Source organism: Mesorhizobium sp. W016 (assembly GCF_054719485.1).
The window spans coordinates 5,802,054-5,859,724 of sequence record NZ_JBTTIF010000002.1 but is presented as its reverse complement, the minus strand read 5'-3'; the positions used below and the strand labels follow the sequence as shown (position 1 = coordinate 5,859,724).

The window sequence follows — 57,671 nt, the reverse complement described above, 5'->3', positions numbered from 1 at the left end:
CGAAGAGATGAGCGCCATCATGGGCGACAAGCGCTTCGAGGTTGCGCCGGAAGGACCACCGCCGATCTGGCCGGAGCTGGAAAAGCTCGAGCCGACGCGTCTGGGCACGTTCCTTGCCGCCGAGCATCCCCAGACCGCGGCCATGGTGCTGTCGAAGCTTGCGCCGCAGGCCGCCGCCAACATTCTGCTGACGATGGAAAAGCCGATGCGCAGCCAGATCATCAAGCGCATGGTGACGATGGCGACCATTCCGGACGCGGCGACCAGGATCATCGAGAACCAGCTGCGCGCCAGCGTGCTGGCGCAGACAGCGACCAAGGACATCTCGGCGGGACAGGCGCGCGTCGCCAGTATGCTCAACGAGATGGACAAGCCTCAGTTGGAAGAGGTCATGCAGGATCTGGAAGAGGCCGGCACGCCGGACCTCGGCGGTGTCCGCTCCAGGTTGTTTGCCTTCGACGATCTGCCGCTTTTGACGCAGAAGGCGCGGGTGCTTCTGTTCGACGGGCTGTCGACCGAACTGATTACGCTGGCGCTGCGCGGTGCACCACCCGCATTGACGGAATCGGCGCTCTCGGCGATCGGCGCACGGTCGCGGCGCATGATCGAGTCCGAGCTCGGACAGGGCTCGGAAGGCATTCAGCTTGCCGACATCATGACGGCGCGCAAGAACATCGCGGTGGCGACAATCCGGCTTTCGCGCGAGGGGGCTTTCGAACTGCCCTCATCGCAGCAGAGCGAAGCGGCTTAACGCCGAGCGCTGAATGGCTGAAGCGGCGGACAAAGACTCCAAAACCGAAGACGCGACCGAAAAGAAGATCCGCGACACCGTCGAACAGGGCAAGCTGCCCCATTCGCGAGAGGCCGCACTTCTGGCGTCCTTCATCGCCATACTGGTGTTCACCGTCTTCTACGCCAAGGACGCGGTCGTTGATCTCGGCATGTTCCTGTCGATGTTCCTGGAAAAGCCCGAGGCGTGGCCGATGGACACCGAGACCGACGTCATCGCGCTCTACAAGACCGTGATGATGGAGATCGGCCATGCCGTTGTCAGCCTGCTGGCGCTGCTGGTGGTGGCCGGCATCGGCGCCTCGGTGCTGCAGAACATGCCGCAATTCGTCGGCGAGCGGATCCGGCCGCAGCTGTCGCGCATCTCGATAGCCAAAGGCTGGACCAGGATGTTCGGCATTCAGGGCTGGGTCGAGTTCCTGAAATCGCTGGGCAAGCTCGGCTTCGCCAGTATCGTGCTCTACTTCACGCTGTCGCAGGACTACCGCCAGCTCCTGGCCGGCATGATCACCAACCCCGTCGCTTTCGGCCTCGTCATCAAAAGCATCACCGTCGACATATTGGTGGCGATCGTCTTCGTCATGGGGCTGATCGCGGCGGTCGACGTCGTCTGGTCGCGCTTCCACTGGAAGCAGGATCTGCGGATGACCAAGCAGGAGGTCAAGGACGAGTTCAAACAGTCCGAGGGCGACCCGATCATTAAGTCCCGGCTGCGCTCGCTGGCGCGTGACCGGGCGCGCAAGCGGATGATGACGGCGGTGCCGCGCGCGACGCTGATCATCGCCAATCCGACGCACTTTTCCATCGCGCTCAGATATGTCCGCGACGAGGATTCAGCACCCCAGGTGCTGGCCAAGGGCCAGGACCTGGTTGCGCTCAAGATTCGCGAGATCGCCAAGGAGCACAACATCCCGATCTTCGAGGACGTGGCGCTCGCCCGCTCCATGTACAAGCAAGTTTCGGTTGATAGCGTGATCCCGTCGCAATTCTACCAGGCCGTCGCCGAACTGGTGCGGATCGTCTACTCCAAAAAGGCTGAGCGGAGACAAATTTCATGAACCGCCAACCGCACGCAAAATCCCGCGAACTCATCGTTGCCAAGGCCATCGAGCAGGTGGTCGACGAGTTGCGGCTGATCGATGTCGCCGACTACATCGCCTTCATCCGGCTTGAGCATTTCGCTTGCCTGTCGGATCTGGTGGATTCGGCGGTGGAGCTGTTCTTCCTGCCGGGCACGCTCAGGCTCGGCCATGGCGGAGAGGCACATGTCGACTGGAGCGGCAGCCCGCGCATCGTGCTCGATCTCGAGCTTCGGCCGCCGGGCGTCACCGTCTATTTCCAGCTGACGCTGAGCGAGGAGAGGTCTTCGGTCGCGGTCAACTATGTGTCGTTCGAGAAGCCCGGCGAAGACCCCGAGCACAACACCGCCTTGCTGGAGACGGTCATCGAAGAGGCGCGCATTCGCCGGACCGAGCCGCTCGCCTATCGATGATCTTTTGTCTTATCCCAATCGCCGGACGCGGCTTTGATCACTCGATCAGACCCAGGCGCAGCGCCTTGGCCACCGCCTGGTTGCGGTTGACCGCGTTGAGCTTCTGCGTCGACTGGGTGAGATACTGGTTGGCGGTGTGGACCGACAGCTTCAGCAGCCTGGCGATCTCTTCGCTGGTGTTGCCGTTGGCGGTCAGCTTCAGGCACTCCAGTTCACGCTTGGAGATCGACCGCATCCGGCCGGCATCGTTCGGACGAATGCGGGCGACGGCGGCGAACAGCGAAAAACAGCGGGCGTGGATTTCGTAGAGCGTGTCCTCCGGCAAAGCGATCGTCGAGCCGAGGAACACCACCAGCCCGCAATGGCCGCGATCGGCATGGACGGGAAAGGCAATGCCGTTGGTGCCCGGCGCCAGCGGCGCCGTCCGCTCCGCCCAGGCGAGGTTCTGGAAGACGGCGTCCGAGCCGGCGATGCCGTCATCGGCCCACCAGCGCGGCGCTGTCGAGGCGCCGCTGTGGCGCACCATCTCCTCGCCATTGGCGCCGGCGATGAATTTGGTCGCAACAGCAGTGGCTGGATAGTCGGAATCGAAGCTCGGCACCAGGCGCGCCCGTTCCGGCGAGGGGCTGACGAAATAGAGGCCAAACGCCGACGCGTTGATGTCGACGGCGATCCAGCGGCAGCGGCGCACCGCGTCCGGGATGGTGACGGCATGGTGCGTCTCGGAACCGATGGAGAAGGCGCCGAACGGATTGCGCTGCTCGTTGAAAAGGGCTTCGGCCGCCGCCTTGATGTCAGCGTGTTTCAAATGATGCCGCTCCTGATCGCCGTGGCGATGGCCATAGCGCGGTTCGAGGCCGCGAATTTCTGGATGGCGTGGGTGATGTAGCTGTTGACGGTGTTGGACGAGACCCCGAGGATCACCGCGACCTCATCGGTGGTCTTACCTTCAGACACCCAGAACAGGCATTCGCGCTCGCGGTCGGACAGCGGGTCCTGCATGGCGGCGGCGGCGATCAATTGCGGGATGGCGGACAGCGCGTAGCAGCACTTCAACTGAGCCTTCATCAGCGCCGGCTGGTCGATACTGCCGGCCTCGGCCGCGGAGAAAAGCGCAAACAGCCGCTGGCGGCCGACATTGAGCCGCAATGAATAGACTTCGGCATGGCCAAGCACATCGAGCAGGCGCGCCTCTTCGCCGGTGAGCAGTCCGCCGGCGTCGGGCGCCGCGGCGGCGACCAGCGGCCTCGGGCGGATGCCAGGTGCAACGGTCAGCGGTCCCTGGGCAAGGCCGGCGATCAGCCGCTTGCCGATCAGTTCAATGGCGTCGAAGATCCAGTTGGATGAGACGATGCGGGCGTCGTTGCGATCCTGGTCGTGGACGATGGCGACGAGCATGTAGCTGTCGGCGCCGATCTCGGCGGCAAGCTGCATGAAAAAGGAGGTGAGATCGCCGCGCGATTCGAGGCGCGAGCCTAACGTATCGGATTGGAGAAGCGCGGCGGAACTGCTCATTGGATGCTTTGGTTGTATGTCATGGACGGAGTCTTTTCTTGAGCCCGGACGCTGGGGTTAGCAGCGGCCGAACTTGAAGACGCATCACGTTTACGAAGCACTCACACGGCGCGGCGGTCGCGCTGATCGCCGAATCCATTCAGGGAACGCGAAGCCGTCCGCGTCTGGTGCCGGTCATTGGCCGGAACTTGAGACTTTGGGTGGTCGCCGCGCCCCCCAAGGACCGGCTGATTCGGGTCTAATCTACCCGCAGATGAATCCGACATCAAACGCGATTTGACAAAATCAATATTATTGGACTCAAGCGACTCAGGGGCGGCTTTCGCGGCCTTTTCCGCTGCAAAAGGCCTGAAACGCCGACACGAAAAAGCCAGATGGTGTTGCGATACTGCCGTATCGAGGGCCGATCGATTCCGATAGGGTCTCGGCAGCCGGCAGGGGTGGGCATCCCTTCGGTCATACGGCGGATTTGGCGGCGCTTGCTCGCGGCCATCAGCATCGGGGGTCATGATGAAGCAGGTTTTCCTGGCGTTCACGGTGGTGCTTGCGGTTCTTGCCGGCATGGCAGCGCCCGCCAAGGCTGAGCCGACCGTTACCTATGCGCTCGACAACGGGCTGCAGGTGGTGCTGGTGCCCGACCATCGCGTGCTGAAGGTGGTGATGAACCTGCGCTACCGCGTCGGGTCGATGAATGAACCCGCGGGACGCTCGGGCTTTGCGCATCTGTTCGAACATCTGATGTTTTCCGGCACGCCGGCCTGGCCGAACGTGTTCGGCGCGCACGCCGCGCTCGGCAACGAGATCAATGCCTGGACCACCGAGGACGGCACGGTTTATTATGTCGACGGGCTGTCGTCGTCACTGCCGATGATCTTGTCGCTTGAGGCAGACCGCATGGCCAATCTCGGCCGCTCGGTGACTCAGGCCAAGCTCGATCTGCAGCGCTCGGTGGTCAAGAACGAGATGCGCCAGAACGTGCTCGACAAGGCCGGCGCATCCGGCTGGGAAGCTTTCTGGTCCGGGCTGTTCCCGAAGCCGCATCCCTATAGCCGCATGGTCATCGGCTCGGTCGCCGATCTCGATGCGGCGACGCTCGACGATGTCAGGGGTTTCTTCAACAGCTACTATCTGCCCAACAATGCGGTGCTGGTGCTGGTCGGCGACTTGGAGATCGACGACACCAAGGCGCTGATTGCCGACACGTTCGGCCGCGTGGCGCGCGGCGCCGATGTGGTGCGGCCCGCCGTGCCGGCACCGACGCAGGCCCGGCTCAAGCTGGTGCTCGAGGATCGTGTGCCAAGCCCCATCGTCGTGGTCGGCTTCAGTGGCCCGGTGGCGCAGTCGCCCGACACTGGTGCGCTCAGCATTGCCGCCGAACTGCTCGGCAACGGCGAATATGGGTTTTTGCGCAACCGGCTGGTTTCGCAGTTGGGCATTGCCACCTATGCCAGCGCGAGCTGGACCGGCGGTCTGCTCGGTGGCCGCTTTACCTTCGAGGCGGGTGCCGCCGAAGGTGTGGCGCCGGAAGCGCTGGAAAGCGCGATGAAAACGGCGTTCGCGAATTTCCTGAAGACCCCGCTCGATCCGGTCGATGTCGAGCGTGCGCGCACCGGCATCTTGCAGGCAGCGCGGCTCGGCAGCGAAGCACTGAAGGATCGCGCCGGCGTCGTCTCCTACAATGCCGACGTGCTCGGCGATGCGCAGAGCGCGCTGGTCGACGACCCGCGGGTGAAGGACGCCAGCGTGGCGGATGTCGAGGCAACGATGAAGCGGCTGTTGAAACCGGAAGATGCCAGCGTACTGATGCTGAAGCCCGGCCCGCGGGGCAGCTATCTCGATGCACTGATCGGCTCGTCCGGCACACCGCAGCCGTTCACCGCACCGGAGCGAGCGGCGATCGACATTCCGAAGCATGCGGCCGGGCAAGCGCCTTCGGCAACACTGCCCGCCATGGAAACGGCGACGCTCTCGAATGGCATCAAACTCGTCCACTACACAATGCCGGAAGCGCCGATGGTCTATGTCGCGGCCAGTGCCGCCGGCGGCTGGAACAGCGTGCCGGAAGGCAAGGAGGGATTGCTGGAGCTTGCAGCAAGCATGGCGACACGCGGGGCCGCCGATCGCGGCTCGGCTGATTTCGCCAAGGCGGCCAGCGACATCGGCGCCGGCGTCAGCCACCAGGCCGGAACGCTGACCACGATGATGACGCTTGGCGTGCCGCCGGAAAAGCTCGACCAGGGTATTGGCCTGCTCGCCGACGCGGTACTGAAGCCTCGTTTCGACAAGACCGAATGGACGGTGCTGATGGCGCAGACGGTCGACTGGCTAAACGGCCGCGAGGCGGATCTGCCCGGCGTTGCCGGCCGCATGGCAAAGGCGACGCTGATCCCGCAGGTGCCGGGCAAGGCAGCGGTGGACTGGTCGGCAAAGGCGCTGACCTCGATCTCGCTCGACGAGGCGAGGGACGCATTCAAGGCGGAGTTCACGCCGAAGGCGGTGACCTTCTACAGCGTCGGCCCGATGCCGGTCGCGACCGTCGCCGCCAGCCTTGAAAAAGCATTCGGCGCGTGGACAAGCGACACCGCCGGCTATGCCGTCGAGCCGTCGCCGGCGGCGCATTTCAACGGGGGACAGAAAGTGCTGCTGGTGCCCGAACCCGGCGCCAGCCAGTCGGCGCTGTTCGTGGCGCGGCCGGCGCCCGGCACCGACGAGAGCGAGCGCGCTGAATCGACCGCGGTCTCCAACCTGCTTGGCGCCGATTTCTCCAGCCGGCTGAATTCGGTGATCCGCGAGGAGAAGGGCTACTCCTATGGCGTGTCGAGCTATCTGATGAGCCCGATGAAGGCCGGCTCGGGATTGGTCGTGGCAACCACCGTCGAGCGCGCCAACACCGGGCCGGCGATTACCGAAATCCTGAAAGGATTTGCCGGCCTGACCACCTTGCCGGTGGCGCAGGACGAAGTCGACCGCACGGTGACTGTCTATCGCCGGGCGCTGGCTGGATCGGCCGAGACGTCGGCTGGTCTGTTCTCCTCGCTGATTGGCGCGGTCGGCAGCGGATCGACGCTGGAGGACCAGCAAACCCGCATGGCGGCGCGCACAAAGCTGACGCTCGATGCGGTTCAGAAACAGGCGCTGGCCCTGGCGTCGCTCGATCCGTCGCTGATCGTGGTGGCGGGCGACCCCGATGTGGTGATGCCGCAGCTTGCCGCGATCGGCCTCAAGGACGTCGAGATCGTCAAGCGTGACGAGGCTGGTGAAGAGACGGCGATGCGGGCGCTCGATCTTCTCGGGGGCAATCGCCAGGCGCCGCTGTCTGCCTCGCCGTGGCGGGTTGGCGATGGCGGCACGACGCGCGCGGTGCACGCCTGCGCCGGCGAAAGGGATTGCGGCGCGCAGATCCACGCCGATTGACGGGCTAAACGCGCAGCCGCCGGCCGCGTTGTAATTTTGGGATAACTTTGTTTCGGGGGAAACGATGAGCGATTCATTTCGGGAAGTAACGTCCGTCTCGTGGTTCGGGCGGATCAAGCGCGCGGTCGGCGGGGTCATCTTCGGCCTTATCCTGATCGTGCTGATGGTGATCGGGCTGTTCTGGAACGAAGGCCGCGCCGTGCAGACGGCGCGCTCGCTGGCCGAAGGTTCTGGAGCGGTGGTTTCGGTCGGCGCCGACAGCGTCGATACCGCCAATGACGGCAAGCTGGTTCATGTCAGCGGACTGGTGACGGCGGACAGCGGTCTGGCGGATCCGGATTTCGGCATTGCGGCGCAAGGGCTGCGGCTGTCGCGCAGCGTCGAGATGTATCAGTGGAAGGAAGAGTCCAAGTCGGAGACGACGAAGAAGCTCGGCGGTGGCGAAGAGACGGTGACCACCTACAGCTATTCCAAGGTGTGGGACGACAGCCAGATCGACTCCTCCGATTTCAAGAAGCCGGACGGCCACCAGAACTCCGCCGATGGAAATCCACGGCCGGACCTTCCAGATTCCTGAGGGCAAGCTTGTCGCCTTCGATCTCGATACGCCGGTGCTGGACCGCATCGAGGGTGACAAGGACTATTCCCTGTCAGCCGACCAGTCGGCGGCGATAAAGGCTGCCTATACCGGAACGAAACCGCTCAGCATCGTCGATGGCAAGATTTATCTCGGCAATGACAACACGAAGCCCGCTTTGGGCGACTATCGCATCGGCTACGAACTGGCGCCGCTGGGCGTGATCAGTATCATCGCGCGCCAGGCCGGCAGCCGCTTCGAGCCCTACCAGACGCAAGCCGGCGATGCGCTGCTGATGGTCGACACCGGCAACGTCCCGGCCGAAAAGATGTTCGCCGACGCCGTCAGCGCCAACACGCTGATCACCTGGCTGCTGCGCGGCGCCGGCTTGCTGTTGCTGACCATAGGCTTTGCGCTGTTCCTCAGCCCGATCGGGGTGATCCTCGATGTCATACCCTTCCTCGGCAGCATGGCGCGGATGGGTACCGGCATTATCGCCTTCGTCCTGGCGATCCTGGTCGGCACGGTGACGATTGCGATTGCCTGGTTCTGGTACCGGCCGTTGCTGGCGGTGGCCATCCTGGCGGCAGGCGTGATTGCGGCGGTGATTGTCTACCGCATCGGTCGGTCGCGAAGGCCAGCCGTTCCGGTGGTTGCGCCCAACCCGGCGGCGGCCGCCTAGATAGAGGTCGGGGCGGCCGGAGCCGCCCCATATCTCTTTGGCGCAATTCCGGCCGGAAAACCGCCTCACACTTATCCTGGAATTGCTTTCCTATTTGTCCTCGAAGCCGGTGAGCACGCCGACGGCGTTGATGCCGATCTCCTCGACGGCGTAGCCGCCTTCCATCACGAACAGCGTCGGCAGGCCGAGCTTGGCGATGCGATGGCCGATCTTCGGATAGTCCGGGCTTTTCAGCTTGAACTGGCTGATCGGGTCCTTCTCGAAGGTGTCGACGCCGAGCGACACGATGACGATATCGGGGGCGTAGGCGGCGAGCTTGGCGCAGGCATCCTCCAGCGAGGCGTGCCAGGCGTCCCAATTGGTGCCGAAGGGCATGGGATAATTGACGTTGAAACCTTCGCCGGCGCTGGCGCCGCGTTCATCGGCATGGCCGAGGAAGAACGGATACTCCACCATGGGATCGCCATGCAGGTTGAGAACCTGCACGTCGGCGCGTTCATAGAAGATCTCCTGCGTGCCATTGCCGTGGTGATAGTCGACGTCGAGGATCGAGACGCGTTTTGCGCCCTGATCGAGGAACCACTGCGCGGCGACCGCGGCATTGTTGATGTAGCAGTAGCCGCCCATGAACCCAGCACCGGCGTGATGGCCGGGCGGGCGGCAGAGCGCGAAGGCCGACCGCTCGCCACCCTTGACCAAGGCCGCCGCCGTCAGCGCCACGTCATAGGACGATTTGATCGCGGTCCATGTGCCTTCGACGAAGGTGGCGCCGGCGTCGAAGGAATAGTAGCCGAGCAAGGCGTCGACGCGCTTGGGTGGCACGTCGCCGCGCAGGCCGCGCGTCGGCCAGGTGAAGGGCATCGCCGTGCCCTCGAAGCCGGCGGCCTTCCACGCCGGCCAGACGGTCGGCAGGAAGTCGATATAGTCGGCCTTGTGGATGCGCTTGGCGGCTGTGAGATCGTGCTCGACCGGTCCGATGATCGGCCCCAGCTTCTCGCTCTCGACCCGCGCCTTGATGAACTCGGCCCGCGACGGCTTTTCGAAACCCGGCACGATTGCCGACGTGACCAGTTCCATCTGGCCGGCATGGCCGGCATGAAGCGGCGAATAGACAGTCTTCATGAATTTCCTCTCGAAATAGCGAAATCAGTCAAGGTTGAGATAGGGGGTGACCAAAGCGAGCCACATTCTTTCCACATCGTCCTCGATGAGGTCGTATGTCTTGCGATCCCGCTTCAACCCCACAAGCCGGCAGGCGTGCCCGACATCCATCATCAGCACGCCGAGCCGGCTGGCGATCTTGTCTTCAAGGGCCGGGTTCACATGCTGCAGCCACGCGGCGTAAAGCGCGATGATCTGCTCGTCATATTCGTCCTGGATCGGCCTGAGGTCGGCATTGCCGGATATCGCCTCGATCACCGGCATCAGGGTGGCGTTTTCGAGATATATTCTGGAGGTATCGATGAAGAGCTTGCGCACCTCCTGCCGAAATTCGTCGCGGTTGGTGGGTGGGGTGACCTCGATGCGCCTGGCGATCACCTCGGGAAAGGACGACAGCCAGCGCCGGGCGAGGTCGAGGAGAATGGCTTCCTTGTTGGGAAAGTACTGGTAGACCGAACCGACCGACAGGCCCGCGCGCCGGGCAATGGCGAGCGTCGTCGGCGTCTTGGTTCCTTGCTCCCGCGTCAGGATCAGCGCAGCGTCGAGTATCCTGTCGACCACCTTGCTCGACCGTTCCTGCCGCGGCTGCTTGCGCGGTTCGAGCGCCATCCTGGTTTCGCGGCTGAGACTGCGCTTCACGGATTGATGCCTTCGTTCCCTGCCGGTTTCAACACAGGTCCCGGTCTCAACATTGGCGTGGTGTGTTGTCCACAATACATTCGAAATTCGGCACGTTGACAAACGCGAATAATTAGTCGCATTCTTTTATCCACGCTGTTTTGAGAGATCACAAGGGGAATTTCGAAACAGCGCACTGGCATCAGTTTTCGTCCGATAACGCCGCTCCAGCGGAGTGGCAGCTTGTCGGACAAGAGGGTTGTCGGTCTCAGCCAGTCGTCAAGAGCGCGGAGTCGCGATGTCTGTCACGGGTGCGGGTCAAAATGCTGATCTGATCGTCATCAATGGTCGCGTGCGGACCATGGACGATGACAATCCCGCCGCCGAGGCGATTGCCGTCAAGGACGGCGCCATCATCGCCATCGGCAACCACGCCGCCATCGAAAAACTCAAGGGAACGACCACAGAGGTGATCGACGCCAAGGGCGGTTCGGTCCTGCCCGGTTTCATCGAAGCCCACATGCATCTGTTCTCGGGAGGGGCCGAGCTCGCGCATCTTCAACTCGGCGGTATCCATGGCTTCGAGGCGCTTCAAAGCGCCATCCGCGACTACGCAACGACGCGGCCCGAGGCGAAAATGCTTGTGGGCCAGGGCGTCGACTACACCGTGCTCGGCGACGAGCGGGTGACACGCCATCATCTCGACGCCATCCTGCCCGACCGCCCCTTCTGCATGGCAGCGCCCGACCACCATACGATGTGGGCCAACACCAAGGCGCTGGAGATGGCCGGCATCCTGAAGGGACGCACGCTCGGTCCGGGCAACGAGATCGTGATGGGTGACGACGGCCTGGCCGCGGGCGAATTGCGCGAGGGCGAAGCCTTCGGTCCGGTGCTCGACCTTGCCGGCGAAAGCCGGGTGCGGCTGGGACTGTCGACCGGCGGCGAGCCCGACCCAATGCCGTCGGCCGTCGAGCGGGCCGCCGACCGCGACATCATGCGGCGCGGACTTGCCTGGTGCGCGCGCCACGGCATCACCTCGATCCAGAACATGGACGGCAATCTCTACCAGCTCGAACTGCTTTCCGAGATCGAGGCCGAGGAGGGATTGCCCTGCCGCGTCAAGATCCCATTCCACTACAAGAACTTCATGACGCTCGACATGCTGGAGAAGGCATCCGTCATGGCCGAGCGCTACGACAGCGAGTGGCTGTCATCGGGCATGGTCAAGGTGTTCTATGACGGCGTGCTCGATTCCTGGACCGCTGTTATGGTCGAACCCTATGCGGATCGTCCCGACTGGGTCGGCGAGCCGCTGTTCACGCCGCAGCAATTTATCGATCTCGCCGTGGCTATCGACAAACGCGGGCTGCAGATCGCCGTGCACTCGATCGGCGACGGCGCGGTGCGCGCGGTGCTCGACGGTTACGAGGCGGCGCGGAAGGTCAATGGCAAGCGCGACAGCCGGCACAGGGTTGAGCACATCGAGGTCACCACAGCAGCCGACGTGCCGCGTTTTGCCGAACTCGGCGTCCTCGCCTCGATGCAGCCGTCGCATCCGCCCGGCGCCATGGATTTTCCGCTGGAGCCGACGGTGTCACGCATCGGGCGGGACCGCTGGCCGCTGAGCTATGCCTGGCGCACCCTGAAAAGCGCCGGCGCCCATGTCGTGTTCGCCTCGGACTGGCCGGTGGCGGCGATCGACCCGATCCTGAGCATTCAGGCGGCAGTGCAGCGCAAACCATGGGCAGAAGGCGATCCTGACCAGAGTTTCTCGCTGCAAGAAGCGATTGCCGCCTACACGGTCGAGGGCGCCTATGCCGAATTCGCCGAACATCGCAAAGGCGTTCTGAAACCCGGCTATATGGCGGATCTGGTGGTTTTGTCGGCCGATATCGAGAAGACGGCGCCGGCCGATCTACACAAGCTGCGGCCGGTGACGACGGTCTGCGGTGGCAAGGTCACCTACCAGGCCTGACAATGGCATGCGGCTTGCACAGCTTGCCGCTTGCAAGACGAAATGACCGACTGAACTGTGGTTCAATGCCGGACTTGCCAACCTACCGGCCGTGTGGTCACATCGAACAGGGGAAAAACTCCGCCAGCAAGAGCGGGGTCAACAGTGAGGCGTATCGTGCCGGAAAAACCGGATCGGAATGCAATTGAAGTCGTAAACGTCAGTAAAATTTTCGGATCGGGTGAGGGGCAGGTTGCTGCCCTCGATACGGTCTCGGTATCCATCCGCGAGAATGAGTTCTTCACCCTGCTGGGACCATCCGGCTGCGGCAAGACCACGTTGCTGCGGCTGATTGCCGGCTTCGACTTCCCAACCGCCGGCGAAATCCTCCTCTACGGTCAGGACATCGCGCCGTTGCCGCCCTTCAAGCGGCCGGTCAACACCGTCTTCCAATCCTACGCGCTGTTCCCGCATATGACGGTCGCCGACAATATCGGCTTTGGCCTGGAAATGCTGGGCAAGCCGAAGGCCGAGATCAAGGCGCGCGTCGCCGAGATGCTGAAACTGGTGAAGATGGAGGCGCTGGCGGGCCGCCGCACCAGCCAGATCTCCGGCGGCCAGCAGCAGCGCGTGGCGCTCGCCCGGGCGCTGGCGCCGCAGCCCAAGGTGCTCCTGCTCGACGAACCGCTCTCGGCCCTGGACTACAAGCTGCGCAAGGAAATGCAGATCGAATTGAAGCGGCTGCAGCACGAGACGGGCATCACCTTCATCTTCGTCACCCACGACCAGGAGGAAGCGCTGACCATGTCGGATCGCATCGCGGTGATGTCGTCGGGCAAGATCCTGCAGGTCGGCTCGCCGCGCGACATCTACGACCGGCCGGCCGAGCGTTTCGTCGCCGACTTCATCGGCGAGTCGAACTTCCTCAAGGCGGATGTGGTTAGCGCGACTGGTGGCCGGGCGACGGTGAAGCTGCCGTCTGGTGTGGAAATCCCAGCCTCGCTGCCGGAAGGCTTCAGCCCCAGCGGCAAGGTCACCATCGTCGTGCGTCCAGAGCATGCGCAGTTGGGCACGGCCAGCCCGAGCGCTTCGCTGTCCGGCACCGTCGAAAACATCGTCTATCTCGGCACCGACACGCACTTCCATCTGCGCCTTGCCGGTGGCGAGCCGTTCATCGTGCGGCGTCAGAACAGTCGCGGCGCCGGTGACGGCTTCGTGCAGGGCGGCCAGATCGGCATCATGATCGGCAACGACGCCGCGCAAGTGCTGAAGGACTGATCATGGCGACCGCGGAACAAGTCGCCAAGGCAGCGCAGCGACGCGATGTGCGCGACCGCTGGCTGCTGTCAGCGCCAGCCTTGCTGGTGATCTTCCTCGCCGCGACCGGCCCCTTGCTGATCGTGCTGATCTACTCGTTCCTGACGCCTGGCCCCTATGGCGATGTGAAGTGGCAGTTCTCGCCCGATGCCTGGCTGTCGGTGTTCATGGAACGCGACATTTTCGACGATACGCTTTCGCTTGCGGCAGCGCACGTCACCATATTCTGGCGCTCGATCAAGTTGGCGGTGATAACGACGATCGCAACTTTGGCATTAGGGTTTCCAACCGCCTATTTCATGGCGACGCGCAGCGAGAAGACCAGGGATCTCTGGCTGTTCCTGATCACCATTCCGTTCTGGACCAACCTGCTGATCCGCACCTTCGCCGTGCTGCAGATCATCCGCAACGAAGGCATCATCAACACCATCCTGCTCAAGCTTGGTATCGTCTCGGCGCCGGTGCAGATCCTCTTTACCGACACGGCGATTCTGATCGGCATGGGCTATGTCTATCTGCCGCTGATGGTGCTGCCGATCTATGCCAGCATGGAGAAGCTTGATTTTCGCCTCGTCGAGGCGGGCTACGACCTCTACGCGACTCGTTTCAAGGTATTGCGGAAGATCATTTTCCCGCTGGTCAAACCCGGCGTCATTGCCGGCTCCATCCTGGTCTTCATTCCAGCCCTTGGCGCCTACGTGACGCCGAGCGTGCTTGGCGGCGGCAAGAATATGATGCTGTCCAACCTGATCGAATTGCAGTTCGGCCAAGGCCGCAACTGGCCGCTCGGCTCGGCGCTGTCGATCACGGTGATGATCATCGTCATGGTGGCGCTGCTTGCCTATGTGCGCAATGCCGGCAAGTCGGGGGTGCGGCATGGCTAAGAACTTTTCCATCAAGCACCAGACCGGCTTCACGGTGGTCGCTGCGACCTGTTTTATCGTGCTCTATCTGCCGATCATCGTGCTGGTCGCCTATGCCTTCAACGCGGCGAACTCGACATCCGAATGGGGCGGCTTTTCGATGCGCTGGTTCCAGTCGGCTTGGCAGAACGTGCAAGTTATCGACGCGACGCTACGCTCGTTCCAGATCGGCGCCGTCGCTGCGGTGCTGTCGACAATCTTTGCCACCATGGCCGCGCTCGCCACCACGCGCACCGCGTCCTATCCGGGCCTCACCTTCAAATATGCGGCGATCAACCAGCCGCTGATGGTGCCCGAGATCGTCACCGGCGTGGCGCTGCTGATCTTCTTCTCGCGCATCAAGATCTTCACCGGCTATTCCGGCATCGGCTATCTGATCGCCGCGCACACGGCGTTCTGCATCCCGTTTGCCTATCTGCCGATCCGGGCGCGGCTGGAAAACATGGACCTGACGCTGGAGCGCGCGGCCGCCGATCTGTACGCGACGCCGTGGAAGACCTTCCGCCGCATCACGCTGCCGCTTTTGTGGCCCGGCATACTGGCCGGACTGATGCTGGCCTTCGTCATCTCGCTCGATGACGTCGTCATCACCGAGTTTGTCAAATCGGGCGGCCAGGACACGCTGCCCACCTACATGCTCGGCCAGATCCGCCGCGGCATCACGCCTGAGATCAACGCGATATCGACCGCCTTCCTGCTGCTTTCGGTCGCGATCGTCACGTTGTTTTTCTTCGTCAGCAGGAAAAGAGACTGAACCGACAAATGGGAGCTAAAACCATGAACTGGAAAACAACGACAGCCGCCATCGGGTTGGCGCTGCTCGCAACGACGAGCCTGGCCCGCGCCGATGGCGAGCTGAACATTTACAATTGGGGCAACTATACCAGCCCCGATGTGATCAAGAAGTTCGAAGCCAAATACAACGTCAAGGTGACCATCACCGATTACGATTCCAACGATACGGCGCTCGCCAAGGTACGCCAGGGCGGCACCGGCTTCGACATCGCCGTTCCGTCGCAAACCTACGTGCCGATCTGGATCAAGGAGGGCCTCGTGCAGGAGACCGATCCGGGCAAGATGGAGAACTTCAAGAACGTGGCGCCGGAATGGGCCAATCCAGACTTCGACCCCGGCCGGAAATATTCCGTGCCGTGGGCGCTGGGCACCGTCGGCGTCGTCGTCAACACCGATGCCTACAAGGGACCAGCCGACAGCTGGGGCATCATCTTCAACACGCCGGACGAGCTGAAGGGCAAGACCAATGTCGTTCCCGAGATGAATGACGTTATCTTCGCGGCGATCAAATATGTCGGCGGCCAGCAGTGCACCGACGACAAGACGGTGCTGAAGAAGGTGCGCGACACGCTTGTCGCGGCCAAGCCGAACTGGATCGCCATGGAATACAACACCATCGAAAAGATGGGCGCCGGCGACTTCAAGGCGACCAGCGACTGGAACGGTTCGGCGCTGCGTCAGCGGCTGGCCAATCCGGCCATCCATTACAATTATCCGAAGGAAGGCTACGGCCTGTGGAGCGATAACGTCGTCGTTCTCAAGGAAGCCAAAAATGTCGAGAACGCCAAGCTGTTCCAGAACTTCATCATGGATCCGGAAAACGCGGCCGGCCTCTCGGCCTTCCATCGCTACGCAAACGCCATTACCGGCTCGGACAAGTACATGCCGGCCGATATGAAGGATGCCCCGGAAGTCGTCATTCCGGAGGCTGCGAAGGCACAAGGCGAATTCCAGAAGATGTGCGCGCCTGAGATCCAGGACATCTACACCAAGATCTGGACCGAACTGCAGAAATAACCGCAGTCTGACAGACCCGGCGGCATGCGCCGCCGGGTCTTTTCTTTTCCGGAATGGCTTTCATGGACTCCTATCGCAACAGCGATCCGCGGCCGTCGATCATGCAGGGCTCGCCGCCTCAAATGGTGCTGCCGAAGCTCGACTGGGACCGGCCGCCATGGAATCGCTGGGCCTTCCAACACATCCGCGAATTCCTGCCGACCATCGAGGTCTGGCGCGGTAATGGCCATCGCCATCGTCTTGAGCGCGCAGGGACCGATCTCGACGCGCTGCCGGTGGAAGACAGCAAGGGCCGTCCGACGACGCTCGTTGGCCTGCTCGACGAGACCTACACGGACGGCTTCCTGGTGCTCAAAGACGGCAAGGTAGCCTATGAGCGCTATTTCAACGGCATGGCCGAGCGCACGCTGCATCTGTCGCAGTCGATGGCGAAGTCGGTAACAGGCACCGTGTTCGGTATTCTGGTTGGGCGCGGCTTGATCGACCCGGCCAAACCGGTGACCGCCTATCTGCCGGAGCTCGGCGCGACCGGCTGGGACGGCGCCAGCGTGCAGCATGTGCTGGATATGACCACCGGCGTGCGGTTTTCCGAGGAATACACCGACCGTTACTCCGACATCGGCCAGGTTGATGTCGCCACGGGCTGGAAGCCGGTGCCGCCGGACAGCGATCCGGATTTCCAATGGCCGCCGCATCTGTTCGAGTTGATCCTGCAGCTGAAGGACAAGGTGCGGCCGCATGGCGCCGCGTTCGAGTACCGCTCGATCGAGACCGACGTGCTTGCCTTCATCATGGAGCGGGTCACCGGTAAACGGCTGGCGCAGCTGGTGTCCGAGGAGCTGTGGCAAAAGCTCGGCGCCGACGAGAGCGCCTGCTTCACGGTCGACAGCGCCGGCTATGCGCTGGCCGATGGCGGCTTCAACGCGACGCTGCGCGACTATGCCCGCTTCGGCCAGCTGATTCTCGACAAGGGCCGCGGCATCGTGCCGGCCGACTGGATCGAGGCGACGCGCAACGGCAGGCATGGGCCGGACTTCAATCCGAGCCTGCCCGAAGGCAGCTATCGCAACCAGTTCTGGATCGAAGACCCGCGCTCGCGCGCGCTGATGTGCCGGGGCGTGTTCGGGCAGATGATCCATGTCGACTGGGACACCGGCATGGTCGTGGTCAAGCTTTCGACCTATCCGGATTTCAGCAATGTCGCCTATTCGGTAGCAACGCTGAAGGCGGTGCACGCCATCGCCAAGGCGCTTGGTTGACCCACAACAAATCATCCCTCCGAGGAAACGTTCATGACTGGCAAGACCGCGTTCGAGACCCGCTACGGCTTTGCCCGCAATGAGGTGCTGCTCTCCAACTGGCGCGAAAGCCCGTTCAACCGCTGGTCGTTCCAGAACCTTGGCGAGCTGGTGCCGACCGCCCCCGTGGCGGCGACGCTGGGAAGCGTCGAGGCACCGGTGCGGGACCTGAGCGGCCTGCTCGGCGAAAACGTCTCCGCCGCCGGCGCGCCGGAGACGGTGGCCGAATTCCTCACACGTTCGAGCAGCGACGCGCTGACGGTGATGAAGGCTGGCAAGGTCATCGGCGACTGGTTCGCGCCCAATATGGATTTCGGCGCCCGTCACATCATCTTTTCGATCAGCAAATCGGTCACCGCGATCATCGCCGGAATACTGGAAGGCGAGGGCGTGTTCGACCCGGAAGCGCCGGTGACCCAGTACATTCCGGAAGCCGCCGGCTCGGCCTATGCCGATGCAAGCTGCCGGCATGTGCTCGACATGAGCGTCAGCCTCGATTTCGAGGAGGCCTATCTCGATCCCGAAAGCGCCTTTGCCCGTTACCGCCGCGCGACGCTGTGGAATCCGGGCGGCGGCACTGAAAGCTTGCGCGAATTCATTCTGACCTTGCAGCGGCTCGAAGAACCGCACGGCAAAACCTTCCGCTACCGTTCGCCCAATTCCGATCTGCTCGGCCTGCTGCTCGAACGAGCTTCCGGCCAGCGCTTCCCGGACCTGATGCGCGAGAAACTGTGGCTACCGCTGGGTGCAGTCAGCGAGGCTTCGATCGGCGTCGACATGGAAGGTACGGCGCGCACCGCCGGCGGCATTTCGGTGACGCCGCGCGACCTGGCGCGTATCGGCGAGATGATGCGGCAGGGCGGCACGGCCAATGGCCGCGGCATCGTGCCAGAAGGCTGGGTGCGCGATACGACCGTTGCCGGCGGCAGCGCGGAGGCCTGGCAGCGCGGCACAATGGTGCATCTGTTCCCAAAGGGCCGTTACCGTAACAAATGGTACCAGACGGGGGCGGCAAACGGCGCCTTCTGCGGCATCGGCATCCACGGCCAATGGCTCTACGTCAACCCGAAGACGGAAGTGGTGATTGCAAAAATGGGGTCGCAGCCGGTGCCTGAAGATTATCCGCTCGAACGCGAGATCGTTGCCTTTTTCGAGGCGCTGAGCGGGATGGTCTGAGGACGAGCCAAAGCAAGGCGCTTTCCTGTGGACCTCTTTGACGCTTGAGAACACTGCGGTTGGCGGGACGGACATCAGCGCCTATGGTCGCCGCTCTTTGCGACAGGGACCAGCATGGCAGCAGACAGCAAACGCATCGCATCCATCATCGCGGCAGAGATCGGGGCGCGGTCGGAGCAGGCATCGGCAGCTATAGGGCTGCTCGATGAGGGCGCGACGGTGCCGTTCGTGGCGCGCTACCGCAAGGAGGTCACCGGCGGGCTCGACGACACCCAATTGCGCGACCTTGCCGAGCGATTGGCCTATCTGCGCGAACTCGATGCGCGCCGCGACACCATTCTCGGTTCGATCCGCGAGCAGGGCAAGCTGACCGAGGAACTAGAGGCCAAAATTGTGGCTGCCGCCACTAAGGCTGAACTGGAAGACATCTACCTGCCCTACAAGCCCAAGCGCCGCACCAAGGCCGAGATCGCCCGGGAGCGCGGGCTGGGGCCATTGGCGGAGGCTATTTTGGCCAACCGGTCGTTGGTGCCCGCCGAGGCGGCGCTGGCTTATGTGACCGAGGATGTGACCGACGCCAAGGCCGCACTGGAAGGCGCACGCGACATCCTGTCGGAACAGTTTGCGGAAAATGCCGATCTGGTCGGCAAGCTTCGCACCTACATGAAGGAGCGCGCTTTCATGCGTGCCCGTGTCGTCGACGGTAAGCAGGAGGCCGGGGCGAAATTCTCCGACTATTTCGAGCATGTCGAGCGTTGGGCAAATGTTCCGAGCCACCGCGCGCTGGCCATGCTGCGCGGCCGCAACGAAGAGGTGTTGTCGCTCGACATCGAGGTCGATGCCGACGATGCCTCGCCGGTGAAGCCGGTCGAGCGGATGATCGCCAATGCCTACGCCATCGGCGGCAGCCTGCCGGGCGACCGCTGGCTGATGGAAGTGGCCGGCTGGACCTGGCGGATCAAGCTTTCGCTGCACCTGACGCTCGATTTGATGCGCGACCTGCGCGAGCGGGCGGAGGAAGAGGCGATCCATGTCTTTGCACGCAACCTCAAGGATTTGCTTCTGGCAGCACCCGCCGGCTCGCGGCCGACCATGGGACTCGATCCCGGCATCCGCACCGGCGTCAAGGTCGCTGTCGTGGATGGCACCGGCAAGGTGCTGGCGACGACGACCGTCTATCCATTTCCGCCGCGGAACGATGTGCGCGGCACACAGGCCCAGCTCGCAGCACTCATCCGCCAGCATAAGGTCGAGCTGATTTCGATCGGCAACGGCACCGGCAGCCGCGAGACTGAAAAGCTGGTCGCCGACATGCTGTCCGACATGCCTTCGGATGGTGGGCCAAAGCCGCTCAAGGTGATCGTCAGCGAGGCCGGCGCCTCGGTCTATTCGGCCTCGGCGACAGCGGCGGCTGAGTTTCCCGGGCTCGACGTGTCGCTGCGCGGTGCGGTGTCGATCGCCAGGCGCCTGCAGGACCCGCTCGCCGAACTGGTCAAGATCGAGCCGAAATCGATCGGCGTTGGCCAGTACCAGCATGATGTCGACCAGTACCGGCTTGGCCGCTCGCTGGAGGCGGTGGTGGAGGACGCGGTGAATGCTGTCGGCGTCGATCTCAACACCGCCTCGGCGCCGCTTTTGGCCCGCGTGTCAGGCCTAGGCGCGTCGCTTGCCGATGCCATTGTCGCGCATCGCGATGCGACCGGGCCGTTCGCCAGCCGCAAGGAACTGCTCAAGGTGGCGCGGCTTGGACCGCGCGCGTTCGAACAATCCGCAGGCTTCCTGCGCATTGCCAATGGCAGCGAGCCGCTCGACGCCTCGTCGGTCCATCCGGAAGCCTATGGCGTGGCCAAGAAGATCGTCGCTGCCTGCGGCCGCGATGTGCGCTCGCTGATGGGCGACAGCGCAGCGCTCAAGGCGCTCGATCCGCGAGTCTTCGTCGACGAACGGTTCGGCCTGCCGACGGTGCGCGACATCATTGCCGAGCTGGAAAAGCCCGGCCGCGACCCGCGCCCCGGCTTCAAGACCGCAACCTTTGCCGATGGCATCGACGACATCAAGGATCTGAAGCCCGGCATGCTTCTGGAAGGCACCGTTACCAATGTCGCTGCCTTCGGCGCCTTCGTCGATATCGGCGTGCATCAGGACGGGCTGGTGCATGTCTCGCAACTGGCCGATCGTTTCATCAAGGACGCGCATGAGGTGGTGAAGGCCGGCGACGTGGTGAAGGTGCGGGTCGTCGATGTCGACATCAAGCGCAAGCGCATCGCGCTGTCCATGCGCAAGGACGGCGGCGAGGGCGGGACGCCGAAGGGGCCGCGCGACAATGGCGGCGGCAAGCCGGCGCAACCTTCGCCGATGCCGCGGCGTCAGCCGGAACGACCGGCACAGCAAGGCGCGTTTGGCGCAGCACTGGCCGATGCCTTGAAGCGGAAGTAGCCTCGAATGGTTCCTTGCAATCGCTAGAGCGTTATCTACCATCCTTGTGTGGAGATACGCGCGATATGGCAAGTTTCGAGAAAGTGAGTGTCCAAGAGTTGGGGCGTCTTTGGGACGAGGGCATGGCGAGTGGCAGTTCGGTCGATGGAGACCAGGCTTTCGCCCGGATCAAAAGCAAGCTCGATGCGAAAGTTGCCGAACGCAAGTCGCAAAAACGCTGCGCTTCCAGCCGGAAACCGAGCCGATGAAGCGGAAGTAGCTACCAGGCCAGAACGGCCGGTTCCTTCTCAACCTGGCCCAGCAGCCAGTCGCGAAAGCTGACGACGGGCGGGTGGCCGCGCTTGTCGTTCGGGACGACGAGGTAGTAGGCGCTGCGGCTTTGCATCGGCTGTCCCGGCGCCGGCACGAGCTGACCGCGCTGCAATTCGCCGGCGATAAGAACTTGCGGCAGGAGCGCGACGCCAAGCCCCGCCATGCAGGCTTGGGCAACGGTGCCGAATTGCTCGAACTGCATGCCGGGTCCGATCGGTGCGCTCAAGCCCTGTTCCTCGAACCATTCGCCCCAGGCGCCAGGGCGCGTCGCCATGTGCAGCAGCGGCAGGCGGCTGATGTCGGCCGCCGTGGTGATATCGCGGCTGGCAAGGAAGTCGGGCGAAACCACCGGCATCACGGTTTCGCACATCAACAATGTGGAATCGGCGTCCGGCCAGTCCGGCTGGCCATGATGGATAGCGGCGTCGAGGCGTTCGCGGGCGAAGTCGAAGCGGCCGATGCGGGTGACGAAGTTGATGGTGATGTCAGGGTTTTCTGCGACGAAATCCGGGATCAGCGGCATCAGCCAGCGCGTGCCGAAGGTCGGCAGTATGGCGAGGTTCAGCATGCCGCTATGCCGATTGCTCATCAATCCGAGCGCGGCGTCGCGCAATTGCCCGAGTGCCGCCCGCACGGCTTCGGCATAGATTTCGCCCGCCGTGGACAGCCGAACATTGCGGCTGTCGCGCTCGAACAGCCGGCGGCCGAACTGTTCCTCCAGAAGTGCTATCTGGCGGCTGACGGCCCCTTGGGTCAAATCGAGTTCCTGGGCGGCAGCGGTGAAGGAGCCAAGGCGGGCCACGGCCTCGAAGGCGGCAAGGGCGCTGGTGCTGGGTAAAAGCCGGCGTTGGACGTTCATGATCCATTACTAAACCTCATTGATCTGTGATGCAATTTTGTTTGATTTTTCCGAAGCGGAGGTGGATAAGCCCGAGCACTTCAAGATTTTGGGAGAGAGCGAAGCCATGGCCGCCGACAAGAACGCGTTCGTCTGGGAAGACCCCTTCCTGATCGAGAACCAGCTTTCCGAGGATGAGCGCATGGTGCGCGATGGCGCGGCCGCCTTTGCCGCCGACAAGCTCGCGCCGCGCATCGAGGAGGCCTATCTCGAGGAAAAGACCGATGCCGGCATTTTTCGCGAGATGGGCGAGGCCGGCCTGCTCGGCATCACCATCCCTGAGGAATATGGCGGGCTCGGCGCCAATTACGTCACCTACGGGTTGGTGGCGCGCGAGGTCGAGCGGGTCGATTCCGGCTACCGGTCGATGATGTCCGTGCAGTCGTCGCTGGTGATGTATCCGATCCATGCCTATGGCTCGGAAGAACAGCGCAAGAATTTTCTGCCTAAGCTGGCCTCGGGCGAATGGATCGGCTGCTTCGGCCTGACCGAACCGGATGCGGGTTCCGATCCCGGCGGTATGAAGACGCGGGCCGAGAAGACCGCGAACGGCTACAGGATTTCCGGCTCGAAAATGTGGATATCCAACGCGCCGATCGCCGATGTGTTCGTGGTCTGGGCGAAGCTGAAGGGCGACAACGGCAAGGACGAAATCCGCGGTTTCGTGCTGGAGAAGGGCATGAAGGGGCTGTCGGCGCCGAAGATCGGCGGCAAGCTCAGCCTTAGGGCCTCGATCACCGGCGAGGTGGTGATGGAAGGCGTCGAAGTCGGCGAAGACGCGCTGCTGCCCAACGCCAGGGGCCTCGGCGGCCCATTCGGCTGCCTCAACCGGGCCCGCTACGGCATTTCCTGGGGCGCGATGGGCGCCGCCGAGGATTGCTGGCACCGGGCCCGGCAGTATGGACTCGACCGCAAGCAGTTCGGCAAGCCGCTCGCCGGCACGCAGCTGTTCCAGAAAAAGCTCGCCGACATGCAGACCGAGATCGCGCTGGGCCTGCAGGCCAGCTTGCGGGTCGGAAGGCTGATGGACGAGGGCAAGATGGCACCGGAGATGATCTCGATCGTCAAGCGCAACAATTGCGGCAAGGCGCTCGACATCGCCCGCCAGGCCCGCGACATGCATGGCGGCAACGGCATCCAGATCGGCTACCACGTTATGCGCCACGCGCAGAACCTGGAGACGGTCAACACCTATGAAGGCACGCATGACGTGCATGCGCTGATCCTTGGCAGGGCTCAGACGGGGATACAGGCGTTTTTCTAAGCTGTGCCGAATTCAAGCGAGGCCGGCCTGCAAATGGCCGATGCCTGCGCTTCCGGTGCTCGCGTACGAAAAGTACGCTCTGCTCCGGTTCTCGGTATCAGCCATTTTCGACTCGGCCTGACCTGAATCTCGGCACAGCGTAGCCGGCTTCGGCTGCTTAATTTAGGTGCAGCGCAACATCTCTGCTTGGAGAATGGCCAATAGATGTGTCAGGGTTCGGCTGAAGAAACGCCGATCTCCGGGGCCCCATGGCAATACTGGCAGCCGTCTACCACCTGACCCATTACAAATATGACCGGCCGGTGGTTCTCGGGCCCCAGGTCATCAGGCTGCAGCCGGCACCGCATTCCCGCACCAAGGTGCTCAGCCATTCGCTGAAGGTCGGGCCGGCGAACCACTTCGTCAATCTGCAGCAGGACCCCTACGGCAATTTCCTCGCCCGCTTCGTCTTCCCGGAACCGGTGACGGAATTGAAGATCGAGGTCGACCTCGTCGCCGACATGACGGTCTACAATCCGTTCGATTTCTTCGTCGAACCATCGGCCGAGACCTTCCCGTTCGAGTACCCCGAAGACATCAGGGACGATCTCGCCATCGACCGCACGCCGGAGCCGGCGGGGCCGCTGCTGTCTGCTTTCCTCGCAACCATCGACCGTAGCGCCACCAACACCGTCAACTTCGTCGTCGACCTCAATGCGCGGCTGCAGCGGGAGATCGCCTATATCGTGCGGATGGAAACCGGCGTGTTCTCGCCGGAGGAAACGCTGGCCGCGAAAAAGGGATCGTGCCGGGATTCGAGCTGGCTGCTGGTGCAAATCCTCAGGAATCTCGGCCTCGCCGCGCGTTTCGTCTCAGGCTATCTGATCCAGCTGAAGCCCGATCTGGTCGCGCTCGATGGCCCAGCCGGAACCGCCGTCGATTTCACCGACCTGCACGCCTGGTGCGAGGTCTATCTGCCGGGCGCCGGCTGGATCGGCTTCGATCCGACGTCCGGCCTGCTCACCGGCGAAAGCCATGTGCCGCTGGCGGCCACGCCGCATTTCCGCAACGCCGCACCCATTTCCGGCATGGCGAGCTTCGCCAATGTCGAATTCGGCTTCGACATGCGTGTCGACCGCATCGCCGAACATCCGCGCATCACCAAGCCATTCTCGGACGAAAGCTGGCAGGCGCTGGATGGGCTGGGCAACAAGGTCGACGCCGCACTTCAAGCGGGCGACGTCAGGCTGACCATGGGCGGCGAACCGACCTTTGTCTCCATCGACGATTTCGAGTCCGCCGAGTGGAACACCGCCGCCGTCGGCCCGACCAAGCGCGAAAAGGCCGATGCGCTGATCCGTAAATTGCGCGAACGCTTCGCGCCGGGCGGCTTCCTCCACTACGGCCAGGGCAAATGGTATCCGGGCGAGAGCCTGCCGCGTTGGACCTTCTCGCTGTATTGGCGCACCGACGGCCAGCCGGTGTGGAGCGATCCGTCGCTGATCGCACACGAAAAGAGCGATGCGGAGGTCGGGCCGCAGCAAGCCGAAAGCTTGCTGACGGCAATCGCCGGCGAACTCGGCATCGACAAGGCGATGGTCAGCGAGGCCTATGAGGACCCGGCCGAATGGCTGCTGAAGGAAGGCAAGCTGCCCGACAATGTCGATCCGTCCAACTCCAAGCTGGAAGACCCGGAAGAGCGCAGCCGCATGGCGAAAGTGTTCGAGCGCGGGCTGACCAAGCCGTCCGGCTACGTGCTGCCGGTGCAGCGCTGGAACAGCCAGGCTTCGGACCCGCGCTGGCGCTCGGAGAAGTGGAAGACACGGCGCGGGCGGCTGTTCCTGGTGCCGGGCGATTCCCCTGTCGGTTACCGCCTGCCGCTGGGCACGCTGCCCTATGTGCCGCCGGCGCAGTTCCCCTATATCGTGCCGGTCGATCCGTCGCTGCCGCGTGGACCGCTGCCGGCGCGGGAAGCCATACTGCCAGAACCGGCTCCGGCCGAACTGGAAGGCGCCGACGAGATGGCGCGGCGCCAGCAGGCGGTATCGTTCACTGCGACGACCGGTCAGCAAGACCGGGTCGAGCAGGAGATCACCGAGATCGGCGGCGCGGTGCGTACAGCACTTTCGGTCGAGCCGCGCGACGGCAGGCTGTGCGTCTTCATGCCGCCGGTCGAGGCGCTGGAAGACTATCTGGAGCTCGTCGCAGCCGCAGAAAACGCGGCCAAGGCGATCGGCCTTCCCGTGCATATCGAAGGCTATGGACCGCCGCACGATCCGCGCCTCAACGTCATCAGGGTGGCACCCGATCCCGGCGTCATCGAGGTCAACATCCATCCGGCTGCCAACTGGCAGGACTGCGTGGCGACGACGACGGCGATCTACGAGGAAGCACGGCAGACGCGGCTTGGCGCCGACAAGTTCATGATCGACGGCCGCCACACCGGTACCGGCGGGGGCAACCATGTCGTCGTCGGCGGCGCGACGCCCAATGACAGCCCGTTCCTGCGCCGGCCCGATCTGTTGAAGAGCCTGGTGCTGCAATGGCAGCGGCGCCCGTCGCTGTCCTATCTATTCTCCGGCCTGTTCATCGGCCCGACCAGCCAGGCGCCGCGCTTCGATGAGGCGCGGCACGATTCGCTTTACGAACTCGAGATCGCGATGGCGCAGGTGCCGCATCCGGGCCAGGGCAACCCACCGCTGCCTTGGCTGGTCGACCGACTGTTCCGAAATCTGTTGACTGACGTCACCGGTAATACGCACCGCTCGGAAATCTGCATCGACAAGCTGTTTTCGCCCGATGGCCCGACTGGCCGGCTTGGGCTTGTTGAGTTCCGCGGTTTCGAGATGCCGCCCAATGCGCGCATGTCGCTGGCGCAGCAATTGCTGGTACGCGCCATCATCGCCCGTGCGTGGAACAACCCGCTTGATGGCCGCTTCGTGCGCTGGGGCACCTCGCTCCATGACCGTTTCATGCTGCCGCATTATGTCTGGGCGGATTTCCTCGACATGCTCGACGACCTCAAGCTCAACGGTTTCGAATTCCGGCCGGAATGGTTCGATGCCCAGCTGGAGTTCCGCTTTCCGTTCTGCGGCGAAGTCCAGCATGCCGGCATCAAGCTGGAACTGCGGCAGGCGCTGGAGCCGTGGCATGTCATGGGCGAGCAAGGCGCAATCGGCGGCACTGTGCGTTTCGTCGACTCCTCGGTCGAACGGCTGCAGGTCAGGACCGAAGGCCTCAACCCGGAACGTCATGCCATTGTCTGCAATGGCCGAATCGTGCCGATGAAGGTCACCGACAATCGCGAGGTCGCGGTGGCCGGTGTGCGCTTCAAGGCCTGGCAGCCTTCGTCGGGCCTGCATCCGGCGCTGCCGGTCAACACGCCTTTGGTCTTCGACATTTACGACCGTTGGTCGGGGCGGGCGGTGGGCGGCTGCGTCTACCATGTCGCGCATCCAGGTGGGCGCAGCTACGACACTTTCCCGGTCAACGTCAATGAGGCCGAGGCGAGGCGTCTCGCCCGCTTCGAGCCGCGCGGCCATACGCCGTCGGCCTATGTGCTGCGCAATGAAGAAGCCTCTGAAGACTTCCCCATGACCCTTGACCTCAGGCGGCCAGCAAGACTCTGATCAGCGATGGCAAAGGGGAATCAGAAAAAGGTCCGCGGCAAGCCGCTGAGGCACAGTCTGCTGGAGCACTACCAGCCGATTGACGGCGTCGTCGACGAGATGGTCGATGCTTCGGGCCATCCGCGTCCGGCCTGGGCGCCCTTCATCGAGGCGCTGGAGGAGCTGGGTCCCGAAAAGCTGGGCCAGCGCTTTGCCCGCGCCGACCAGTATCTGCGCGACGCCGGCGTTTATTATCGCGTCTACGACAAGGCCGGCGCTAACGAGCGCGAATGGCCACTGGCGCATATCCCGCTGCTGATCGAAGACAAGGAATGGGCCGGGATCAGCGCCGGTCTCGTCCAGCGCGCCGAGCTTTTCGAGGAGATAGTCGCTGATATCTATGGCCCGAACCGGCTGATCGAGAAGGGAATCCTGCCGGCAGGCCTGATTGCGGCGAGCCCCGAATATTTGCGCCCCGTCGTCGGCACCATGCCGGCCAGCGGTCATTTCCTGCATTTTTGCGCCTTCGAGCTCGGCCGTGGACCGGATGGAAGCTGGTGGGTGCTGGGCGACCGCACGCAGGCGCCGTCGGGCGCCGGCTTTGCGCTGGAAAACCGCGTCGCCACGACGCGGGCTTTGTCCGACATCTATGGCGAGATGCATGTGCACCGTCTCGCCGGTTTCTTCCGTCGCTTTCGCGATGCTCTGATCGGCATGGCGAAGGAGAATGACGGCCGCGTCGCCATTCTGACGCCGGGGCCGCTCAACGAGACCTATTACGAGCACGCCTATATCGCCCGCTATCTCGGCATCATGCTGCTCGAGGGCGAGGATCTGACCGTCGCCGGCGGCAAGCTTATGGTGCGCACGGTTTCGGGGCTGATGCCGATCAGCGTGCTGTGGCGGCGGCTCGATGCCGCCTTCGCCGATCCGCTGGAACTGCGGCCAGACTCGCATATCGGCACCCCGGGGCTGGTCGAGGCGATCCGCCGCGGCACGGTTTCGACGGTCAATGCGCTGGGTTCGGGCTTGATGGAAACCCGGGCGCTGCTCGCTTTCCTGCCGAAGATTTCGCGCGCATTGCGCGGCGAAGAACTTCTGTTGCCAAGCGTGGCGACCTGGTGGTGCGGGCAAGCAACCGAACGGGCCCATGTGCTTGCCAATATCGATCGCATGGTGATCGGTCCGGCGCTGTCGACGCGGCTGGCCTTTGAGGATGACGGCCAGACCAGGCTCGGTTCGGCACTGACGCCGGAGGAACGCATCGCGCTGATCGCGCGCATCGAGAGCGATGGCAGCGGTTTCGTCGGCCAGGAAGCGGTGACGCTGTCGACGACGCCGGTCTATGTCGGCGGCTGGCTGGAGCCACGGCCGGCAAGCCTGCGCGTTTATCTCGCGCGCACGCCCGATGGCTGGACGGTAATGCCCGGCGGTTTCGCCCGTGTCGGCCTTTCGCTCGACCCGACCGCCATCGCCATGCAGCGCGGCGGCCAGGCGGCCGACGTCTGGGTGGTCAGCGACCGGTCGGTCGAGCGCGAGACGCTGCTGCCGCAGGAGCATGACAGCTTCGTCCGCACCATGCCGGGCAGCCTGCCCAGCCGCGCGGCGGAAAACCTGACCTGGCTCGGCCGCTATATCGAGCGTTCGGAAGATACGGTGCGTATCCTGCGCGCCTATCATGTGCGGCTGGCCGAGACGTCCGATCCTGACATGCTGCTGCTCGCCGATATCAGGGACTATCTCGAACCCTTCGGCATCGATCTCGAAGCGGCCATTCCGCCCGGATTGATCGGCACGCTGGACAGCGCCGTCTACAGCGCCGGACAGATCCGCGACCGCTTTTCGCCCGATGGCTGGCTGGCGCTGAAGGACCTGTCGAAGACCATTCATCAGTTCGCCACCACGGTGGCGCCGGGTGACGACGCGACACGGGCGATGACGGTCATGCTGCGCAAGCTCGCCGGTTTCTCCGGCCTGTTGCACGAGAATATGTACCGTTTCACCGGCTGGCGTTTCCTCGAGATCGGCCGGCGGATCGAGCGCGGCATCCAGATCGCCCGTACGCTAGCCCGACTGACAAGGTCCGGTGCGCCGGACGGCTCGCTCGACATGATGCTGGAGATCGGCGACAGCGTCATGACCCACCGCCGGCAATATCCGGTGCGGGCCGGACGGCGCACGGTGATCGACCTCTTGGCGCTCGACCCACTCAACCCGCGCTCGATCCTGTTCCAGCTCGAACGGCTGAAGGCGGAGATCGGCCTGTTGCCATCGGTTGGGCCGGAGGGGCATATGTCGGTCGCGGCCAAGGAAATCCTGCAGCTCAACACGGCAATTGCCGTCATGGAGCCATCGGAGATGTCGGCGGAGGTGCTGGACGATCTCGCAACTGAGATCGGCAACCTCTATAGCAGCCTGGCTAAAGCGTATTTCGGTTAACATGCTGTACGATATCAGGCTTCATCTCAGCTACGATTATGACGCCGCGGCCGGTGGCAGCCGGCATCAGGTGCGTGTATTGCCGCCGACCATTGCCGGCGTGCAGCGCGTGATCGCGGCCTCGCTTTCGTTTGTGCCGACCCCATCGGAGCGCACGGATTTTGCCGATTTCTTCGGCAACAATGTCACCGCGATCGCCTTTCGCGACGTCCATGACGGGCTCGACATCAGAATGAGCGCGCGCGTGTCGGTGTCACGGCCGGAGCCTGGGCTCGACGTGTCGCCCGATCTGCAGCGCCTGCGGGAAGAACTCGGCGCCGTACGGTCACTGGCGCCGGATGCACCGCATCACTTTCTCGCCGCCAGCGATCATGCCGGCATCGATGCGGCGATCACCGCCTATGCCCGCGACAGCGCCGGCGGCTCGACGGTCGGCATGGCCATCGATCTGTGCAACCGCATCCACCGCGACTTCACCTATGACGGGGAAGCGACCACGGTGCGTACCGGGGCCAGCGATGCCTTCCGTTTGAAGCGGGGCGTGTGCCAGGACTTCTCCCACATCATGATCGCCGGCCTGCGCGGGCTAGGTATTCCTGCGGGTTATGTCAGCGGCTTCCTGCGCACCATTCCCCCGAAAGGGAAGCCGCGGCTCGAAGGCGCCGATGCCATGCATGCCTGGGTCAAGGTGTGGTGTGGGCGCGATGCCGGCTGGCAGGAATTCGACCCGACCAATGGCATGCGGGCCAGCAACGACCACATCACCGTTGGCTATGGCCGCGACTATTCCGACGTGGCTCCGATCGTCGGCGTGCTGAAAACCACCGGCGGCCAGGTCGGCGACCAGGCCGTCGACGTCATTCCGGTCGCGCTTGAGAAGGCCTGACAGCCTCGAAGCACAGCTTCTCAACAACGGCGATGCCCGTTATGCTCGGTTGAAACCTTCGGGGAGGATCGGTCGGCAGGCATGCTGATGCGGAGTTCGGTATTGACGGCAATCAGTGTCATCATCCCGGCGCACAATGCGGCGGCAACCATAGCGGCCACGCTGGCCTCGCTTCGTTCCGAAGCCGAGGTTATCGGCGAGGTGCTGCTGGTCGATGATTCCTCCTCGGACGGGACGGCAGAAGCCGCGCTGAATGCCGCCACGCAATTCTCGTTGCCGTTGCGCGTGCTCATGAGCAACTGCCGGGACGCGGGCGGCTCCCGCAATGTGGCGCTGGCGCAGGCGCAATGCTCCTGGATCTACCTGATCGACGCCGACGACTTGCATCTGGAGGGCGGGCTGCGGTCGATGCTGGTCCGGGCGGGGACGCAGCCGGCCGCCGACATGGTGATCGGCGCCTACCGTCGGCGCACCGATGGCGAGAACCGGAACCTCAAGCTTCCAGCCGGCTACATAGAAGATGGTATAGCCAATGCCTCGGCCTATCTGGAAGGTCACATTCGCTCGATCGCCGTGGGCAGTGCGCTGGTTTCCCGGCGCGTCGTCGGCGACACGCGCTTCCCGACCGGGCTTGCCTATGACGAGGACACGCTGTTCTGGTCCAGGCTGATGGGCAGGGCGTCGCTTGCCCTGATCGTGCATCCCGTCATGATCTACCACGTTTCGGCAGTGCGTTCCGATGATCGCTTCATCACCAGGCCGGTGCGCCGCTTTCTCGACTGGCGGCTGGCGCTGCGCGAGCTGACTGACTGTGGCATCCCACTATCGTCGCTAAAAACCAGGGAGGGGCTGGTCGCCCTCAAGATCGCCAGGGTTCACTATGCGCGCGGCGATCTGGAGACGGCGGCGCGGTTCCTGAGGATCGCGGCGGCGGCGCCGAAGGTGCGGTCGAACACCTGGCGTTGCAGGCGCTACCAGCTGAAGCTGGCGCTGCGGCGCTGGTTTTCCTCTCCGCGCGTCCAGTTGCAACGTGCCTGAATCAGCCCCGCCGCAGCTTGCCGTCATTGTCATCGGCTATCGCGCGCCGGCTCAAATCGTCGAGGCGGTGACATCCCTGCTTGATCAGAATGCGCCGCTCGAGATCATGGTGGTCAACTCGGGCGGAGGCGAGGTCCTGGCGCTGCTGACCGGCGCCGGGGTCAAGGTGCCAGTGATCGAGGTCGGTCGAAGGCTGTTTGTCGGCGCAGCCCGCAATCTCGGCATTGCGGCCACCAAAGCGCCTTTCGTTGCCTTTCTTGCCGATGATTGCCTCGCCTGTTCGGGCTGGGCCGAGGCACGGATGCAGCGGCATCTGGCTGGCGACCGCGCCGTGGCGAGCGCGATGGTGAATAGCCATCCGCGCAATCTGATCGCCTGTGCGGCTCATCTGATCATGTTCATGCGACGGCTTCCCGGTCTGCCGTCGGATCGTGCGCTGCGTTACGGCGTGTCGTTCGATCGGCGGCTGTTCGATGAATATGGCTTGTTCGATGAAACCATGCCTGCTGCCGAAGACACCGAATTTCTGGGGCGGCTGCCGCAGGAACTGCAGCCGGTCTGGGAGCCTAAGGTGCAAACCGTTCATCGCAACGAAACCCGGCTGTCCAGATTGCTTGCCGATCAGTACAGGCGCGGCTGTCGCCGCGGCGATTACCTCGCAGCGTCCGCCCTGAACACTCCGTTTCGGTGTTTTCGCGACACGTTTCGCGATCGGCGGAATGCCCGCAAGCTGGCGAAGATCGGGCTTTCCGATCGGGATCGAACTTTCGCGATGATGTCGATGCCAATTGTCTGGCTTGCCCTGCTGGTCAAATCCGTGGGTGTCTATATTGGCGTGCGAAATCGCGTGAAAGCGGCAACAAGAAAATGATAACGAGCCAAATCAAGCCTCGACGCTGGCGACGGAGCCGACTGTTCTGGACGCGCCAGAGAACGGTCGCAGTTTTCAGCTATCGTTATGACGCGCATCTGGTTGCCGATCTGATCACCAATATCGATCCGGTCGTTGACGGCTGGATTGCCTATGACGATCGCGGGGCGACCGGCGTGTTCAGCAGCGAGCCGCAGCGGCGGCGGATCTTGCTCGACGCAGCGCATGAAGCTGCCGCCGACTGGATCCTGGCTATTGATCCCGATGAGCGGCTGGAACGCGGTACCGCGGAGCGGATCGGACAGCTGACGGGGGATTACAGGCGCATGGCCTGGGGGTTCCGGCTCCGCGAATTGTATTCGCCGACTGAGTACCGGGTCGACGGGCTGTGGGCCGAAAAGTTCCAGTATCGTCTGTTCAGAGCCTACGATCCGGCGAAGTACCGACCAGAGGACCTGCACGGGCTCTGGTATCCTCCCGATCTTGGTTTCAAGGCCCGCAACAGCGGGCTCAACCTCTATCATTTAAAGATGATGGAGCCGAAGCGGCGGATCGCCCGCCGCAATCTCTACCACCACCTTGATCCAAAGGGGCTCCTGCAGGATGTGGGCTATGACTACCTTGCCGATGAGGCAGGGGCCGTGTTCGAACAGATTCCGCCCGGGCGCGACTACCATCCGCCTCACGTCGACGATGGCGGCCTCTGGATGGCCGTGCCGGCTGGTGCCACCATTGGTGGACCCGACCACATTCCATAGCAACGGGGTGGAACCAGCAGTCGGCTTAGCGCTTATCTACGAGAAAAATTTCGTGGAGCGGGCATGCTTGACAAATCTGGGACGCCATCCGGCCGGTCGGCTGCCGGACGGGGGGACGATGGAGCGCCGAAGAACGGCGCGCAGACCGCTGCCGAACAGGCCTCGCTCACCTATATCAGCGACAGCGAGCCGGGGATCCGGCGCCTGAAGGCGGGCGAAGGCTTTTCCTACAAGGGCGCGAAAGGACAGGCCGTCGGCGCGGCAGCCATTGCCCGCATCAAGGCGCTGGCCATTCCGCCGGCATGGACGGATGTGTGGATCTCGCCCGATCCCGCCGGCCACATCCAGGCGACCGGCCGCGACCAGCGCGGGCGCAAACAGTACCGCTACCATCCGCTGTGGGCCGCCGAGCGCGACGGCGCCAAATACTCCAGCCTTGTCGCCTTTGCCGAAAGCCTGCCGGAGCTGCGCCGCCGGATCGATGCCGATCTGCGCCGCCGTGGCCTGCCGGCCGAGCGCGTCGTGGCGGCAATTGTCTGGCTGCTCGACAACACGATGATCCGGGTCGGCAATGCCGCCTATGCCCGCGACAACAAGAGCTTTGGGCTGACGACGCTACGCGACCGCCACGTCGACATCAAGGGATCGAGCCTGCGCTTTGCCTTCAAGGGCAAGTCCGGCAAGGAATGGAAATTGAAGCTGGTCGACCGCCGCATCGCCCGGGTCGTGCGCGGCGCGCAGGATATTCCGGGGCAGCAACTGTTCCAATATCTCGACGAGGATGGCGAGAGGCATGGAGTGCGCTCCGACGATGTCAACCGCTATATCCGCGACGCGATCGGCGCCAATTTCAGCTCCAAGCATTTCCGCACCTGGGGCGGCACCATCCATGCCGCGTCGCTGTTTGCGCGGACGGAGCTTCCCGAAAGCCAGGCGCAGACCAAGCGTGTGATGAACGCGGTCATCGACAAGGTGGCCGAGCGGCTCGGCAACACACGCGCCGTCTGCCGCAAATGCTACATCCATCCACAGGTTTTCGAAGCCTGGGTGGAAGGGCGGCTGCTTAGCGAAATGACCGAGGCCAACAAGCGCAAGCGAGCGATCGACGGTCTCGATGATGAAGAGGCTCTTGTGCTGAGATGGTTGAAGGCAAGCGAAGGCTGACAAAAATGGCGTAACTTTTTTGTCGACGCCATGTCGGCACAGGCCCTACTGTTTCGTCCTTTGAGACAGAAAAGGACGTCCCATGCTCTACGCTATCCTCTGCTATGCCTCCGAAGATGTCGTCTCCTCCTGGAGCAAGGCACAGGATGACGAGGTCATGGCAAAGCTCATGCATGTGCAGGAAAAATATGCTCAAGCCGGCCGGCTTGGGCCGGTGGCGCGGCTTTTGCCCACCACCGCCGCGACGACGCTGCGCAAGGTCAAGGGCGAATCGGTCGTCATCGACGGCCCGTTTGCCGAGACCAAGGAACAGTTCCTCGGCTTCTACACGCTGGAATGCGCCGATCTCGACGAAGCCGTCGACTTCGCGCGCGAGCTTTCCGAGGTTAATCCCAGCGGCGGATCCTATGAGATCCGACCGGTTTCCGTCTTCAACCCAACCAGAGTAGCCACATGACAGACCTCGCCTGGATAAGCTCGGCGATCAGCGCTGCCCGCCCGCAGGCTATGGGTGCGCTGCTGCGCTATTTCCGCAATCTCGATACGGCGGAGGAAGCTTTCCAGGACGCGTGCCTGAGGGCACTCAAGAACTGGCCGCAGAACGGGCCGCCGCGCGATCCTGCGGCCTGGCTGATCTTTGTCGGCCGCAACACCGGCATCGACGCGGTGCGCAAGCGCGCCAAGCAGGCGCCGATGCCGGAAGAGGACCAGATCTCGGACCTGGAAGATGCCGAGAGCGATATCGCCGAACGGCTGGACGGCGCGCACTACCGCGATGACATATTGCGGCTCTTGTTCATCTGCTGCCATCCGGATCTGCCGCCTACGCAGCAGATCGCGGTGGCGCTGCGCATCGTCTCCGGTCTCACCGTCAAGCAGATCGCGCGTGCGTTCCTGGTCGGCGAAAGCGCCATGGAACAGCGCATCACGCGCGCCAAGGCGCGCATTGCAGATGCCGGCGTGCCGTTCGAGACACCCGGCGCGGTCGAGCGCTCGGAGCGGCTCGCCGCCGTCGCCGCCATGGTCTATCTGATCTTCAACGAAGGTTATTCCACCAACAGCGGCGAGGCGCCGGCGCGTGCGCCGCTTTGCGAGGAAGCGATCCGGCTGGCTCGCCTGTTGCTGCGGCTGTTCCAGACCGAGCCGGAGATCATGGGCCTGACGGCATTGCTTTTGCTGCAGCATGCGCGCGCGCCGGCCCGCTTCGACGAGAATGGCGAGATCGTGCTGCTCGACGACCAGGACCGCTCGCTGTGGAGCCGCAAGATGATCGACGAAGGCCTGGCGCTGGTCGACAAGGCCCTGCGCCACCAGAAGCCCGGACCCTACCAGGTGCAGGCGGCGATCGCCGCCCTTCATGCGCGGGCGGCAACCCCCGAGGAGACCGACTGGACAGAGATCGACCTGCTCTACAGCCTGCTGGAGGCGATGCAACCTTCGCCGGTGGTGACGCTGAACCGTGCCGTTGCGGTCGCCAAGGTGCGCGGGCCGGAAGCTGCCCTTGCCATGATCGAGCCGCTAGGCGAGAGGCTGTCCGGCTATTTCCACTTCTTCGGCCTCAAGGGCGGTCTGTTGATGCAGCTCGGCCGTGGCGAAGAGGCGCGTGTCGCCTTCGATCGCGCCATTGCGTTGGCCAACACGGCAGCGGAAGCCGCCCATATCCGCATGCATATCGACCGGCTGATGCGAGACGGAGCCGTGAAGGCGCCGGCGAAGACAGCGCACTAAGCCTGTTTCTCCTCTGGCTCAATCGTGCAATCCCGGCTTGGACCATGCCGGGGTGGCGATTTTTCCCTGAAACGAGTAATGGCACGCCATGACAGCGCCTGCGGCATGCGGGCGATAATGGCGCCAAGGCTCGACCGCCGCCCTATGACGGCGAGCGGATCTGAAAGGGATAAAAATGACGATAGCGAAGGAAACGGCCGAACTTCTGGCGAAACTGGGTGTGGCCAAGGACGCGCTGACCGGCGGCGACCTCGTCGTGCGCAGCCCGGTGACGGGTGAACAGATCGCGGCGCTGAAGACGATTTCGCCGGCCGATGCGGCCAAGACCATCGATGCCGCGCACACGGCGTTCCAGGCCTGGCGGATGGTGCCGGGTCCCCGGCGCGGCGAACTGGTGCGGCTGCTCGGCGAGGAGTTGCGCGCGCACAAAACCGAGCTTGGCCGGCTGGTGTCGATCGAGGTCGGCAAGATCCCGTCGGAAGGCCTCGGCGAAGTCCAGGAAATGATCGACATCTGCGATTTCGCCGTCGGCCTTTCCCGCCAGCTCTACGGTCTGACCATCGCCACCGAGCGTCCGGGACATCGCATGATGGAGACCTGGCATCCGCTCGGCGTCGTCGGCGTCATTTCGGCCTTCAACTTCCCGGTCGCGGTGTGGTCGTGGAACGCGGCGCTGGCGCTGGTCTGCGGCGATGCCGTGGTGTGGAAGCCCTCGGAAAAGACGCCGCTGACGGCGCTCGCCTGCGAGGCGATTTTTGCCGGCGCGGTCAAGCGCTTCGGCGCGGATGCGCCGCAGGGCCTGGCACCGGTGCTGATTGGCGACCGCTCCGTCGGCGAGATCCTGGTCGACCACCCGAAGGTGGCGCTGGTTTCGGCCACCGGCTCGACCCGCATGGGCCGGGATGTCGGCCCGCGTCTGGCCAAGCGCTTTGCCCGCGCCGTGCTCGAACTCGGCGGCAACAATGCCGGCATCGTCTGCCCGACCGCCGATCTCGACATGGCGCTGCGCGCCATCGCCTTTGGCGCCATGGGCACCGCCGGCCAGCGCTGCACGACGCTGCGGCGCCTGTTCGTGCATGACAGCGTCTATGACGCGCTGCTGCCGCGGCTGAAGAAGGCCTATGAGAGCGTCTCGGTCGGCAATCCGCTGGAGACGTCTTCGCTCGTCGGGCCGCTGATCGACAAGGCGGCCTTCGACGCCATGCAGAAGGCGCTCAAGGAAGCCACCGCTCACGGTGGCAAGCTGACCGGCGGTTCGCGGGTCGAGAATGGCCATCCCGATGCCTATTACGTGCATCCGGCGCTGGTCGAAATGCCGAAGCAGGTGGCTCCCGTCACCGAAGAAACCTTCGCGCCGATCCTCTACGTGATGAAATATTCCGATTTCGATGCCGTGCTCGACGAGCACAATGCGGTCGGCGCCGGACTGTCGTCGTCGATCTTCACCCGCGACCTGCAGGAATCCGAGCGCTTCCTCGGCGTCGATGGTTCGGATTGCGGCATCGCCAACGTCAACATCGGCACGTCGGGCGCCGAGATCGGCGGCGCGTTCGGCGGCGAGAAGGAAACCGGCGGCGGGCGCGAGAGCGGCTCCGATGCCTGGAAGGCCTATATGCGCCGCGCCACCAACACGGTGAACTATTCCAAGGCGCTGCCGCTGGCGCAGGGCGTGTCATTCGACATCGATTGAGATGCTGCGCCCGGCTTTTGACCAGTTGATCCACCCGAACCCGTCGGGCGGATCGCTGCCGCTCGCGCGGATCGTTCCGCTTTAAGGCTTCGCCCCCGCTGTCCAGATGTCCGTATCCCGACGGCGGAAAGGCCACCTCGGCCATGCGCCCGGACGGGTCCTCGCGGTCGGCACGATCGGCTGCGCAACAGCGTCTGCGCCGAACGTTCAGCCAGCGTGCGGCGACGCCGGTCGGCAGGCTTCGAACGCGGCATCGATGACGGCAAGTTTGGCGGCCTGCACGGTCATGTATTCCTGGTAGAAGCTGTTCGAGACCCACATTACGGAATGCCCGCGCCGGCCCAGCCAGCCGACGCTGCCGAGCTTTTCGGCGTCGCGCAATTTGCGCGCAAGATGGGTGCGCGAGAGTTTTAGCCAACTGGCGAATTCGCCGATCGAAACCACGCTGGTCGGGATCCGGTCGAGGGCGGCATTGTCGGGATCGATGCCGGACATCAGCCAATCCATGACGATGCCGCCATTGTTGAGCCAGATGAACAGCGAAAACGTCTGCTTGGGCTCACGCACAGGGTTGGAGGAGAGCAGGCCTTCCGCCACCATCGGCTGCAGCCTGGCAATCATGCCGTGCTGCTCGAGAAACGCGGCGAGGCGGTTGCCGCTGTCGAGACCGTCGAGCGTGCGCAGATGCGCAACCACCCAGCCATCGAATTCCTTCAGCGTCGCTGCCGTCACCTGAAAGGGATGGGCTCGTCCATCACCGGTGTGCGGCAGGTATTCGATGATGTGATAGTGCAGCATCTCCTTGATGAAGGCTTCAGCCGTGTTGCGGCTGGCGACGGAATAGTGAAGCACTGCATCGATGAAGCGGGCCAGTGTCAGTTCCGTGCGGGGATCGCGCGGGTCGCGGGCGAAATGCAGGGCTAGGCCGGTGTGAGCCAGCAGCCAGCGCTGTTGCGTGGCGAATACGGCGGCCAAGCGTGGGCTCGTTTCATAGATATGCAGCAGCGCCTTCGACTGCGCCTCGACATGACGGTGCAGCGCCGGATGGCCGGCAATATATTCGAAATTCAGCGCCATCCTCCTCGTCCTCCGGCCAGCCCCCCGGCAGCGAAGACGTGCAATCACATTTCCAGCCTTAGCCGCCCGCGTCCAGCCATGCCAACCCGGACAAAAGGCCTAGAGCGATCAACCGTTCCACAGACACGTTGAAACCCCCGTCATCTCTTGATTTCGAGGCAAATTACTTGAGAAGCGCCGCGCGCTTCTGCAGAGAAAACCGTGTCACACTTTTTTGGAAACGCTCTGGTCCGTTCGCGCCTAGGGCGTGTCGGAAAACGCTAAGCCATTGCAACCGTTGAAAAACCTACCGCAATAATAGTCAGCCCGGCAGCCTGCGGTTGAATTTGCCTCAAAATCGCCAGCACGTTGCGCGCGGTCCGTTTGTATCCAGGGCGGTTCGCCACGTTGGAGCGCCTGGGCTATCGTTCCGGCTATTACGGCCGCACGCCCTGGAAGGGCTCGGCCTCAAAATTGTTTTCCACACACGCAACGCGAGGTGATGGAGAGCCATCGTGTCCTAGCCACGGGAGACCACATCGTGGCAAACTTCTTGTTAACCACATGCTCGGTGAAATTATCGGATTAACCTCAGATGCCACTATCGAGGTTATGTTCCGTACCTTAGCGTTCAATATGAGTTCAAGGGATGTGTGGATTCGGGGGTTATTTCGGGTCAATCCGGGATGCGGAAGCTTTGCTCACGCACATGGTAGCCGCAATTGCCCATCGTGGGCCGGATGAGCAAGGGAAATTCGTAGCACCCGATGCCGGGCTCGGGCATGCGCGGCTGTCGGTGATCGGCATCGGAGACGGCCAGCAACCGATGTCCGACGAGGCCGGCAATTTGACGATTGCGTTCAACGGCGAGATTTTCAACTACATAGAACTGCGCGAAGGGCTGATCGCCAAGGGCCGACACTTTCGGACGTCGAGCGACACAGAGGTCATCCTTCAGCTCTATGAGGAGATGGGCGAACACTGCTTGTCTCTCCTGAACGGTGATTTCGCCTTGGCGATATGGGACAATCGGCAGCGACGAATGGTGCTTGCACGAGACCGGATGGGTGTCCGGCCGCTCTTCTACACAAGTAAGGACGGGGTGCTTTACTTTGCCTCGGAGATCAAAGCTCTGTTGAAGGTCCCGGGCGTCTCCGCTGAAATTGATCCGATTGCGCTGGATCAGATCTTTACGCTGTGGGCGCCGATCGCTCCGCGCACGGCGTTCCGCAATATCCACGAGTTGGAACCGGCAAGTGTGATGATCGCGACGCAGGGGCAGGTCACGGTCAGACGGTACTGGCACCTGGACTATCCGCATCGTGATGAGCCGTCGAAGATCACGAACGAGGACCACGCGGCAGAGGAATTGCAAGCCCTTCTGACCGATGCGGTGAGGCTTCGCATGCGGGCCGACGTGCCGGTCGGTTCCTATCTTTCCGGAGGGCTCGATTCGTCGCTCGTTTCGGCGCTTGCCGCCGGCATGACTCCTCGGAGACTGGAGACATTTTCCGTAACCTTCGACAGCACCGAGCATGACGAAAGCGCCTTTCAGACCGAAATGGCCTCGGCGCTCGGCACGCGCCACCACGCCATAGAATGCGGCGCCCGCGATATCGCCAGCGTCTTTCCTGACGTCATCCGCTTTGCCGAGCGGCCGATCATCCGCACGGCGCCAGCGCCACTCTACAAATTGTCCGCCCTGGTTCGCCAGGCCGGCCTGAAGGTGGTGCTGACGGGTGAAGGCGCCGACGAGGTCTTCGCCGGTTACGACGTCTTCAAGGAGGCGCGTGTCCGCCGGTTCTGCGGGCGGCAGCCCACATCGCGCATAAGGCCGCAGCTGTTCCGCCGGCTTTACCCGTATCTGCCGGGCCTGCAACAGCAATCGGTGGAGTATCTGGCTGCCTTCTTCGGCACCAGCAACGCTGCCCTCGACGATCCGCTGTTCTCGCATCGGCCACGCTTCAAGACCACGGCGGCGGCGAAAATCTTCTTTTCCGGCGACCTGCGCGCGACGTTGAAGGGTTATGACGCAGCTGAAGAGCTGACCAGCCGCCTACCCGAGGCGTTTTCCCTATGGCATCCGCTGCATCAGGCGCAATATCTCGAAACCCGCTTCCTCCTGCCCGGCTACATCCTCTCCAGCCAAGGCGATCGGATGGCCATGGCGCACGGCATCGAAGGGCGGTTTCCTTTCCTGGATCATCGCGTGGTAGAGTTCGCGGCAAGACTTCCGCCGGAGATGAAACTGAAAGGCTTGATGGAGAAGCACATATTGCGCAAGGTGGCCAGGCACCACCTTCCGGCGGCGATCGGTAAACGCACCAAGCAACCTTACCGCGCCCCGGAGGCCCGCTCCTTCGTCGGGGCGGAGGAACTAGACTATGTTCGTGACTGCCTGGGCGAGGCGAGCATTACCGCCGGCGGCCTGTTCAACGCCAAGGCGGTGGCCAAGCTCCACGAGAAATGCCGCATTGAGACCGCGACCGGATTTCGCGACAACGCCGCCTTCGTCGGCATTCTGTCGACGCAGCTGTGGCAGAAGAATTTCGCCGGCCAAGCGGCCGGCGCGGCAAGAGCGGCCTGAGACGGCGAGGAAAAGGAAAGACATGATGACGGCAATCAAGGACAGGGTCAGAAGCTTTATCGTCGACAACTTCCTGTTCGGCGACACCTCCTACAAACTGTCGGATTCAGCCTCGCTGATCGAGAACGACATTATCGACTCGACTGCGGTACTTGAGCTGGTGGCCTTCATCGAGGACAATTTCGGCATCGCGATGGTGGATGCCGACATCGTTCCGGCCAACCTGGACTCGCTTGACCGCATCTCGTCCTTCATCGAGGCGAGAGCACAAACGCTGGCAGCGTAAGCGCCAACGGCGAGGAACGTCCCGTGCGGATCGAGCATTTTCTGGTGGCGAAGGCTGCTGCCCACCCGGCCAAGACGGCATTGGTCACCAAGGGCAAAAGGCTGAGCTACGAAGAACTCGACGACCTTTCGAGCCGGCTGGCCACCGCTCTCTTCATGAATGGGATCAGGCGCGACGACCGCGTTCTGATCTTCATGGACAATTGCTGGGAGGCCGCCGTATCGATCTTTGCCGCACTCAAGGCAGGTGCGACCTTCAGTCCGATCAACCCCTCCACAAAGGCCGACAAGCTCGGTTACGTCATCGCCGATTGCGACGCCAGGGCGGTCCTGACGCAGGCGAAGCTGATGCCCGTGGTCACCGAAGCCTGCGCATCGCAAGGCAAGCCCGGCATCTTCGTGGCTTCCACCCCTGGGGCCGACGGGCAATGCCCGGCAGGGGCCGCGTCCCTGACTGACTGCCTGACGTTCGATGGCGCGGAGGTAAACCATCGCGGCATCGACGTCGACCTTGCGATGCTGATCTACACGTCAGGTTCGACCGGCCGGCCCAAGGGTGTGATGATGACGCATCGCAATTGCGACGCCGCCGCGGGGTCGATCGCCACCTATCTGCGCAACGCGCCGGACGACATCATCCTGAACGTCCTCCCGCTTGCCTTCGACTATGGCCTCTACCAGTTGCTGATGGCAGTCAGGCTCGGGGCCACGCTGGTGCTCGAGAAGTCCTTCGCCTTCCCGCACGAGATCTTCGAACGCATCCGCAAAGAGGGCGTCACCGGCCTTCCGCTGGTGCCTACCATGGCGGCGATGATCCTGCAGATGCGTGATCTGGCGCCGGGTTTCCTGCCCAGCCTCCGCTATATTTCCAACACCGCGGCCGCCTTGCCGCCAGCCCACATAGAACGCCTGCGCTCGCTGCTGCCCGGCGTCCGGATCTATTCGATGTATGGGCTGACCGAATGCAAGCGCTGCACCTATTTGCCACCCGAGGAACTTGACCGCCGGCCAGGGTCGGTCGGCATAGCCATCCCCAACACGGAAGCCTTTGTCGTCGACGACCTTGGACAACGCGTGCCGGCGGGCGTGGCAGGTGAGCTAGTCATCCGCGGTCCGCACGTGATGCAGGGCTATTGGCGCAACAAGGCCGCGACGGAACGAGCGCTCCGGCCGGGGCCTAACCCTTGGGAAAAGGTGCTCTATACGGGCGACCTGTTCCAGACCGACGAGGACGGCTTTCTCTATTTTGTCGGGCGTAAGGACGACATCATCAAGACGCGTGGCGAGAAGGTCGCCCCCAAGGAAGTGGAGGCCGTGCTCCACGCCCATCCAGGTATCGCGGAAGCGGTGGTCGTCGGCGTGCCGGATCCGGTGCTGGGGCATGCGATTGGCGCGCTCGTCGTGCGGTCCGATCCGGCGCTTGGCGGAAAGGACATCATTCGTCACTGCGCGCGCCACCTGGAGGATTTCATGGTCCCCAAAATCATAGAGTTCCGGAGCGAATTACCGAAGACGGAGTCGGGCAAGGTCAGCCGCCGGCTCGCGGCTGAGATGATGGAGGCCGAGCAATGAACATCGGCTCAACCCAGGATGCGCCGGCCTTCACGCAAGCCCTGGCCATCGATCCCGCCGCCGAAACGGACAGGATCGTGGCGGCCCTGCGCGAGCAGTTGCGCGGCATTCGCAAGCGCGGACTCGTGCTCGGTCTTTCGGGCGGTGTAGATTCCAGCGTTTCGGCTGCATTGGCCGCGCGGGCCGTCGGCCACCAGAATGTGCTGTGCGTCCTCATGCCGGAAAGCGATTCCGACCCCGAAAGCCTGCGGCTCGGCCATCTGGTCGCCGACACTTTCGGCGTCGAGGCCGTTGTGGAGGATATCGGGCCGACCCTGCGGGCAATGGGCTGCTATGAACGCCGCGACGCCTTCATCCGCGAATTGGTCCCGGACTATGGCAAGGGCTGGGCCTCGAAGATCGTGATCGCGAACGTGCTCGAAGGCGAGGGCTACAACATCTCGTCGCTGGTGGTGCAGGACCCGCAAGGCAAGCAGACGAAATTGCGGATGCCGGTGGCTGTCTATCTCGGCATCGTTGCCGCCACCAACATGAAGCAGCGCACCCGCAAGCAGCTCGAATATTATCATGCCGACCGGCTGAACTTCGCCGTGCTCGGCACACCGAACCGGCTGGAATACGACCAGGGGTTCTTCGTCAAGAACGGCGACGGCGCCGCCGACGTCAAGCCGATCGCGCATCTCTACAAGACGCAGGTCTATGCGCTAGCCGCCTATCTCGGCATTCCGGAAGAGGTCCGCAACCGGCCGCCGACCACCGACACCTACTCGCTGGCGCAGACGCAGGAAGAATTCTACTTCTCCCTGCCTTACGATCGGATGGATCTGTGTCTCTACGGCCTCAACAACGGCGTGTCCGCCGAGGTGGTAGGGCAAGCGGCGGGATTGACCGCCTCACAGATCGAACGCGTCTGGGCCGACATCGCCGCCAAGCGAAAGGCAACGCGCTATCTGCACCTGCGCCCGCAGCTCGTTGACGGCGTGGACGAAGTCGGCTCCTGACCTATGCATATCGAGCAAAAGTGATCCGGTCTTGCGATACGACATGCATGAAAGAAATACTAAGCTCTTGTCTTTACGCAATTCCGGACGGAAAGCCGCGCACCCTTTCCTGGAATTGCTGTAGGCGGAACGCTTCAGGTGAAGCGGCCGCCGATCAACTGGCTCCACTGCTCGCCCGCAAGCCCGTTCAGAAAGACCTGCGCGTTCTTCATGGCATCGAGAAGCTCGGGATCGCGTGAATGCACGACGGTCGAGGCGACCGGTATGAAGGCTATGCGTCTTACAAGCATGGCGTCCAGAAGCGCGGGCTGGACGCGGCCGCGCAAGCCGGAGACACCGCGCCGGGCGGCATGCTCGACCAGGCAATCGATCACCGGCCCGGCCTGGCCGGGAAGAGCGAGGACCTGCAGCACGCGGCCGATCCCGTCCGGTCGCGCGTAATAGGCGAAAGCGCCGACATTGGCGCCGTTCGGCGATGCCACCGACACGTAGACAAGCTCTCCGAAATCCGGCTTTTGCGCCGCATCGCCCAGAATATGGTTGAGCTGACCTTCCGCCCACTGCGGACGTAGCGGAAATTGGGCGCAAAGCGGCTCCAGCAGCCCCGCAAAGCTGCCGCTGTCGATCTCGGAGGCCCGAAATGCCCCCCGGCTCGATGCGTTGGCGACGACGCCGGTCCAGCGTCGTTGACTGCCCTTCATTTTGCGAAGGTAGAGCCGGTCGACGATCCGGGCGAGCGGGTTGAACATCCAGGCAAGCTTCATGTGATTGGCAAAAAGGCTGAGCATGAAGGTCGCCGGCCGCATCACGCGAACCCAGTCAAGGCTGTATTGCGGCAGCACAACGCCGCGAAGCCGCGTCCACAGTTTCACGGACGTATCATTGGCGGTTTCGCTGAAGGAGATGTCCTGCGGACCATCGAGGAAGGCCTTCAACAGGCGGGCACCGGCCATCGGATCGGTCTCGTGATCCTCGACCATCAGCGAGCTGCAGATGGCAGCGTAGAGCTGCCGGCCGTTGAATTTCATTGGCAGCGCATGAACGCCGACGAACCCGGAAACCTGGCCGGCGTCACTGACATGGACAAGCGAACGGAGCCCGCTGCCCCAGTCGGGTGCGTCCAGATAAAACCGCCTCATGTAATCGACGAGGGAGGCCGGCGCTGGCCCCCGCTTCTTGCGCAGCATGCGTTGAAACATGCCCGCGACGGCCGCAAGGTCGGCCTGATCGAGGGCGCGGACGACGCTCACGCCGGGCTCCCGGTTCCGGGAACCCGGCCACCATGTTTGCGCGCCATGGCGACACGGGGCTGGCCGTCGGCCGTCACGGCAAAGGTTGGGGTTTCGTAGGATTTCGTTCTCGATAAAAGGGTTGCTATCTGCCGATCTTGACCTTCGCCGAACTCAAATAGCAGCCATCCGCCTGGCTTGAGGAAAGCTGCGGCATCCCGGACCAGCCTTTGGAGGATCGAAATACCGTAAGGGCCGCCGTCGAAAGCTTCCCGAGGTTCGTTCTCCAACAGATGCGCGCTTTCGCTATCGAGACGGGATGAGGAAATATAGGGCGGGTTGCACACAACCATGTCGGCAGCGCCGCGGAGGCCGTCACCCTCGATCGCGGCAAATAGGTCGCCTTGCCGGACCTTGATCCTGTCCTGCAGGGCGAGGCGCACAACATTGCGGCGGGCAAGCGAAACCGTGCTGTCGGTCAGGTCCGCCGCCCACGCCCGAGCCCGAGGACATTCGCTGACGATGCCCACGGCAAGATTGCCGCTGCCGCAGCACATGTCGATCAGGATCGTTTCGTGCGCCTGTTCGCCAAGAATGGCCGCGGCCGTCCGGCCAAGCAGTTCCGTTTCGGCTCGCGGCACCAGGACGTCAGGCGCGAGTTCCAGCTCAACCCGCATGAAGCGGTGCAATCGCGGCCAATTGCGATCGTTTGCACGGCCGGCAGGAAGGCTGTGATGCTGCGGCAAGGAAAATCCCTATCCTGAGGATAAAACGCGGGTTCCCTGTTGTTACCAACTCCGGGTAAATTGATGTTAAAGATCATGATTGGATTGGGAGTAACCGGCCTATGTTGGCGGCGTCCTGTCCCATCAATGGCGGATTCCTGTGCCGCCGCAAGCCGATCCATGCGCTAATTCAGAGCAACGCCTCGTACCGGTCTCCGATCTTTTCAATTTCGAAATCCGCCGCCCTGCTTTTCAGGATCGCGGCGGTTGTCGGCTGGTCGAGCATTCCGGCCATCGCCACTGCCAGGGCCGCGGCATCGCCGACCGGCACCAGGGCGCCGAAGCGGCCGTCATCAAGTATTTCGCGCGGGCCGTGCGGCGCGTCCGTGGAGACCACCGGAATCCCCGCTGCCATGGCCTCGACCAGAACATTGCCGAAGCCCTCGCTGGTCGATGATAGGACGAACAAGTCAGCTACGGCGTAGCAGGCCGCCGGATCATTGACATAGCCCGCAAACAGAACGTCTGCGCCGATACCGGATTCTTCGGCATAGGCGCGCAGCTCGTCGGCCAGCGGACCCTCGCCGAAGATGACAAGCCGGGCCCGGCGGCCGGCGCGCAGCACAGCGAAGGCCCGCAGCAACGTCCAATGATCCTTAACGGGCACCAGGCGTCCGGCGGTGATGATGATGGGGCCGTCGCCCATCGCCGCGAGCTCTGCCTGCCAGGCGTAGGAGCGTTGCTGGGATGCCGCAGCCGGCGGCAGCGGGTTGTTGATGACCACGACCTTGGATTTCGGGAAGCCTCGGGCCACAAGATCGCCGCCGACACCCTCAGAAACCGCGATGGCCCTGGTGGCGCGGGCCGCAACCAGGGCCGAAAGCCAGACCGCCATTTTCGCGCCAAGGCTGCCGGAAGGCAGTGAGGCGGCGGCGTGGAAACTCGGGAAGAACCGCGCCCTGCTTCGCGCGAGGGAAAGCGCCAGCGCCACGACCAGATTGGCGAATTCCGGGGCGCTGTAGATCGCGTCGGGAGAAAGGCGGCCAAGCAGGCCCGCGCTTCGCACGATGCCTTTCAATGTCGCCCACTTGCCATAACCCTCGCCGCGAATGGGGAGGCCGAAATCGACCAGATGCACGGCAGGCGAAAGCAGGGCGGCATTGGGCCCCTGCGCGTTCCAGGTAAAAAGCGTGACGTTGTGGCCGCGCGATGCCAGCTCGTTCGCTATCAGGACGAACACACGCTCGGCGCCGCCGCCCCTGAGGCTGGCAATGTGAAAGACAATCCGCTTCGCCATTTCAGGCGCGGCTGGCAATGACGTCCGGGCGGTTCGGCGGAAGACGCATGTCGCGCACGATACCCAGGGTAATGGCGAGCAACATGCCAAGGATCATGCCGCCAATGGCCCCCAGGCCGATCATCACGACCGTGCGCGGGGGCCATGAACGGCCCTTTGGCGGCACTGCGGTGGAAATCACCTGCACATTGGTGCTGTCGATCTGTTCGCGCTCGGTTATCTGGCGTGCCCGCGACAGGAAGCTTTCATAGATAGCCGTCTTCGACGCGGCGTCACGTTCAAGTTCACGCAAGGCGACCTCGGAATCGCTATCCGAGAACACGTTGCCCTTCAAGTCATTCATCTTGGCATTGAGGGAGGCCGACGAGGTTTTGGCGGCATCGAGATTGACCTTCGCCAGGCGCAGGGTGCGCGCGTATTCGGCGCTGAGTTGCGCGCTGACCGTGTTGTACTCCGTCTTCAGCCTGACGATCGACGGATGACGGGGGCCAAAGGTCATCGACTGCGAATCGATCTGCTGGCGCAGGCCGTTGGCCGTTGCGCGCAGCGCCACAAGCGCCTCCGACGTGGCGGGACCGGAATTGGTGCCGTTTGCGCCGGCGGCAAGCAGGGCGTCGTAACTTGCCTGCGCGGCGATGACGCGCGATTGCGTCTCCACGATCTGGCCGTTGAGCTGGGTCATGGTTTGCGAGGAAACAAGCTGCCCATTGCTGGTGGCCAGATTGTGGCTGCGCCTATAGGCCTCGACCTTCTCTTCGGCCGCCTGCACATCGCTCTTGAGCTGGCCCAGCCGCCCGTCCAGCGCGGCCGCGGCACGGCTGGCGCCGGAAGCCTCGGCGCTGGCCAGCTCTTCCTGGAAAGTCTTGACGATATCCTGCGAAATCAGGATCGCCTTAGCGGGGGTTTCCGCCGATACCATCAAGGTCGTGACAAACGACTTTTCATCCGCGATGCTGCTAACCCGTTCCGCCAGGTTCTTCAGGGCGGTAAGCTTTGGGTCGGGTTTGGCGCCGTCCGTCCCTGTGCGGCTTCGGTCCGCGTCGAAGAACTCCGGGTCACTGGCCAGGTCAAGATCGTCTACAACACGTGAAAGCACGCTGCCCGAGGTCAAGATGCGCTCTTTGCTGCGCGCGCTGAGCAGCTGTCCATCGACCTGGGCCGATTGCGGGTAAAGATCATTCGGAACAACCTGAAGATTGGCGGGATTGATGAGGATGTCCGTGGTCACGGTGTAGCGCTGCTTGCTCAGCAGAGCGTAGGCACCGCCGATGATCCCGCCGGCGATTGCCAGCAGGCATACCAGAGCGAGGCCGGCGCGCAGCCAGACAAACAGACGCCCGAAATCGAGTTCGAGAAAGGTTCCGATCTTGTTGAGCGTCACCGTCGTGACGGGCTCGGCTACAGGCGGCGCCACGGGTGCAGGCGACACAGGGGCCGACGTTACAGGGGCCGACGTTACAGCGGGTGCCGCCGCATGTGCCATGATCGGCGCGGTTTGTTGCGGCTTTGGCCTGCTGGCGCGCCGCGCATTTTCGATCCGTTCATAGGGGCTAATGCCGGCGGCGGCCGCGGCTGGAGGAGGACCGGAAGCGGCGGACATCATGCTAACCCTTTAATATTCAATACGCACAGCCTGCTTTACGGAAACATCGTTAACATTTCATTTTCCAGGCGTGTCAGGCGCGTTCCGGAACAGCGATCTATCCACCCTTGGTCGGTATTCTGCCACGCCCGTCGTAGCCTGGCAAAGCGTGCAGGCGTTTCAAATGGAAATACAAGAGGTCGTCGCGAGGGCACCCGCAAGGAGCGGGCTTGGCGTCATGTCGCTGTTGATGCTGGTTGGCCTTGAAGGGGCGTGCCGAGGCGCCCATCCGGCTTTCGATAAGCGAGCAACAAGATGACGAGCAGCATGATATCCGGCGCCTTCGAAGAAAGGGCATTGTTTGACAATGCCGCGAGAATGGACGCGGCCGCTGCGATATGGGCGGCCCGAGGCGTATTGCGCAGGAGCTTGAAAAGGAACCGGAAGAAAGCAAACGCGAAGAGCAGGGCGATCGGCAGGCCGAACAAAAGCGTAAGAACGACCGGCGTGCTTTCGATGAAGGGGAGGTTGAGCTTTTCGTTGACGATCTTCAACAACTCGTTGGGATTCATGCCAAGCAGGATGTCCCTCCATTCAACGAACTTGAATACATCGTAGATCTTGACGCGCGCGTCGTAATTTTGATCAAAGAGCGTGTTGCTGAAGCGGTTCAGCAGCCCCGCCGAAAAGAGTATCGCAATCAGTATGGCGCCACCGGCCAGCGTCAGCATCAGCACCAGGAGTTTGGCCTGGCGTTGATGTCTGGGTGACAAGTCCGGCCAAGGCAGGAACACGAGCAGGAACAGGATCTCGCCGCAAGCGAGCAGCAGGGCGGTGCGCGCGCCCGAAGCGGCCGTGCCGATGAAGAGAATGAAGATGCAAAGCGCGCACACCCAGATACGCCACCGCGTCAATGCAACGAAACCTATGGCGGTGGTGCAAAGCGCGCCCAGCGCCAGCGGATGGGCCGACAGTCCGATCGGCCGAAAGTCCAGCTCAACGAGGGGATAGGGCAGGAATCGATGCTGGGTGACGGCCTCGATCGTTCCGATGATGGCGCTGAGGACGATCATGCCGACGATGACATTGCCAAGCGCCCTGCGCACATGGTCACCCAGGGCAAGCATGATCATCGCCGCGGCACAAGAGACCAGATAGGAATCGATTATGAAGCCGGCCGAGCCGGCACGGCCTATCACGAAGAGATAAGGCACCAGCCACAACAGCAGCAGCGAATATAACAATGTCGCCTTGAACAGCCTGACTTCATCGCCTTCGAGCCGAATTGGCCGGGTCGTGGCGATGACGACAAGCAGCAGAAAGATGGCATAGGTCCCGATATGCAGCTTTTCGGGAAACGACCCCCCCTCCGTCGAATAGGACATCACCATATTCATCAATTGCGGAGAGATGGTCGAGCGGAGCAGGAAAGCGAAGGCCGCGAGGAGAAAGAACAGGAGTGTGAGGGCGTCTTGGCGGCTGGCCTGCGCGGTCACGAACTGTTGCTCTGTGGGGGTGACACTCACGATTATCTGACCAGCGTTGCGGCTTGCGATTGAGATGGCAGGGGACGAACGCACCCCCGGGTACATTTTCCTGCAAGAACGTAAAGGAATATGGATAACCCGATCTTAACAGTGGCGATGCCCGGCATGGGCTATTTCATGAAGTCGGTAACCCACACTTAATTGGCCGGTCGTATTGATGGCGATGCTTTGCACGGCGCCCGACGCGCTGCCTGTGGACGGCACAATGGCATCAGGCGCCGGCAAAGCGCAGGAGATCAAGGTGAAGAAGTTCTATTCGATTCAGTATCTTCGCGCCTGCGCCGCCTTGCTGGTTCTGTTCGCACACGCCTTTTCCTATCAGATTGGCGTGGACAATCTGATTATTGTGACGGCGGGCCGCCTGGGCGTCGTTCTGTTCTTTGTCATCAGCGGTTTCATAATGGTCCATATTACGGGAGATGGTCCGTTTTCCGCTGCCACCTTCCTGAAACGCCGAGCAATCCGGATCATCCCCCTTTACTGGCTTTTCACCAGCCTCGCCGCGGTTCTGGCGGCGCTCGCGCCAAGTCTCTTCCAGAAGACCGTCTTTACGTGGCCCCACTATCTTCAGTCGCTCCTCTTCATTGTTCACGAAGCGCCTGGACGGGATAGCGCCAGTCCAATCCTCTCACTCGGCTGGACGCTCAATTACGAGGTATTTTTCTATATCGCTTTTGCGGTGTTCGCATTCCTGTCCGTGACCTCGCGCGTATTTGTGCTGACGGTCTTTTTCATTGCGATGTGGATAGCCGGGCTGTGGCTGGCTCCCACCAACCCTGTTATCCAGTTCTATCTCAACCCTTCTCCGGTGGCATTCGTCATCGGTATGTGGATAGGGCGGCGCTATTTGGACGGTGATTTCACTTCCGACATACGCCATGCCTGGATATTCGGCGTAATGACCGCTGCAGGCGTGGTGCTTTCATTCGTCGATGACGGTACGCCGCTCCTGGGTCAGATCAGCTTCGCGGGACAAGCAATGTGGGCGGCGGGCCTGCTTCATCTCAGCCTCATTCTGGAGCCGAAACTCAAGCACTGGAGCCTTCTTGAGCAGTTGGGCGACGCTTCCTACGCGCTTTATCTGTCGCATATCTTCGTGATCGGCGCTGTGGCGTACCTGGCCAGACGCACCGTCGGATACGAGCATCCGACAACGGTATTGTTGGTGTCGGTGGTCAGCATCGTGGCAGCCTGCCTCGTCAGTCTGGTGATTTACGAGATGATCGAGAAGCCGATTCTTCAGACCCTGAACGGCAAAAGGAAGACGAGAAACACACCGCTTCCTCATATTGCCACGGAGAACAAATAAGGAGGCCACGCAACGGGACGCTCACGGCTTTCAGCGCTTGAGTCAGCCCGCGCTGTCCACGACCTCGACATTGCCGGCGCGGTTAAGCGTATGAATGCCCGTGCGTGCCCATGCCGGACCCGCGCCGATCGGCCGGGGCGAGGCAAAGCGGACATCGGACGCGTCGAGTCGCTCAAGCCGCATCAGCCCCAGACCACCGCCATAGGCCCTCGATCCGTTCTGCACCGGCAGCACCAGGGCATCGTCCTGGCGGATAAAGGCGCCGCCCGGCCGGGTGCCCGAATGATCGACGGCAATGGGATTGAGCGGATGGGCGACCCATGGCCCGCGCAGCGAGGGTGCGCAATAGACCGCCATCGTGTCCGACGCGCTGCCGTAGCCGAACCGCTCCGTTCCAACCAGCCAGAAGCGACCGTCGGATTCGAGCAGCGTCGCGTCGTTGAAATCCCTGTCCGTCATCAGCACCGTGTCGCGGACCCAGCGGTCGGGAAACTGCGCGGCGCGATAGAGCACAAGTTCGCGAGCCGAACCACTTTCGGGGATCATGAAAATCTCGCCATCGTGTGCGAACACCTGCGGATACGACAGGTGGTGCGCTTCCTCCAATACAACCCTTGGAACACCGAAAGTGCCATCTTCACCGAGCTCGGCGACGGAAATCACGCCGCGACTCGTCGCGTAGGGGAATTCCTCGACAAACAGATGATGGCGGCGGTCGGCCTCGAAGACGAACGGGTCGGCATAGAAGCGTTGGCCATCGTCCGGCAGGACTGTGAACGGTTTGCCGTCGAGTTGCCCGGTTTCGGCGATGCCTGGTCCGTCGATCACCCGATAGGCAACCTGCCAATAGAAGGGGCGTCGTCCCCGCCTGATTTTTTGCACGGCGCGATCGATCAAGGCCCTGCCGAAAAAGGGCACATAGTGTCGAACAAAACTGTCGTTCTTCAGGATCGGCACCGGGTTGTCGCTTACCGGCACAAGCTTGCCCGCAAAGAAGCGGGCGACGGTTTGCATGATCAGCGACATGGCACCGGCGAGCAGGTCGTTGCAGCTTCGAGATAGCCAGAGCCTGTCTGCCAGCATCGGTCTAGCCTGGGCTACGACAACGCCATCGAGGCGAGCGCCAAGTTCAGGCAATTGTCCGCTCGCCAACATTGCGGCAACGCCGGCTGGAAAGCTGTTGCGGCCGCAAAATTCGAGCCTCAGGACTGGCGCGCCTTGCCCCGTTGCGCTGGCAGTGAGATCTATGACGAGGTCCGGAGGGCCGCGATCGATGGGCGGCAGCGGCTCGGACCGGCCCGCCAGCGAGGGACCGAAACGCCGGCTCTCGATCGTCAAGACAGTGTCCAGCCCCCGAGCGGTTGGCGCCGCCGCCGGCGCGTTGCAACTCGAGACCACGTAACCTGCCGCATCCAACCGCTTAAAAAGCTCATTTTCCCAGCGCCGGGATGCGACGGCGTGGCCGATGATTAAAATATTAGTCAACCCAAGTTATTCTCGTTAAAGCAAAAAATGGCTTTGCTTTGGTATCTTTCCCCACTGTTCCTGGCAAGGGTTGCCCAAGGGGGGCTGCGGACTCTAGCGTTAATCATACGTTAATTTTTTTGAATACGAAGGCGGTTCAGGGCGCTATTGTTAAGCTGTAAGCACATATCAGCCGGGCGCGCACGCTTTCGGTGACCAGGGTCAACCATGAACGCCGTTTCACATCCGAAATTGCCCTCAAGGCGAAAACTGCTGATCGTGTTCGGCACGAGGCCGGAGGCGCTCAAATGTTTTCCGGTGGCGCGCGCCGCGCTTGCCCATCCGGGCTTTACCACGGAAATATGTGTGACGGGCCAGCATCGCGAGATGGTCGATCAGGTCATTGAACTGACGGGCCTGCCGGTGCACTACGATCTCAACATCATGCAGCCAGGTCAGACGTTGTTCGACGTGACCTCGCGCGTGCTCCTCGGAATGGCGGGGGTGCTGGAGAAGGCGAAGCCGGACATCGTCATCGTCCAGGGCGACACAACCACCGCGATGACCGCGGCTCTAGCTGCCTTCTACAAGCACATTCCGGTTGCCCATATCGAGGCGGGATTGCGCAGCCACAACATCAACTCTCCCTTTCCGGAGGAACTGAACCGCAAGATTGCCGGCAACATCGCCACCTGGCATTTTGCGCCGACCACCGAGGCGCGCGACAATCTCATCGCCGAAGGAAAGGCTGCGAACACCATCTTCGTAACCGGCAATACCGTGATCGACACGCTGCTGCATTTCTCCAGCGAGATCGATGCCGACAAGTTGATGAACGCCAAGCTCGCCGCTCGTTTCCCCTTCATCGATCCGACCAAGAAAATGATCCTCGTCACCGGTCATCGCCGTGAGAATTTCGATGGCGGCATCCAGAGAATCTGCACCGCGCTGAAGGCATTGTCGGCGCGCAGGGATGTGCAGATCATCTACCCGGTCCATCCCAACCCGAATGTGCGCTCCGTGGTCGAGGCCGAAATCGGGACGGTGCCGAACATCCACCTGATCGACCCGCAGGACTATTTGCCGTTCCTGTACCTGCAGAAACAGAGCTACCTGGTGTTGACCGACAGCGGCGGCGTGCAGGAAGAGGCGCCTTCACTCGGCAAGCCGGTGCTGGTGATGCGGGAAAACACGGAGCGACCCGAAGGGATCGCCGCTGGTACTGCCCGGCTGGTCGGCACCGATATCGAAAAAATTCTGGCCAATGCCAATAGCCTGCTCGATGATGAGAGCGTCTATCGCGGCATGGCGGAGAGGCACAATCCATACGGCAATGGCCAAGCTGCGAGCCGGATCGTTGAGGAATTGCTGAATCATGGCTGAAATCAAAACCGTTTCCGTTATCGGCATGGGCTATATCGGCCTGCCGACCTGTGCCATTTTTGCCAGCCGCGGACTCGATGTCATCGGTGTCGATATCAACGAGGCGGTGGTCGCGAAGGTCAACCGCGGCGAAATCCACATCATCGAACCGGACCTGGATGGTTTGATCCAGAAAGTCGTCGCCAATGGCAAGCTCAAGGCATTCAGCACGCCTCAGCCGGCCGATGCCTATATTATCGCCGTTCCAACTCCGATCACCCCGGACCGCAAGCCGGATGTAAGCTACGTGCTTGCGGCAGCGCGAAGCATCGCTCCGGTGCTAAAACGGGACGACCTGGTGGTGCTGGAATCAACATCGCCGGTCGGTACGACGCGTGTCATGACAGCGCTGCTTGCGGAACTGCGACCCGATCTCAAATTTCCCGTCGCGCATGGCGAGGAAGCTGACGTCCTGGTCGCCTACTCTCCCGAGCGCGTGCTGCCGGGAAAGGTGCTGACCGAGCTGATCAACAATGATCGCTCGATCGGCGGACTGTCCCGAAAGTCTTCGGAGCGGACAGCGGCACTCTATTCAAGCTTCGTCGCCGGCGACCTGTTCATAACCCAGGCCGAAAGCGCGGAACTGGTTAAGCTGACTGAAAATGCGTTCCGCGATGTCAATATCGCCTTCGCCAATGAGCTTGCGGCGGTGTGCCAGGATCTGTCGCTCAACGTCTGGGAGGTAATCGATCTCGCCAACCGGCATCCTCGCGTGAACATCCTGCAGCCGAGCCCGGGCGTGGGCGGCCACTGCATTGCGATCGATCCGTATTTTATCATCGACGCCGCACCGAACAATACGCGGCTGATCAGTTCGGCACGGCGCATCAATTCCGAGCGACCCTTGTCGGTGGTCAGGGACATCGAGGCATTGCTCGACCCGACCCGCAAGCAGACGATCGCCTGTCTTGGCCTCAGCTTCAAACCCAATATCGACGATATGCGCGAGAGCCCGGCTGTCGAGGTTGTTAAGCTTCTGTCCAAGATTCCCAATATCAAGATCGTCGCTGCCGAGCCCAATGCGCGTCAGTTGCCACACGAGCTCGAGGGCAGCGGCGTCATGTTCACCGATGCACTTTCCGCTATTGACCAATCCGATATCGTCGTCCTGCTGGTCGACCATCGACAATTCAATCTGATCGATCCCGAAGCGCTCAAGGACAAGAAGCTCGTCGACACACGGGGCCTGTGGACCTGGCGCAAGGCGCGCAAGCCCGACGCCCGCATCGAAGGCAAGAAATCCGAAATGGAACGCTCGCAGTCTCTCGCTCGCACCGGAGAAGCGGCATGAACTCGCATGACCCGGCATGGGCGCAACACTCTCTATTGGCATCACGCCGCCGCGAGTTTCTCGGTGCGACCATCCATGCGCTGACCATGGCCGAGACGCTGGCCATCGCAGACGAGGCGATGGCGACGCGGCGACCGCTTCACCATGTTGTCGTGAACGTCGCCAAGCTTGTGAACATGCGCAAGAATGCCGAACTGCGCGAGGATGTCGTCGGGGCGGATATGGTCAATGTCGACGGCAAAGGCGTGCTTTGGGGCGCGCGGCTCTGCGGCGTCGAGTTGCCGGAGCGTGTGACCGGCGTCGACGTCATGATCAACCTGCTTGCGCTGTGCGCCAGGCGTGGCTATCGCCCCTACCTTCTGGGCGCTGAACAGCACATTCTCGACGCAGTTGAAAGCCGACTTGCCAGAGATCATCCGAGCCTGGCCATTGCCGGCAGGCGCAATGGGTATTTCAAGGCGGACGAAGAGGCCGCGATCGTCGAGGCCATCAACGCTTCAGGTGCCGACTGCCTGTTTGTGGCGATGCCGACGCCGAGCAAGGAGCGCTTTCTCAAGCGCTATCGCGACGTACTCGCTCCGAGTTTCGTCATGGGCGTGGGCGGCAGCTTCGACGTCTATGGTGGAAAGGTCGCCCGGGCACCGAAACTGGTTCAGGCGGCCGGCCTGGAGTGGCTGTTCCGTGTGGCACAGGAGCCGCGACGCTTGTGGCGCCGCTACTACGATACCAACACCGCCTATGCACTGCTGCTGTGGCGTGAGTTCTGGTCTCGCCGGGGACGCCGAAACGTCAATCCGTAGGCTCGCGACTGTCAGACAAGCATGCCTCATAGCGCGGGATTTATGCGATCCGGAGCCGTGCCCTTAGCTTGCCGATGAACTGCGTCACGGCCGCGGGGTGAAACAACCAGGTCAGTCCCAGGAAAGCCGCAGCGCCGGCGACGCCGCCCGCCGCGAGCGGAAAGATCGCCGGCATATTGCCCAGCGCAGTGCCGGCAAGGCTGGCGGCCAATCCGGTGCAGATAGAAATGATGACTGAGACAGCGATGTCGCGCCAGGGCACCGGCACCGGCGTGAGCCTCTCGGCGATGACGATGCAGGCTGCAAGACCTGCCAGCGATCCGCCCGCCAACGCCAAAGCCGCGCCAATCTCCGCCATGGTGGGAATCAACAGAAAAGACAGTGAAATCGTTGCCACCGAGCCGAAGGAATTGGCGATGATCAGCAACCACGGCCGCTTATGTGCGTGCACCACGACGCCATAAACGAAGCTTGTGAGATTGGCACAAAGAACGCTGAAGGCGATGATCGGGAACAGCAGGCCGAAGCGACCATGATATTCCGCGGGCAGCAGGAGTCGCGTGATGTCGCCGCTGAGCGCGATAAGCATTGCTGCGACCGGCAGGCAAAGGCGTATCATCAAGGCCATGAGTTGCGACAACAACCGCCCGGACGCCTCGGATCCCTCGTCGTCGAAGCGGCTGACCACTTCTGGAAATGCGC

At 62.8% G+C, this 57,671-nt stretch carries 47 protein-coding genes (2 of these 47 cut by a window edge); 34 read left to right on the top strand and 13 right to left on the bottom strand.

What is annotated here, in order from left to right; all coding sequences use genetic code 11:
- The 3 genes in view from ACYG9V_RS28685 to ACYG9V_RS28675 are tightly spaced (at most 13 nt apart) and all read left to right on the top strand, a layout consistent with a single transcriptional unit that may run on beyond the window.
- Positions 1-751, top strand: partial view of a flagellar motor switch protein FliG gene (locus ACYG9V_RS28685; protein WP_023728370.1) — the 3' portion only. The gene continues 266 nt to the left of window position 1, outside the view; 751 of the gene's 1,017 nt are visible here — the last part of the coding sequence; its start codon lies off the left edge, out of view; it ends in the stop codon at positions 749-751.
- Between the two features lie 13 nt (positions 752-764).
- Positions 765-1,847: a flagellar biosynthesis protein FlhB gene (gene flhB, locus ACYG9V_RS28680; protein WP_352762461.1), complete on the top strand. Its 1,083-nt coding sequence runs from the start codon at positions 765-767 to the stop codon at positions 1,845-1,847.
- Positions 1,844-2,281, top strand: a complete 438-nt coding sequence (locus ACYG9V_RS28675; protein ID WP_023671756.1) for a hypothetical protein — start codon at positions 1,844-1,846, stop codon at positions 2,279-2,281. The genes flhB and ACYG9V_RS28675 overlap by 4 nt, the downstream gene beginning before the upstream one ends.
- A gap of 37 nt (positions 2,282-2,318) precedes the next feature.
- On the opposite strand, the gene ACYG9V_RS28670 is transcribed toward ACYG9V_RS28675, so the two are convergent.
- Complete coding sequence (locus ACYG9V_RS28670; protein WP_023728367.1) at positions 2,319-3,089, bottom strand: helix-turn-helix transcriptional regulator; 771 nt, start codon at positions 3,087-3,089, stop codon at positions 2,319-2,321.
- Entirely contained in the window at positions 3,086-3,796 is a 711-nt protein-coding gene (locus tag ACYG9V_RS28665) for a helix-turn-helix transcriptional regulator (protein ID WP_023671758.1), read from the bottom strand. Before ACYG9V_RS28665 ends, ACYG9V_RS28670 begins: the two co-directional genes overlap by 4 nt.
- A gap of 507 nt (positions 3,797-4,303) precedes the next feature.
- On the opposite strand from ACYG9V_RS28665, the gene ACYG9V_RS28660 reads away from it, so the two are divergent.
- From ACYG9V_RS28660 to ACYG9V_RS28650, 3 genes are all read left to right on the top strand, one after another.
- The gene (locus ACYG9V_RS28660; RefSeq protein WP_352762460.1) at positions 4,304-7,210 is read left to right on the top strand and encodes a M16 family metallopeptidase; all 2,907 of its coding nucleotides are present in this window, start codon (positions 4,304-4,306) and stop codon (positions 7,208-7,210) included.
- Between the two features lie 64 nt (positions 7,211-7,274).
- Positions 7,275-7,787: a TMEM43 family protein gene (locus ACYG9V_RS28655; RefSeq protein WP_460222052.1), complete on the top strand. Its 513-nt coding sequence runs from the start codon at positions 7,275-7,277 to the stop codon at positions 7,785-7,787.
- Positions 7,753-8,469, top strand: a complete 717-nt coding sequence (locus ACYG9V_RS28650) for a TMEM43 family protein (RefSeq protein ID WP_460222051.1) — start codon at positions 7,753-7,755, stop codon at positions 8,467-8,469. The genes ACYG9V_RS28655 and ACYG9V_RS28650 overlap by 35 nt, the downstream gene beginning before the upstream one ends.
- A 90-nt stretch (positions 8,470-8,559) precedes the next feature.
- Here the strand turns inward: ACYG9V_RS28650 and ACYG9V_RS28645 are convergent, their stop codons facing one another.
- Entirely contained in the window at positions 8,560-9,591 is a 1,032-nt protein-coding gene (locus ACYG9V_RS28645; RefSeq protein WP_352762456.1) for a histone deacetylase family protein, read from the bottom strand.
- Positions 9,592-9,615: 24 nt separating this feature from the next.
- On the bottom strand, positions 9,616-10,269 hold the full coding sequence (locus ACYG9V_RS28640; protein ID WP_023686329.1) for a TetR/AcrR family transcriptional regulator: 654 nt from the start codon (positions 10,267-10,269) through the stop codon (positions 9,616-9,618).
- A 277-nt stretch (positions 10,270-10,546) separates the two neighbouring features.
- On the opposite strand from ACYG9V_RS28640, the gene ACYG9V_RS28635 reads away from it, so the two are divergent.
- The 9 genes from ACYG9V_RS28635 to ACYG9V_RS28595 all read left to right on the top strand — a co-directional run bounded on the left by ACYG9V_RS28635 (position 10,547) and on the right by ACYG9V_RS28595 (position 21,415).
- Positions 10,547-12,226: an amidohydrolase gene (locus tag ACYG9V_RS28635; protein ID WP_352762455.1), complete on the top strand. Its 1,680-nt coding sequence runs from the start codon at positions 10,547-10,549 to the stop codon at positions 12,224-12,226.
- A 156-nt stretch (positions 12,227-12,382) separates the two neighbouring features.
- Positions 12,383-13,483, top strand: a complete 1,101-nt coding sequence (locus ACYG9V_RS28630) for an ABC transporter ATP-binding protein (RefSeq protein ID WP_023691713.1) — start codon at positions 12,383-12,385, stop codon at positions 13,481-13,483.
- Between the two features lie 2 nt (positions 13,484-13,485).
- Positions 13,486-14,406: an ABC transporter permease gene (locus ACYG9V_RS28625; RefSeq protein ID WP_352762453.1), complete on the top strand. Its 921-nt coding sequence runs from the start codon at positions 13,486-13,488 to the stop codon at positions 14,404-14,406.
- Complete coding sequence (locus ACYG9V_RS28620) at positions 14,399-15,199, top strand: ABC transporter permease (RefSeq protein ID WP_023733423.1); 801 nt, start codon at positions 14,399-14,401, stop codon at positions 15,197-15,199. The genes ACYG9V_RS28625 and ACYG9V_RS28620 overlap by 8 nt, the downstream gene beginning before the upstream one ends.
- A gap of 23 nt (positions 15,200-15,222) precedes the next feature.
- Entirely contained in the window at positions 15,223-16,257 is a 1,035-nt protein-coding gene (locus tag ACYG9V_RS28615; protein ID WP_023671767.1) for an ABC transporter substrate-binding protein, read from the top strand.
- A 62-nt stretch (positions 16,258-16,319) separates the two neighbouring features.
- Positions 16,320-17,516, top strand: a complete 1,197-nt coding sequence (locus ACYG9V_RS28610) for a serine hydrolase domain-containing protein (protein ID WP_352762451.1) — start codon at positions 16,320-16,322, stop codon at positions 17,514-17,516.
- Between the two features lie 33 nt (positions 17,517-17,549).
- Positions 17,550-18,731, top strand: coding sequence for a serine hydrolase domain-containing protein (locus ACYG9V_RS28605; RefSeq protein ID WP_023683463.1), 1,182 nt, complete (start codon positions 17,550-17,552; stop codon positions 18,729-18,731).
- Between the two features lie 114 nt (positions 18,732-18,845).
- The gene (locus tag ACYG9V_RS28600; RefSeq protein WP_352762449.1) at positions 18,846-21,167 is read left to right on the top strand and encodes a Tex family protein; all 2,322 of its coding nucleotides are present in this window, start codon (positions 18,846-18,848) and stop codon (positions 21,165-21,167) included.
- A gap of 65 nt (positions 21,168-21,232) precedes the next feature.
- The gene (locus ACYG9V_RS28595; RefSeq protein ID WP_023671771.1) at positions 21,233-21,415 is read left to right on the top strand and encodes a hypothetical protein; all 183 of its coding nucleotides are present in this window, start codon (positions 21,233-21,235) and stop codon (positions 21,413-21,415) included.
- Between the two features lie 11 nt (positions 21,416-21,426).
- On the opposite strand, the gene ACYG9V_RS28590 is transcribed toward ACYG9V_RS28595, so the two are convergent.
- Positions 21,427-22,338, bottom strand: coding sequence for a LysR family transcriptional regulator (locus tag ACYG9V_RS28590; protein ID WP_352762446.1), 912 nt, complete (start codon positions 22,336-22,338; stop codon positions 21,427-21,429).
- A 106-nt stretch (positions 22,339-22,444) separates the two neighbouring features.
- Between ACYG9V_RS28590 and ACYG9V_RS28585 the strand changes: the two genes are divergently transcribed.
- The 11 genes from ACYG9V_RS28585 to amaB all read left to right on the top strand — a co-directional run bounded on the left by ACYG9V_RS28585 (position 22,445) and on the right by amaB (position 37,802).
- On the top strand, positions 22,445-23,641 hold the full coding sequence (locus ACYG9V_RS28585) for an acyl-CoA dehydrogenase (protein ID WP_352762444.1): 1,197 nt from the start codon (positions 22,445-22,447) through the stop codon (positions 23,639-23,641).
- Between the two features lie 248 nt (positions 23,642-23,889).
- Positions 23,890-27,249: a transglutaminase family protein gene (locus tag ACYG9V_RS28580; RefSeq protein WP_352762443.1), complete on the top strand. Its 3,360-nt coding sequence runs from the start codon at positions 23,890-23,892 to the stop codon at positions 27,247-27,249.
- Positions 27,250-27,255: 6 nt separating this feature from the next.
- Positions 27,256-29,667, top strand: coding sequence for a circularly permuted type 2 ATP-grasp protein (locus ACYG9V_RS28575; protein WP_023696879.1), 2,412 nt, complete (start codon positions 27,256-27,258; stop codon positions 29,665-29,667).
- 1 nt (position 29,668) lies between these two features.
- On the top strand, positions 29,669-30,553 hold the full coding sequence (locus ACYG9V_RS28570) for a transglutaminase family protein (RefSeq protein ID WP_023683456.1): 885 nt from the start codon (positions 29,669-29,671) through the stop codon (positions 30,551-30,553).
- 102 nt (positions 30,554-30,655) lie between these two features.
- Positions 30,656-31,591 carry a glycosyltransferase family 2 protein gene (locus tag ACYG9V_RS28565; RefSeq protein ID WP_352762442.1) on the top strand — a complete coding sequence of 312 codons (936 nt, stop codon included), beginning with the start codon at positions 30,656-30,658 and terminating at the stop codon, positions 31,589-31,591.
- Complete coding sequence (locus ACYG9V_RS28560) at positions 31,584-32,462, top strand: glycosyltransferase family 2 protein (protein ID WP_023741010.1); 879 nt, start codon at positions 31,584-31,586, stop codon at positions 32,460-32,462. Before ACYG9V_RS28565 ends, ACYG9V_RS28560 begins: the two co-directional genes overlap by 8 nt.
- Complete coding sequence (locus tag ACYG9V_RS28555; protein WP_023686315.1) at positions 32,459-33,220, top strand: hypothetical protein; 762 nt, start codon at positions 32,459-32,461, stop codon at positions 33,218-33,220. Before ACYG9V_RS28560 ends, ACYG9V_RS28555 begins: the two co-directional genes overlap by 4 nt.
- A gap of 63 nt (positions 33,221-33,283) precedes the next feature.
- Positions 33,284-34,384 (top strand): DNA topoisomerase IB, encoded by a 1,101-nt coding sequence (locus tag ACYG9V_RS28550; protein WP_023713995.1) that lies wholly within the window; start codon positions 33,284-33,286, stop codon positions 34,382-34,384.
- Between the two features lie 82 nt (positions 34,385-34,466).
- The gene (locus ACYG9V_RS28545; RefSeq protein ID WP_023671781.1) at positions 34,467-34,841 is read left to right on the top strand and encodes a YciI family protein; all 375 of its coding nucleotides are present in this window, start codon (positions 34,467-34,469) and stop codon (positions 34,839-34,841) included.
- Positions 34,838-36,112, top strand: coding sequence for an RNA polymerase sigma factor (locus ACYG9V_RS28540; RefSeq protein ID WP_023707663.1), 1,275 nt, complete (start codon positions 34,838-34,840; stop codon positions 36,110-36,112). Before ACYG9V_RS28545 ends, ACYG9V_RS28540 begins: the two co-directional genes overlap by 4 nt.
- A 175-nt stretch (positions 36,113-36,287) precedes the next feature.
- Positions 36,288-37,802: an L-piperidine-6-carboxylate dehydrogenase gene (gene amaB / locus ACYG9V_RS28535; protein WP_023671784.1), complete on the top strand. Its 1,515-nt coding sequence runs from the start codon at positions 36,288-36,290 to the stop codon at positions 37,800-37,802.
- Positions 37,803-38,009: 207 nt separating this feature from the next.
- On the opposite strand, the gene ACYG9V_RS28530 is transcribed toward amaB, so the two are convergent.
- Positions 38,010-38,879, bottom strand: coding sequence for a hypothetical protein (locus ACYG9V_RS28530; RefSeq protein WP_023683449.1), 870 nt, complete (start codon positions 38,877-38,879; stop codon positions 38,010-38,012).
- Positions 38,880-39,507: 628 nt separating this feature from the next.
- Between ACYG9V_RS28530 and asnB the strand changes: the two genes are divergently transcribed.
- Genes asnB through nadE form a run of 4 tightly spaced genes read left to right on the top strand, consistent with a single transcriptional unit; the run spans position 39,508 to position 44,303 of the window.
- Entirely contained in the window at positions 39,508-41,445 is a 1,938-nt protein-coding gene (gene asnB / locus ACYG9V_RS28525; RefSeq protein WP_352762440.1) for an asparagine synthase (glutamine-hydrolyzing), read from the top strand.
- A gap of 22 nt (positions 41,446-41,467) precedes the next feature.
- Positions 41,468-41,731, top strand: a complete 264-nt coding sequence (locus ACYG9V_RS28520; protein ID WP_023671787.1) for an acyl carrier protein — start codon at positions 41,468-41,470, stop codon at positions 41,729-41,731.
- Positions 41,732-41,754: 23 nt separating this feature from the next.
- Complete coding sequence (locus tag ACYG9V_RS28515; RefSeq protein WP_023683447.1) at positions 41,755-43,302, top strand: class I adenylate-forming enzyme family protein; 1,548 nt, start codon at positions 41,755-41,757, stop codon at positions 43,300-43,302.
- Positions 43,299-44,303 (top strand): NAD(+) synthase, encoded by a 1,005-nt coding sequence (nadE, locus tag ACYG9V_RS28510; RefSeq protein WP_023751291.1) that lies wholly within the window; start codon positions 43,299-43,301, stop codon positions 44,301-44,303. The genes ACYG9V_RS28515 and nadE overlap by 4 nt, the downstream gene beginning before the upstream one ends.
- A 134-nt stretch (positions 44,304-44,437) precedes the next feature.
- Here nadE and ACYG9V_RS28505 read toward each other — a convergent pair whose 3' ends face one another.
- From ACYG9V_RS28505 to ACYG9V_RS28485, 5 genes are all read right to left on the bottom strand, one after another.
- Positions 44,438-45,553, bottom strand: a complete 1,116-nt coding sequence (locus ACYG9V_RS28505; protein WP_352762437.1) for a hypothetical protein — start codon at positions 45,551-45,553, stop codon at positions 44,438-44,440.
- The gene (locus ACYG9V_RS28500; protein ID WP_023671791.1) at positions 45,550-46,278 is read right to left on the bottom strand and encodes a N5-glutamine methyltransferase family protein; all 729 of its coding nucleotides are present in this window, start codon (positions 46,276-46,278) and stop codon (positions 45,550-45,552) included. The genes ACYG9V_RS28505 and ACYG9V_RS28500 overlap by 4 nt, the downstream gene beginning before the upstream one ends.
- Positions 46,279-46,447: 169 nt before the next feature.
- Positions 46,448-47,554: a glycosyltransferase gene (locus ACYG9V_RS28495; RefSeq protein ID WP_023671792.1), complete on the bottom strand. Its 1,107-nt coding sequence runs from the start codon at positions 47,552-47,554 to the stop codon at positions 46,448-46,450.
- A gap of 1 nt (position 47,555) precedes the next feature.
- Entirely contained in the window at positions 47,556-49,154 is a 1,599-nt protein-coding gene (locus ACYG9V_RS28490; RefSeq protein ID WP_031243977.1) for a GumC family protein, read from the bottom strand.
- A gap of 218 nt (positions 49,155-49,372) precedes the next feature.
- Positions 49,373-50,632, bottom strand: coding sequence for a VpsF family polysaccharide biosynthesis protein (locus ACYG9V_RS28485; RefSeq protein ID WP_023751290.1), 1,260 nt, complete (start codon positions 50,630-50,632; stop codon positions 49,373-49,375).
- Positions 50,633-50,888: 256 nt separating this feature from the next.
- Here ACYG9V_RS28485 and ACYG9V_RS28480 point away from each other — a divergent pair, with 256 nt between their 5' ends.
- Positions 50,889-51,992: an acyltransferase family protein gene (locus tag ACYG9V_RS28480; protein ID WP_352757746.1), complete on the top strand. Its 1,104-nt coding sequence runs from the start codon at positions 50,889-50,891 to the stop codon at positions 51,990-51,992.
- 42 nt (positions 51,993-52,034) lie between these two features.
- Here ACYG9V_RS28480 and ACYG9V_RS28475 read toward each other — a convergent pair whose 3' ends face one another.
- Entirely contained in the window at positions 52,035-53,075 is a 1,041-nt protein-coding gene (locus ACYG9V_RS28475; protein WP_460222050.1) for a glucosamine inositolphosphorylceramide transferase family protein, read from the bottom strand.
- Positions 53,076-53,684: 609 nt separating this feature from the next.
- On the opposite strand from ACYG9V_RS28475, the gene wecB reads away from it, so the two are divergent.
- The 3 genes from wecB to ACYG9V_RS28460 are packed head-to-tail and all read left to right on the top strand — an operon-like array spanning position 53,685 to position 56,969.
- Positions 53,685-54,839 (top strand): non-hydrolyzing UDP-N-acetylglucosamine 2-epimerase, encoded by a 1,155-nt coding sequence (gene wecB, locus ACYG9V_RS28470; RefSeq protein WP_352762432.1) that lies wholly within the window; start codon positions 53,685-53,687, stop codon positions 54,837-54,839.
- Complete coding sequence (gene wecC / locus ACYG9V_RS28465) at positions 54,832-56,169, top strand: UDP-N-acetyl-D-mannosamine dehydrogenase (RefSeq protein ID WP_023686301.1); 1,338 nt, start codon at positions 54,832-54,834, stop codon at positions 56,167-56,169. Before wecB ends, wecC begins: the two co-directional genes overlap by 8 nt.
- The gene (locus tag ACYG9V_RS28460) at positions 56,166-56,969 is read left to right on the top strand and encodes a WecB/TagA/CpsF family glycosyltransferase (protein ID WP_031195422.1); all 804 of its coding nucleotides are present in this window, start codon (positions 56,166-56,168) and stop codon (positions 56,967-56,969) included. Before wecC ends, ACYG9V_RS28460 begins: the two co-directional genes overlap by 4 nt.
- Before the next feature lie 40 nt (positions 56,970-57,009).
- On the opposite strand, the gene ACYG9V_RS28455 is transcribed toward ACYG9V_RS28460, so the two are convergent.
- A protein-coding gene (locus tag ACYG9V_RS28455) for a lipopolysaccharide biosynthesis protein (RefSeq protein ID WP_352762430.1) crosses the window boundary here: on the bottom strand, positions 57,010-57,671 show its final stretch. Its footprint extends 778 nt past the window's final position; the window shows 662 of its 1,440 coding nt (coding positions 779-1,440); its start codon lies off the right edge, out of view; it ends in the stop codon at positions 57,010-57,012.

What these genes read in the sequence shown, in the direction of transcription:
- flhB (WP_352762461.1), top strand. Translation starts at nt 765, where the DNA reads ATGGCTGAAGCGGCGGACAAAGACTCCAAAACCGAAGACGCGACCGAA.
- ACYG9V_RS28675 (WP_023671756.1), top strand. Translation starts at nt 1,844, where the DNA reads ATGAACCGCCAACCGCACGCAAAATCCCGCGAACTCATCGTTGCCAAG.
- ACYG9V_RS28665 (WP_023671758.1), bottom strand. Translation starts at nt 3,796, where the DNA reads ATGAGCAGTTCCGCCGCGCTTCTCCAATCCGATACGTTAGGCTCGCGC.
- ACYG9V_RS28660 (WP_352762460.1), top strand. Translation starts at nt 4,304, where the DNA reads ATGATGAAGCAGGTTTTCCTGGCGTTCACGGTGGTGCTTGCGGTTCTT.
- ACYG9V_RS28655 (WP_460222052.1), top strand. Translation starts at nt 7,275, where the DNA reads ATGAGCGATTCATTTCGGGAAGTAACGTCCGTCTCGTGGTTCGGGCGG.
- ACYG9V_RS28650 (WP_460222051.1), top strand. Translation starts at nt 7,753, where the DNA reads ATGGAAATCCACGGCCGGACCTTCCAGATTCCTGAGGGCAAGCTTGTC.
- ACYG9V_RS28645 (WP_352762456.1), bottom strand. Translation starts at nt 9,591, where the DNA reads ATGAAGACTGTCTATTCGCCGCTTCATGCCGGCCATGCCGGCCAGATG.
- ACYG9V_RS28635 (WP_352762455.1), top strand. Translation starts at nt 10,547, where the DNA reads ATGTCTGTCACGGGTGCGGGTCAAAATGCTGATCTGATCGTCATCAAT.
- ACYG9V_RS28625 (WP_352762453.1), top strand. Translation starts at nt 13,486, where the DNA reads ATGGCGACCGCGGAACAAGTCGCCAAGGCAGCGCAGCGACGCGATGTG.
- ACYG9V_RS28620 (WP_023733423.1), top strand. Translation starts at nt 14,399, where the DNA reads ATGGCTAAGAACTTTTCCATCAAGCACCAGACCGGCTTCACGGTGGTC.
- ACYG9V_RS28615 (WP_023671767.1), top strand. Translation starts at nt 15,223, where the DNA reads ATGAACTGGAAAACAACGACAGCCGCCATCGGGTTGGCGCTGCTCGCA.
- ACYG9V_RS28610 (WP_352762451.1), top strand. Translation starts at nt 16,320, where the DNA reads ATGGACTCCTATCGCAACAGCGATCCGCGGCCGTCGATCATGCAGGGC.
- ACYG9V_RS28605 (WP_023683463.1), top strand. Translation starts at nt 17,550, where the DNA reads ATGACTGGCAAGACCGCGTTCGAGACCCGCTACGGCTTTGCCCGCAAT.
- ACYG9V_RS28600 (WP_352762449.1), top strand. Translation starts at nt 18,846, where the DNA reads ATGGCAGCAGACAGCAAACGCATCGCATCCATCATCGCGGCAGAGATC.
- ACYG9V_RS28595 (WP_023671771.1), top strand. Translation starts at nt 21,233, where the DNA reads ATGGCAAGTTTCGAGAAAGTGAGTGTCCAAGAGTTGGGGCGTCTTTGG.
- ACYG9V_RS28590 (WP_352762446.1), bottom strand. Translation starts at nt 22,338, where the DNA reads ATGAACGTCCAACGCCGGCTTTTACCCAGCACCAGCGCCCTTGCCGCC.
- ACYG9V_RS28585 (WP_352762444.1), top strand. Translation starts at nt 22,445, where the DNA reads ATGGCCGCCGACAAGAACGCGTTCGTCTGGGAAGACCCCTTCCTGATC.
- ACYG9V_RS28580 (WP_352762443.1), top strand. Translation starts at nt 23,890, where the DNA reads ATGGCAATACTGGCAGCCGTCTACCACCTGACCCATTACAAATATGAC.
- ACYG9V_RS28575 (WP_023696879.1), top strand. Translation starts at nt 27,256, where the DNA reads ATGGCAAAGGGGAATCAGAAAAAGGTCCGCGGCAAGCCGCTGAGGCAC.
- ACYG9V_RS28570 (WP_023683456.1), top strand. Translation starts at nt 29,669, where the DNA reads ATGCTGTACGATATCAGGCTTCATCTCAGCTACGATTATGACGCCGCG.
- ACYG9V_RS28555 (WP_023686315.1), top strand. Translation starts at nt 32,459, where the DNA reads ATGATAACGAGCCAAATCAAGCCTCGACGCTGGCGACGGAGCCGACTG.
- ACYG9V_RS28550 (WP_023713995.1), top strand. Translation starts at nt 33,284, where the DNA reads ATGCTTGACAAATCTGGGACGCCATCCGGCCGGTCGGCTGCCGGACGG.
- ACYG9V_RS28545 (WP_023671781.1), top strand. Translation starts at nt 34,467, where the DNA reads ATGCTCTACGCTATCCTCTGCTATGCCTCCGAAGATGTCGTCTCCTCC.
- ACYG9V_RS28540 (WP_023707663.1), top strand. Translation starts at nt 34,838, where the DNA reads ATGACAGACCTCGCCTGGATAAGCTCGGCGATCAGCGCTGCCCGCCCG.
- amaB (WP_023671784.1), top strand. Translation starts at nt 36,288, where the DNA reads ATGACGATAGCGAAGGAAACGGCCGAACTTCTGGCGAAACTGGGTGTG.
- ACYG9V_RS28530 (WP_023683449.1), bottom strand. Translation starts at nt 38,879, where the DNA reads ATGGCGCTGAATTTCGAATATATTGCCGGCCATCCGGCGCTGCACCGT.
- asnB (WP_352762440.1), top strand. Translation starts at nt 39,508, where the DNA reads ATGTGTGGATTCGGGGGTTATTTCGGGTCAATCCGGGATGCGGAAGCT.
- ACYG9V_RS28520 (WP_023671787.1), top strand. Translation starts at nt 41,468, where the DNA reads ATGATGACGGCAATCAAGGACAGGGTCAGAAGCTTTATCGTCGACAAC.
- nadE (WP_023751291.1), top strand. Translation starts at nt 43,299, where the DNA reads ATGAACATCGGCTCAACCCAGGATGCGCCGGCCTTCACGCAAGCCCTG.
- ACYG9V_RS28495 (WP_023671792.1), bottom strand. Translation starts at nt 47,554, where the DNA reads ATGGCGAAGCGGATTGTCTTTCACATTGCCAGCCTCAGGGGCGGCGGC.
- ACYG9V_RS28490 (WP_031243977.1), bottom strand. Translation starts at nt 49,154, where the DNA reads ATGTCCGCCGCTTCCGGTCCTCCTCCAGCCGCGGCCGCCGCCGGCATT.
- ACYG9V_RS28480 (WP_352757746.1), top strand. Translation starts at nt 50,889, where the DNA reads ATGGCATCAGGCGCCGGCAAAGCGCAGGAGATCAAGGTGAAGAAGTTC.
- ACYG9V_RS28475 (WP_460222050.1), bottom strand. Translation starts at nt 53,075, where the DNA reads ATGCTGGCAGACAGGCTCTGGCTATCTCGAAGCTGCAACGACCTGCTC.
- wecB (WP_352762432.1), top strand. Translation starts at nt 53,685, where the DNA reads ATGAACGCCGTTTCACATCCGAAATTGCCCTCAAGGCGAAAACTGCTG.
- wecC (WP_023686301.1), top strand. Translation starts at nt 54,832, where the DNA reads ATGGCTGAAATCAAAACCGTTTCCGTTATCGGCATGGGCTATATCGGC.
- ACYG9V_RS28460 (WP_031195422.1), top strand. Translation starts at nt 56,166, where the DNA reads ATGAACTCGCATGACCCGGCATGGGCGCAACACTCTCTATTGGCATCA.